Origin of the sequence: Rhizobium bangladeshense, from assembly GCF_001662075.1 — a bacterium.
Lineage (GTDB): Bacteria > Pseudomonadota > Alphaproteobacteria > Rhizobiales > Rhizobiaceae > Rhizobium > Rhizobium bangladeshense_B.
In genome coordinates, this window is the sequence record NZ_LYPL01000004.1 from 111,629 (window position 1) to 169,299 (window position 57,671).

Sequence of the window (57,671 nt, forward strand, 5' to 3'; positions counted from 1 at the left end):
GCGGCCGGATCGATACGGTGCTGACGCTCGCCCCGCTGATCCGCAAGAATGGCGTGCGGTTCGTCTTCATCCTCCAGGACGGCGCCCAATTGGAGCGGCTGTACCAGCGCTCCGGCCAAAAGATCCTGATGGGCGCTTCGACGATCAAGCTGTTCATGAATTTCCAGAACCAGGAAGATGCGACCGCTGTCTCGATGGCTGCTGGCAAAACGACGGAGTGGGTCGAACAATCGTCTTATTCGCATCGCCACGGCCGAAGACAGCGATCGATCTCGAAGGTGCCGGTCTCGGTCGATCTTCTTCCCGTCAACACGCTGATGATGATGAAGCCGGAAGAGGCGATCCTGCAGGTCACCGGTATGCCGCTGATGCGCATCATGAGGCTCGATTCCGGCGGCGAGCGGATGTTTTCGAAAGTGCGGAAGTTCAAGCCGGCGAAAAGGCCTTGCATTGAGCCGGTTGAATGGACGATCGACGACAGCAAGTCCGCTGCGGCGGCCCCGGCCTCGACAGGCACTGACAACGACGCCGTGCGCTTCGTCGTCAAGGATGGTGTCCGCCACGTCTACATTTCCTCGCTCGACGAGCTGCGTCATCGCCTGGATCTCGACGAGACGCGCGAGGCCGGTGTGGCGGAGGAGGAGGTACAGGCGGAAAAGAAGAAGCAGTCGGGAGACAAGCAAAAGGGGGATTCGGCGAGCGGGCAACGAAAGCGCGGCATACCCAAAACGCCTGGAGCCGCTCGCGAGAGTGACATCGGTCTCGATATCGACGAGGAGAAGCTCAGCCGCAATGTCTATTCGGGCTCACCGGCACATCGGAGCGTTCGAGCCAAACAGGCCAATGGTCCGTCGGATCAAAGCGGCCCTCGGCCTGCTGCAACTGTTCTTCGGCGGCAGGAGGTCAGAGACGTATTCGGGGCAGATCTTACCGCGTTGAACGAGGTGATCTTCCAGCAGGCCGAAGAGAACGCGCTTGAGCCGGTCGAGCTGAACGCGGATGTCGAGCTCTTGATAGAGAGCCTGTCGGATCGGCTCACGGAGGACAGCTCGAGAGCCTACCTGCGCCAGTTCGCTAGCTTGGTGCGGGATCCGCTGGGCGAGGATCGGGAGCAATCTGAGACCGAGGCGCATGCTGAGTAGATGCGACGTCGCCCGCAACGACGCAACACTGCGTCCCCATCCGCCAGGGAAAACGATACATGGGTGAGATCCGACATTTCTTACACGGCGATATTTCAAATAATGGTCATCTCGAACGAATTGTCGCTGCCGCCACGGCTGACGCCGGCTTTTGGCTGATGGTGAAGGAGCGCGAGATGGAAAGGCAAACGATCGGAGCCGAAGTTGACCTGGAGGGCGATGGTGAGGATGCGATCGACAAGTCGGCGCCGGCGAGGCTGACGCCCACGATCACAGAGCTGGCTGACGACCTCGTCTCGCGCATGTTCGGAACTTGCCCACCCGAGGTACTGGTGATCATCCAACAGGCGCTCCTCGATGCCGCGAGAGTCGAGCTGAGCGCTGTCCGGTGAAGGCCAATCAAACGCTGAGGAAAACGGCGATCATAAATTGATCTTCAGGTCAGGATGTCGTCATCGGATGTCGGGGAAGTGTCGTATCCAGGCCGACGAACCTGATCGATCACCCAGTCTTGTAGCCGCCTGGCGGTGTCTGCGGCCTTCGCCTCAGTGAGATCCTTGGGAGAAATCCCAAAGATCGGCCCGAGATTCTTCATGCGCGGCAAAGTCCTTTCCTTCGCCTTTCGATATTCGTCGGTCTCCATCCCAAAGGCTTCGATAATGAGGGTCACCGAGAAGGATCCTCCATATGTTGCCTCTAACATGAAGTCCGGCCTGCACAGACCGGCGGGAGTCTCTGATGCGAACAGCGGCTTGGTGATCTTGATGCGAAGGTCCGGTACCGCGTCGAAAAGAGCTTGCTGCAGCCAGAACAACAGATGCGAAACATCTCTTTCGAATCCCGATTCCACCGGAAAGAGCGTGTCGCCGTTATAAACCGGCTGCGCATAGGCCTGGATCGCCCGCACGGGTCCCTCGTCATCGTCCTGAAAATCGACGTTCAGCAATGTCAGGAACGGACCTCTGAGTGTGGGATCGCCACGCAATGGCTGGCGGACTTTACCGAGCACATCGATCTTTCTCAAGGACGATGCCGGCATGATCGCCTGCGCCGACACGGTTTTGACAAACAGCAACATAAAGCCGGTTCGCCGAAGGCTCTCCGGCCAGTCGGGACGAGAGGTCCAGAGCAATCGCTGCCAACGACTATCTGGATCCCAGTAATCCGCGGCCCATGTCGACATCAGCGCGTTGAGCGTCCAGGTCCGCAGCACCCTGAGCTCCCGCGCGGCGGAACGTATCCCTGAGAGCTGACCTCCTAGTGCAAGTTCGGGATTGTCCTGCAGCGCAGGGATAACATTCGTGCCTGCCTTGTCCAGCATCCGCCACAGGATGCTCGCAAGTCTGGAAGGACGGTCGTTTCGTTCCCTCGATCGGGTGGGATCATCCTCCGAGATATCAGCAAGACGGTTGGGAATGGCCGGAAGGGCGTCGATATAGCTGCGCTCGGATTTTGGCAGCGGGCGAATCTGATAGCGACGGTTGAACAGAGGCGGAGCAGCGTCCTTGTCCACATGGAACGGGCATGTCTGCGCATGGTTTGGACGCTCTTCATTTTGTTGGGGGTCCGCCTCCTTCGAGGTCAGTCGTCGCAGCGTAAATGTACGCTCCTGTTGGATCGGTGCGAGCAATGGCTGCAAGCCAGCGGCGAGGCAATCGCATTCAATCCAGCCGTCCATCACTTTGGCGCGTTTGATGACCGAAAGCGCAATAGCCTCATCTTCCTTGGATGCAGCGTTGCCATACCAGGCACGCAACGCGGTTGCCTCTCGGTCGGACAGGTCGGCAAGTGGATGCGCTGGACTGTTGCGAACGACGATCCGCATGCCAGACCTTCAATAGCCGAGGAGCCAGAGCCGATAGCCGAGGTATCCCACACCGGCGGCGGCGCTTGCGGCGATGATCGTCTCTCCCCAAGCTCGGATGTTCCAAGCCCTGCCTTTGTCGATGCGCGAACCTTCGAGCACAGCCGAAAGGAAGGCATAGATCGGGATCATCATCGCGTAGCCCACCGTGAGACTGTCTCGGATTACGATGCAGGCGAGGAGGAAAACAAATCCGAAAACCAGGGTCGCCAAACTTAGCCGCTGCAAGTCAAATCGGTAGTCACGCTTTTTAAGCGACGTCATCGAGTGCCTCCTTCGAACTCAGTCTCGAAAAATATAACTGCAGTATAAGTGGCGGGCAAGCTACGGCAAGGGGTTCGGATCTATGGAGGGACCTATCCATGAGGATTCGTGCCAATTGAAGACGGTGCCCCAATTACGGGGCTCAGTGACCCGAGGAGGCTCTGCCATCCTCTTGCAGGGCGTGATCGTCGCGGTGTAAGACGTGTAACAAAGTTGTGAATGCTTGGATGCAAGAGATAGGCAACAAAGGGTTTACGCTTGGTCATCATGGTCTCTAGCCGGCGTCAGGCATTGGATGAGCAGTAGAATCCCGAACAAATCCCCGGCCAGCAGCTGTGGCAGTACCCTCTGTCGGCGGGATAATACGTTTGCTGGTCCCGTATCGAGCACATCTTCCGCCAGGGAAGGCGTTTCATGTCGCGTGTGAAAAACGATCAGTCCGGCAACGCAGTGGGCGTCTCGATGTTGAAGGCACTATCGTTTCAAGAAAGGCTGGCAATCGGCCTGCGCCGATTGAAGGCCGAGCGCGGCCTAACGAACAAGGATCTGGCCGAACAACTGGGCGTATCAGAGGCCTATATGTCGCAAGTGACCCGCTGCATGCGTGACGTCAAGCTGTCGACGCTCGACAAGATGCAGCGGGAGTGGAATGTCATTATCGAGGATTTGCTCAGAGTCACCGAAGACGATCTCTCTCTGATAGAAGCGTTGAAAGCCCGCCGTGGGAAGAAAAAAGCTCCCGAGACCGCGACCTGATTTTCTCCTTCATAGCGTGGGATCGGCCCGGACTAGTGATCGAGGTTAAACCAGAACCTTTCCTTCATGCCTTGGTCATTCGGGATATCAAAGAAATAGGGATCAGCGCGCCGCGGTCGCGGGGTGGCAACTTGCTGGATGCAGCCATCATGGCCGTTGCCGAAACTGCGCTCTATCGTCATACCTGACTGTCTCGTGTGGGCATTGCGCTCCATCGGTGATCGGCAGACATCGACTGTTTTGATGCACTGGTCGGGCTCGCCGCGCCAGCCACCGTCGCCTTGCGAGCTATAGCCGACCGTCGTTCCGGCCGGGCAATCCTCGTAGTTTTCCCGCCCCGGCTTGCCGGCCTTAGCCTCATGGCAAATCGGCCAGGAAAATCCCGGGTCCTTCATCGCGGCAATGAGCCTTGTCATAGGTGGAACGCAATAGGCAACGCCGTGCCATGACGGATTTTTTGATGCCGCACACAACAGAACCTGGCATCCCCACGAGGCGTCCTCGGCTTTTGCGCCGCCGACCGGGGTTCCAAGGCTGTACCTATCAATGTTGCGACGAGAATCACCAACGGTCTCATAATTCGCCTCCGTTATCGACTACTGGATTTGCGCCCAGGCACCGTCGATCCTCGCAAAGGAAAGCACGCCCGGTTGCGCCGAGCCGGCAAAGGTGCCTGACGTTGTTGTGATGATGCCGGTACAGGTGACGCCAGGTATTGCCTCGCGCGGCTTGCACTCCGAGATCCTGATTGAACGGCCTGACTTCGCGATTGCAGCACTTGCCTCTTCGTCACTCGGAGCGTCCACGGGCAACGGTTGCTGGGCCGACTCCTTCAGTCGGACGATCTCTTTTTCCAGGTCTGCGATATGACCGGTTCGCGCCAGCTCACTGATCGCATATCCTCCCGCTGTTCCAGCAAGGAGGGCGATGGCGGCAGCAATCACCCTGGTATCGGGACGCTTGGCCATCGGGAACCTCAATACCCCTCGATGCCCAGTCGCTTGAGGACAGCAACCGGATCGGTCTCGCAGACCTTCTTCCAGTCCGCATGCTTGGCGCAGGCGTAAGCGTATTGGCTAAGGTCTGCCGATGACAGGTCGGCAAGCCTGTTGCCAATTGCTTTCCATTGCTGCACGTCCGTCGGATCGCAGCCGGCGCCGCCCGCGCCGCAAAAGTCCGGATCACGCTGATCGGTCAGATTAGGAGTGGCGCTATCTTGCGCGCCGCTCGCGACCGGAGCGAGGACGAGCAGGATTGCCGCGGCAACGACGGAGCAATAGATGCGGTTCATTCAATCTCCTTACACGTTTTTGAGTTTACCGAGCCGCTTGGGTAACAGGCAAAGGCAGGGGCAGGCCCGTCTCGGCTTCTGGTGATTGGCCGTCCGACTTCTCTGCGGCCACAGTCGATGCGGTGTAAAGCCAAGGGGGAAGCAGGTCCGGTGACGACCAGACTCCAAAGCCCAGCCCCCTGGCTTTCCGCTCAATATCGAAATATGCAGGGACTTGTGGCTCGTTGCGGTAGTTGAATGCGTAACCGATACCCTCCGCAATTGCCGTTGCTGCCAGATTTGTTTCGCCGAAAAAGCAATGAGCGATCAGGATCTTGTTGGTGTCGCGGCCAATTGGCGCGCAGTTGACGTTCTGCCCAAGTGTCCGGAGGATCATCCAGGCACGCGAAACCTGACCGGCGGGCCACTCCACGCCATCGCTCGTTGCGGTCTGCTCAAGGCGAGGGGCTTCATACCCAGCCAGGCGGACGATCTGTCGGCTCTTGACGAATTCGAACGTGGTCGCATCAACGACCTGAACCTTGCCGTAGATCTGACGCGGCACATCGGACGGGCGGCTTTGCGCAAGCAACGCCGTCGGGACCATTACGAGCCATAGGATCGAGGCAGCCGCAACTCTCATTGTTGTGCCCCCGCCTGTTGTTGGAGAACGGAAACCGGATGCGGTAGGTCCGAATAGGCCCAGAGTCCGGCGCGCGCCGAACGTGCAGATTCCTCCGCAACCCGGTAACCTGGAACAATCAGTCGCCCCGCGCTGTCGACGGCGGCAAATCCCCAACCTTGGGCAATCATATAGGTTGCCAGGTCGTACCGATGCCGGCCTGTCGTCGTTTGGCATGCGACGACCGCGTTGTTCTGGTCGAGATTTTTGATGGTCGCGCAGACGGGCCTCGTGTCTCGGATCAACGCCTGCGCCATGACCAGATCGAGCTCTCCGCAATCCCGGACAACGCCGGCAGAGACGGTGACGTTGGTTCCCCGGAGACAGGCCTGCAGGCCATAGAGGCGATAGCGTCGCCCGCCGGAGTTCCAGGTGTCGCCCGTCTCGAATTGTGCCTCCGTCGGAAACGGAACGAATTCGGGTTGGACGCGACCAGCGTCAACGGCCGAGGGAATGTCGGTTTGCGATGCCTGAACAGGGACGACCGATGGCGAGAAATGCGGTTCGCGCGCGACATTGCCGTCGGCGAGCATCGGCATGATTGTCGTGGCAGCACAGACACCGGAAGCTGTGATCGTCGAAATGAACATAAGAAGCCCGATCCGCATCAATTGGTCGACGGATTGACCGGGTGGTAAGGATGGGTGAACTGGCCGTTTGCCCAGATTCCGGCCTGCTCACCGCGTGCGGTTTCCTCGGCTTGCAGGTATTCCGGGAAGACAGGCCGACCGGCGCGGTCACGGGCAGCGAACGCCAAGCCCTTGCGGATGAGCGCTTCGGAGAGCGATCGAACCGCGCCATTCTCGACGAAAAAACATTCAGCAAAACGCACGGTCGGTCTGCCGGGATTTTGCGCGAAAACGTGGCAAGGAAATGCGTCGCCGGCACCTGCCTTTGCCTCATCGAGCGTCGCAGTCATGCCGGCAAGCGAAATCATCGCACAGGTCGTCGGCATTCCGGCAAACTCCAGTGGCTCGGCCGAGAGGCAACCCTGGACGCCGGCTAGTTTGATCACGTCACCATCGGCGCCGAGAAAGGCGCTGCCGCTCAGCGCGGCCTTTGGGCTAACAGTTTGCAGATCAAGTCGGGACGCGATCGATGAGATGTCCAGCGGTATTTGTGGGCCAGGAATCAGATCCCGGCCCTCTGCGTAGGCGTTCTGATAATAGCCGACAAAATCCGAGACCGTGTCGGCCCGCGCGGCAGAGGGCAGGGCGAGCAAGGCATTGAGAAGGGTGCAAAAGAGGAGGCGGTCGAACCGCCGAGCGCCATTGTTCATGCTCGCATCCGTCACCTGTTGACTGTTTCGAGCATGCACGAAATTATACTGCAGTGCAAGTCTGGAAAATGGCCTTGGATTGCAGTATGTGTTGTTGGACACTGGAAACGTGCAGATGGAGAAGGGTAATGTCCGCGGCAAGAAAGGCGCTCGGGGTTGTTGTCTTCCCGTTTCGGGCGGCATGGTTCTTAATATTGATCGCGAACTTTTTGGTCGTCTCGGCCGTCTGCCTTCTTGTCGCGTCCCTTCTTGCATACGGCGTTGCCCTGGCCTTTTCGTATGCCTTTCTGCCGGCAGAATGGACGCAAACGCTGTGGCGATGGGTGGTCGATCTTTATGTTCAGTCTTCCTGGTTCAAAGCTGCCATGATCGCTTTCTTCATATTCTTGCTCTTGCCCGTCCTCCGATTTTGGCTGGCGAGGGATCCGGTTGCGGATGTAGCCCGAGAACGCGAGATCACCAGGCTGAATGATGATCTGATTGCCGCGCGGCGGCAGGAACAGTTGCGAGCCAAATTTCGGGCCTAAAGGAGAGGCAGCTGGCACGTTTGCAGGGCGCCGGAGCCCACAACGTCCTTGTCTCCAAATTCTGAGGCTGTCGGCCGCCACTGCGATGGAAGATAGTTTGCAGCGGCGGTGACTTTTGTTGCAAAGGGCGAGGAATTCAATGGCAGCCAAACCACTTTCGCTTGCTATCTCGACGTTCAAAGGCGGTGCGGGAAAGTCGACGCTGAATGTCAATCTTGCAGCGGAATTCGCGCAACAGGGACACAGAACGCTGCTCATCGATTGCGATGAGCAGGAGTCGTCGACACGCTGGTACAATGTCTCGATGAAGCGCGGCTTGCTTCCGACCGACGGCACGTTGCTGCACCTGCGAGTGGCGCCCGGAGATCAGTTTCGGGACCGGTTGGCCGACGCGCCCGAGGCGGATATTCGGATCTATGACGTTGGCGGCTATGTCCATCAACGCGCGATCGAGGTCTATCACGAGTGCGACGCCGTTCTCATTCCGATTATTCCGGAACCGACCGCCGCGACGTCAGCGATCAAGGTCGCAACCATTTTGAAAGAGATATCCAAAAAACGGCCCCAGGGACCGATCCCTTACGCGGCGATCTGGAATTATGTCGACATGATCGCTCTCAAACATAACAGGTCGCTTCCGGAAGTCCATGCGATCCTGACGAGCGGCAGGATTCCCATGGTGGAGACCGTCATCCGCAAGAGCAATCATTTCAGCGATGTCGGGGCAGGCTTCGGCTCGCTCTATTCCAAGCTGGCCAGCATTGAGAACAACCCATCGTTGACCCCATCGGCCAAGCGCCGGGCAAGCGAGAGCGTGCTCGATGCGATCGATCTCGTCAAGAAGATCAACAACGAATTCATCGGCCTCCTGCAGGCGGAGGCGGCTTAGAGAGATGGCGGGGGAAAGAACACCGGCCGGCAACATTCTAGCCCTTGCCCGATCGAGAGAGGATCAGGCCAAGGAGGTGGAGGAAACTGCAACCTCCTATATGCCGACCAATATCGACCTTGAAATGCTAATGCCCGATGAGGCTCCTGAAGAGCAGGATGAGCGCGTCACGCCGAGCGTCAGTTCACCGGAAATACGCACTCCGGACAAAAAACGACGCCGTGAGCGACTGGCCTCCAAGGGCGCCACAGCGGCAGGCGAAGCCACGAAACGCAAGCGTATCTCGCTATATCTCGATGACGACGTGCTGACGAAGATCTTCCAAGTTTCGTTGGAGCGTCACGAGCAACTGTCCTCCGCGACGCACCGGCTGATTGTCGAGGCTCTGAAGGCGAGGGGGCTGTAGTCGATGCGCGAACCGGCCATCATGTTCCGGCTGCCTGCTCAGGTCTTAATCAACCTCGACGCCCTTGCCCGCAGGCTCGATGTCTCCGTCAACATCGTCGCCAAGCTCATTGTCACCAGGGAGATCATGCACATTCCGGCGATGCTCGAGGAGCACGACCGGCAGCTGGCAAACATGCACCAGTTTTTACGAGATCTCGCCTTCCGGAACGAGGAGTTCCTCTCGGAGGAGAGTGTGCATGCCGAAAGTACCAAAGCGATCGCGCATCAGCTCGAAGAAGTCATGAGCGCTCTTGATGCCATCCGCGACGCTGCCTTCATCCGGCCGTCCACATTTATCGCCGATCTGATCAGGAGCCACGATGAACGACCTGTCCAGAAGTCGCTCCGCATCTAGACCCGGAAGTCGTCGGCTGCCGAGCTATTTCGATCTCATCGAAGACGAGCTGCGGCGCCGCGGGGGTGGTGGCGGTGGATCGGCGAAGCGGTCGACGTTTACGAATTCCGGCTTGCCCTCCGCCAAGCATCCCGGAGCTGCTTCGGCGTTCAGCCGTGCGGCCGGCAACAATGCGGTCGTCGTCAAGGTCTTGTCTTACGGGGCCGGCGCGAGTTCGGCCCGCAACGTCCTCGCCTACCAAAGCAAGGAAGAGAAAGCGCGCGACCAGGACGGTCGCGAGGTCACCGATCTCAATGCCGCCGTCCGGTCCTGGGAGAGGGAGTTTGGCAACCGGAAAGGCAGCCAGGACATTCTCCGTCTGACCTACGAGCTTGAAAAAGCCAACCGCGAGCACTTAGGGCGCGCTCTCGCTTCGCTGGCGGAGGATGGGTTCCGTCAGCCGGGCGACGGCGATCGAACCTATGTCTTCAGCGTCAGCGAGGGTGTGAAGGGGCAGACCCGTCTGCAATTTGCTCTGGTAATTGCCCACGAGAAGAAGGACAGGTCGGATCGAAGCAGCGCCAATCGTATTCCTGCAGAAATCGATGATGTCCGCGCGATCGATGAGCGACTCGACAAGGTATTGCGCGGCGCCGGTATTACTCCGGTTTCGCGCTATCCCGCTGAATGCTCCTCCGGGCCTAAAGGCCTGACCGCCACCCTACATGCGATGCAACGGGCAGGGGCGGAGGTAACGCTGTCGACGAAAACACACCTTAGAGACCGCCCTGGCAAGAGCGGCCGTTACGGGCGCGGCGCAGAACGGCGCGAAGTCACGACCAAAGACCACAAGGAATTGACGGCCGAGGGCAAGGTCGTCGGTGCTCTCATGCAGACCCGCCAGCCGCGGGACTTCATGCACCTGTTGCTCTCGGGGCCGGCCAACGTTGATCGCGACCGGTTCATCCTGGCGGGCCGAGATTTCCTGAGGGAGCAGTTTGAGGGCCACCGCTACGCCTATGCCGTCCATAATCGCAATGATCTTGAAAAGCATCCGCACCTGCATGTCATCGTTGCGCTGCGCAACGCGAGCGGAAAGATGCTCAACCCCAATATCCGCGACTTCACCGAATGGCGGGTCCGTTTTGCTGACAAGGCGCGGGAGCGCGGCATCCCGATCGATCGGCAGAAGCGCCTCGAACGTGCTGGCCCGCCGCCCGTCAAACGATGGGAGTGGGAAATGTTTCGCCGGATGGGAGCAACGGCGCCGTCGAACGTCGTCGAAAAGGTAATGTCCAAGCTCCGCGACACGCCGACGGCGCCGAAGCGTGAGGAGGCCAGGACGCGGTTCGACCAGAGCCGGCGTTCGGTCGGGCACGTCATTCGCATGCTGGATGGTATTGCCAAGGACCGCGGTGCACCGAGCACCGCACGAGAACTCAGCCAGGATCTGTCCATCGGGCTTCGGCGCGAATATGGGCGGCTTAAAACAGCGGTCCGCGAAGGCCGTGATCCCACACGAGAGAAAGGCGAGGACCACATGCTGCGATCCACACCCATTAGTGCCGCGCAAGCAAAGGCGGCGAAGGAAACGCTGGCGAACACCGCGCTCACGGTTGCCGCGAAGATTGCCAATCCATCTGATCGGCTGATCTTCGAGCAGGCGACGAAGATCATCGGCAAAGTCGTCGGGCTGCAGCTCGACTCACGCGTTGACAAGAATCGAGACCGAACGGAGTCTGGCAGGGATAAGCGGAGTTCGGATAGCCTCGAAACCAAGTCGGCTGCCGGTCGCGATCATATTGCGGAGCAGGGCGTGGTTAATAGGAGTTCGAACAACCGTTCTCTCGACGCATCGCGCATCGCCCGGTCTAATGCGGAGCATGACGCGCCGGAAACAGATCGTTCGAATCGGGAGCGCCCGAAACCCCAGCAGCGGGATCGCGACATACCAAAATCGATCAAACTTCGCCCGCCTCAGGAGAAGGACAGGGACCGCACCCGCTAACCCTGCGAACCGCACTGTTGGCCACAGTTAAGCTCTCCAGCGATGGACCAGCCCAACGTCGCCTGGATCTTGGCGCGGAGTCGCTGGACCTCCGTGGCTTCAGGCGGAGACAAATTGGGGACACGCTTTAGGGCCGCACCCTGAGCGGTTCCCTCGCTTCGGTTGTTGAAGTAGTCGATTACCGAGACACCCGCATCGTCGGCAGCGAGGCTACCAGCGGTCGAGCTGCCGATGAAAACGGTTTCCTTCCTGCCGATCCCATACCGCTCCATAACTTGGAAGATCGCTCCGGCGCCAGCCTCCTGTTGCCGATCCGCTTGGCGCTGAAGGCCGGTTCCGCTTGCATGTGGGACGTCACTCCATGTCACCCAGAAATCCGGCATGGCACATCTGATGCTCAGTAATGCGTCAAGCAATTCGGTCAGGGTTGCGAATTCTGATCTTCCATAGGCACCCGCGTCCATCCCACGCTCGTCCGAAATAAAGCCGAAACGAGCATTGAGGTGTCGCAGATGCCTTAACATTTCAACGAATTCTTCGTTGATATCTCCGAGCATGTAATCCCCGGAGGGACTAGTCTTTCTCAGGAGGGTGCCATCTCTCTCAAAAATGACGAGGCCGGTTGAACCGATCCTCCTAAAGATCCTGTCTGCATATTTTGCATGATTGTTCATTGGCTAAATTCCAAACCTTGAAGCCAGCTTCGCCATCACACGACTTCGAAATGACGCGCAGCTTCCTCTTGGGGCCAGTCGGTGGCGATTGTCGTCGTTACCCGGTTATCGGATGGGAAATCAGCGCGTTTCGGTGAGGAATCTCCGGCGTTCCTACAAGCGAGCGGCAAAATGGCTTCCTCCTCTCACTCGCTGCTCATCTGTTCTGAAATCAGCATCCCAAACTTCAAAATTTTGCTCCTGATAGTAGAATCGCTATGCAGTTGCGTGTAGTTGCGATACCCGTTGATCGGGCACAAACGCACGAAATCTACCGAAACGAAACGAAACCAGAGCCGGTAAGCCATTGCCAAAGAATGGAAAGTTATTTCTCCCTCCGCCGAAAGACGGAAGTGATTTCAAAGAACTCTTCAAACAATTGGCCGCGGCAGGAGCGGGCCGGCCGTTGGGAAGTGATGGCTTTCCCGCAGGCCCGTGGACGCCGGAACTTCTCGCTGAGGCGATTTCACACATCGATTCCAACCGGACCGGGGTCGATCTACGAACGGTCCAGCTTTGGTTTCAAGAAAATGAGAAGGGTATCAGCACCACCAATATTCGTTGGCTGGCAAGGGTCTTCGGGTGTGATGATCCGGTAGCAACAAGCGAATGGCAGATGGAGCTAAGTGCGGCGCAATCTCGCTTAACGGCGAAGAGGCGAGGTTTGAAGAAAGCGGGAAGCAGCCCCGCGGCAGAGGTTCCAAATCTGGCACGGAATGTCGTCGATGAGGAGATGGAGTCGCCGGCAAAGCTGGAAAGGGATACTGAGGCTAATCAGCCGAGCCGACGTTTTAATTTGGCGAGGAGGTCGGAGGCGCTATTTAGCCGCGGATCTACCTTAGATCTACCAGCGTCGGTGTTTGCGGGTGCCACCGCCCTTGGGTTTCTCTCGTATATTGTGGGGATCCACAACGCGACTTACAATCGGGCGGATGGTCTCGTCAAACAGGTAGGTTTCCTCTGGGCGCCCAATTGGACGTTCCTCTTTATGGTGTTCTTGCCACTGTTTTTTGCGTTCGTCATAGAGTTGCTGTTGTTTTGGAAAAATGAAGGACGCTTACGGATTGTAGCGGCGGGCAATCGTGTGGAAAGCGACGCCGCCTGGGCCCGAAACGTAGATGCTTCTTCGTATACATATTGGGCGGTCTTTATCGTCTGCGTGTTGTTCGCCGGTGTGTTTCAATGGATCGGTGTGTGCTTGGTCCCGTTGGTAAAAGGCGGTGGCAACTATGCGATAGATTGGGGCAAGTTAGCGCTCGTGCGGCCCGAAGTCATATCGGTGCCGATGGAGATTGTATTCACGGCGTTCGCTTATCTCTACATGTGCTTGTGCTTCTATCTCTTCTTCGTAGGTCTCATTTTGCTTCATACGATGATTAATGACCTTTGGAAAATCGGAGGAGCATTGAGGAGCCGGCCGCGAATTGATTATCAATACCATGTCCATGAAATCGGCTTACGGGTGATGCGCGGAATTTTTCGGTGCACTGTTTTAGGTCTTCTGATCGCCGTATGCATGAAGGCCCAAAGCTCCTACTTGGCGTCGAATGGAAAGAACATCGTGGCTTGGCTGCTTGCCGATATGTCGTCAGCTTTGTATGAGGGCAAAGACATGGGCAAAGGATTCAGCTACAGGATGCCGACCCACTACAGCAGCCTTCTTATCGCTATTTCGACGATTATCGTTTTTCTTTACGGTTCTATCCGTCTAGGTGCCGGAAGCCGATTTCATTTTCCCATGTGGAAGATGTCAGCGGCAGTAGGGTTACTTTTTACCAGCTACCTGCTGATCGACGCATTTACAGGCTTTTCGATCCTTCTGTGCCTTGCAGTGCTGCTCGCGATGTACGGCCTCATTGATCCAGAGCTTGGGCGATGGAGGGCGAGCGACTGGGGAAGCAATCAGAATGTATCATAGTTGGCTTGATCGTTGGGATGAGCGGCGGGCAAGGCGCGGTGAGGAATCCAAGGAAATAAGCGATTTCGTCCTTGATGCCAACCTCGCCTTCGCACGCGCCAAGAACATAGGAAGTATCGGCGAGTTTTGTGTCCTCGCGGACCAGGCCGCGGCTGATCCAGCCTTTTTCGATGAACCGAGCGGGGACGATCAGCATTTTCAACGGCAAGACGGGTGGATCAAATTTCCGTCGGACATGTCCACTGGCGTCGAAGAGAACAATGTAGTCTGGGCAAAAATCACAGAAAGCGGATCCTTCGATCAGGCGTTGGTGATTTTTAATCACTGGAATGCAAGTGCACGCAATCGTCAGATCGCCAACTTTTTCTCACAGCGTGGAATCACGGTTGTCGAGATCGCTATGCCTTATCATTTCGAGCGCAGCCGTTCCGGGTCCGTGTACGCCGATTTTATGCTTAGCCCTAATCTCGGTCGAACCATCCAGTCTGTACGGCAGGCGGTATGGGACGGGCGAAAACTCATTCGTTGGTTGAAAAGCGAAGGCTATCGAGAGATTTCTGTTCTCGGTATGAGCTTAGGTTCCTGGGTCGCAGGCTTAATCGCTGCGCGCGACTTGGCTGTGTCAAAAGCCTCGTTGTTTCTTACAGCGGGAAGTCTCGCGGATATGGTTTGGACAGGGCGCGCGACACGACCGATACGTGAAAGCCTTGAACCCGTTATTGAGCTGACCGATCTCAGAAGGGCGTGGGGTCCGCTTAACCTAGAGAATTACGCGCACAATTTGGCAAGGACCGATCTCGAACTTCACGTTGTGTTGGCTAAGAGGGACAAGGTCGTTCTGCCAGAGATATCACAAGGGTTCATGCAGAGGCTGAAGGCCGCCGGAGCTAGGCCAAACATTTTGGAATTAAACTGTGGTCACTATTCGCTCGGCATGCCGCCTTACATTTTGTTGGCTGGCTTGAGCCTGAAACGGTTTCTGTCGTTCCGCCAGGCTCAGGGCTCATTGAACAAACCCAGAAGATGACGGTTGTTGCGATCCAGATTTCCGAGAAGAGGATTTCCACACGATACTGACGCTCGGTTCCGTGCGAAAATCAACAATGTTTGGATCCGGCTCTTTCCTATCAACAGGGGTGGTGGTGGGGGACGGTGCGGTGTTCGTTCCGACAGTCGGCTCGCGGGAGAGCCATGAATAGGTTGTTATGTTATAACGTATCGCATAAGCAGATTTATGGAACTGCCACGAAACGTCTATCGATTCTGGCCCGACAACGAGGACGGCATCGTCATGCCATTCCATGCTGTCGAAGATCCGAGCGTTCTTTATTCAGTTTTGAACTCATCGGGTTTCCGTAACCTTCTTCAGGTTTGCGGGTGCATCCGGATTGTGACCTCGCGAACGTGACCAGGCTTCGACGAACACGTAAAATGGCAGAATCAGCACCAGTGCATCGGTGATTGCGTGGCCGGTCTCGACCAAGGGGAGCGGCTTTGCCTTTGTCCCAAGTGTCGACGTGATGTGGACGAAAGCGCCTTTGGCAACCAGTTCGTCAGCCACGGCTGCTATGGAACCCTCCGCAGCATCGCGAGCAGCAAGCGCCAGTATCGGGAAACGCGTGCCGACGATTGCGAGCGGTCCGTGCAGGACTTCGGCCGCGGAAAAGGCTTCGGCATGAATCCCGGTCGTTTCCTTGAACTTCAATGCCGCTTCGTTGGCGATCGCCAACCCCGGGCCGCGACCCAGCACGTAGATGGATTCGGCTTCATCGGCGTCGGCGGCAAATTCCCGCCAATCAAGTTTCGCAGCGGCGGCAAAGTGCCTCGGTAAATCCGCCACCGCCCGCTTAAGCGCAGAATCCCCGGTCCACTCAGCCAGCACCGCAAGGCCTGCGACGACGGAGTTCACATAAGACTTGGTAGCGGCGACCGCATTTTCCGGACCGGCTAGAATGTTGAGGGAATGTTTGCAGGCGTTCGCAAGCGGTGAGGGGAGCGTGTTCGTCAGAGCGATCGATGTGGCGCCCGCGCGCGTGGCTGTTTCCGCCAGGGCGACAATGTCGGGGCTTTTTCCAGATTGCGAGATCGCGATGGCTGCGCCGCGACCAAGTTTGAGCTCGGTGCCGTAGATTGACGCGAGCGACGGTCCAATCGAAGCCACGGGCAATTTCGCCGTGAGCTCGATCGCATATTTCAGGAACAAGGCGGCGTGGTCGGACGAACCGCGCGCGACTGTGACGACGAATGCAGGATCCTTGGCGCGCAAAGCTGCGCCGGCGGTAGCGAAGTCTTCGACTGAGCGATCGAGTAATCTGGCAGCAGCTTCTGGAATTTCGTCGATCTCTCGGCGCATGTTCGTCTGCACGGTGGCCTGCATGATAGCATCCTGTCTTGTGGGAAGAGTGGTTCAGTTATCGAGAAAGGTGAGCTCGGTGACGAAGCCGTCTGCATCGCCTCGATAAAGTGAGCGGGTGAATGCAATAGCGCGGCCCGAAGCAAGGTAGGCAACTTGCTTCGTCAGGAGACCGGCCGCTCCAATCGTGACGCCGAGCATGCTGGCGTCCGGGTCTTTGATGTTGCATGCGAAAATGCGCTGGATCGCTCGGACGGGTCTAAAGTTTGCGTCCGCGAGCGTTTTGTAGATCGAGGAGATAACGTTAAGCGCGTCGGGCAGGAACTCCGACGAAATGCATGTGCGTTCGATAGCAAGCGGCCGGCCCGCCAAACTCCGCAAGCGTGTGAGACTAGCAACGCGACTGTCGCCGGACAGGCCGAGTGTCATCATCTCCTCTGGTGACGGATAAGACGTGCTGCGCTCGATCCACTCGACCTCCCCGTTCGATCCATGCCAGGAAACGTCACCTGCCAATGAGTTCACGCGTGACAGAGGCTGATCTGCGCGGACCGCTGATCCGGCAACGAAGGTTCCCGAGCCAGGCCGACGGACCAGAAACCCGTCGCGGACGAGATGGGCGATTGCTTTGCGGACTGTGACACGGCTGACGCATACTTGGTCGGCCAGCTCCCGCTCGGGATAAAGAACGTCGCCTTGCTTGAGTTTACCCGAGAGGATTGCCTCTTCAATCGCCAAGCGAAGCCTATGGTAGAGTGGACCGGCTCCGCCGATGTCTATGCTCCATCGTGGAAGCACGGCCGCAAGCCTGTCACTCATCCGACCGCCTTCAGGCGCCCGAAACGCGAGACCGCTAGGGCTACGGCCCCGGTAAGCGCATCGCCCTCAGCTAAGGCCATGAGATTTTGATGTCGTGGGGCGATCCAGGACGAATAGAGCGGCCCCAGTCCACCGAGAAGGCAAATCTTCTGTGTTCCTCGTGCGACGAGGCAATCGAGCGCTTCATCAACAGAAACAGCGGCTTCTTTCAGCAGGCGCGTGGCAACGCTATCGCCCTGTTTGGCATGTTCGAATACTCGTGGCGCATAGCGGCCGAAGGTGCCGGGCTTTGCCTGTCGCGCGAACTCGACGATATTTCTCGGATCGTTCCTGAATTCCGCAAGGACGGAGGCGCTCACCGCCGACATCTCATGGATGCCGTCATGAGCCAGTAGCGCTTCTTGTAAAAGCGCATGTCCTATACGAGCGCCGCTGCCAAGGTCGCCGACAGTAAAGCCCCATCCGCCGGTATAGGTTACTGTGTCGCGCTGGCGTGCGATGTAGATCGTGCCGGTTCCTAGGATGGCGACGGCGCCGTCGTTATCGCCCAGCGCACCCTGTAGCGCGATCAACCCGTCTGAGACGATCTCTGCCTGGGCAAAGGGCAGCCTGTTCTTCACATAGTGAACGGCGTCCCCGACATTGTTGCCCGCGACGCCGAGAACTGCCCGCGCTGAGGCGATACAATTCTTATCAAGACCTGCCGCGTTGATAGCCGAACGGGTTGCGTCGGCAATGTTATCGAGTGCCGTATTTGGATCGGAAAGAATGTTGGCTGGGCCTGCTTGTGCCCGCCCAAGGATACGCCCGTCAGGACCGGCCACAGCGGCACGGCAGCTCGTGCCGCCGCCATCGATTCCAATCAGATAGACTGTCATACGCCCGTTCCTTAGAGGGGATGGTGCACGCAATGCCAATGCGTCCAAGCTGCTTCGGAGAAATAAGTGCGTGCGTCGCACAAACATACCGGATTGTCAAATGGAAACCGGGTAAGAATGATGAGGTACCCAAGCTCAAGGAACTTGCCGAATGCCCTGTGATGTCAATCCATTCGACGCTGACGCGGATCGCCATGCCATCTGGGAGATGCTCGTGCGCAAAGACGTTGACGGCTTTGTCGCCCAGGATTGGGCGGTCTTTGCCCCATCTTTCAAGTTTGACGGCTTTTGCGGACTGGATGCGAGGGGCTCCCTCGATCCCGCGGGCTGGGAGGTTCGGTTTCCAACAGTCGAAGCCTACCGTGACGCCTGGCTCGCCGATGCCCAGCGCTCAGCTTCGACCCGATACGCCGAAGACCGCAGAGATGCGCAAATATGCTCGACATCCGCGTGGAAGGGCAAACGGCTACCGCGAGAAAGACATTCAATGACAAAATTTCCCTCGAGGATGGCGGCTTTCAGGCATTGAACTGGCAGTCGGTGTTCTTTTGCACGAAAGAAGAAGGCGCCTGGAAGATCAGCGGTTTTGTCGGCTTCCTTCCGTTCGCGCCCGGCTGAGGAGCACAAGTTTTGAAGTCGTTCCGCAGGGCTAACCTTTTGCTCCGTCTGGTCATGGGATTTTTCATTCGTTATCGGGGTTGCAACTCCGCGCCTGCGATAATCGAGACCTTTTGATTTATTTGGTCAGGAACAATAAGGGAGGGCTTCTTTGCTGCAAGGCAAAGGACATGTCCGGCCGCACAATCCCAGAGGTTGGTCCCGTATTCAATATATCCGGCGAGCCGACCCGTCGCGACAAGGGCCAGGGCAGCTGCGCAGCTACCGAGCCTGACGACATGGTACCCGGCAGCCTCGATTTCAGCTTCTACCTCTACTCTACGCTCCGTCGGCCATACCCGGTTTCGGCCAGTCCCAAAGGCTGCGGACACGTTCGCCTCTATCGTCTGCAAAGGCCCATCGACGTTAAGAGCGCCGTCCGATGCGGCCCACAAGATGGTTCCAAGCGCAGGCAGAGCGACTGCGCCGAGCACAGGCTTGCCCGCCAAGACGTAGGCGATCGAGACTGACCAAACCGGTATCCCGCTGATAAAGTTGGCGGTACCGTCCACTGGGTCTATAAGCCAGTAGTCGCCTGCCGCATCACCGCCGTGTTCCTCGCCAACGACAAGGTAGCCTGGGACGTCGTCTGCAAGGAGTCGCCGAGCGAGGGTCTCGGCGTCGCGATCGACGGCACTGACGTAGTCGGCGGGTCCTTTTGTCTCGACTGTCCATCCTTCCCGACCGTGGAACCGTTCAAGCGTGAACGCTGCTACCTTTGACACGACCTCGTGGAGAGTTGCGAGACGAGCGGTAAGCGCATCCGGCGTCATGCGCTTTTCCTCGCACGCGCCTCGGCGACCATCTCCTCAAGCTTGACGGCAACGCTGTGCGCGCGGCGATAGTATGCGGATTCTGGAATCCCATACCGATCCATTGGTGTCTCGAAGTTGAGCGGCGTCTGGTAAGGAGTTGCTGCGATCGCCGAGATGATGGTGTGCCAATCCAACCGGCCGTCGAATGGCAAAAGATGGTTGTCCATTGCTCCGAAATTGTCATGAATATGGGTAGCGATGAGACGATCCCCGAAATGCTCCAAAACGCTGAGCTTGCCTGGCTCGATCAGTTCCCAGTGGCCACAATCGAAACAGACGCCGATGAACTCCTTGCCGTATCGAGCGAACAGGCGATCATAGAGGTTGAGGAAATTCTGGGCGTTGGCGCAAAGGAGAGTTTCCGCGGCAATCTGCACGCCCTTTTCGACGCAGTAAGGCCTGATCTCGTCGAGAGACTGGAACAAGGGATCGAAGAACTCTCGTTCGGCGGCTTCGCTGCGGAACACGTTGTCGGTGATATCGATGTGCAGAACCACGTTGGGGGATTGGAACGCGGCTGCCAGGTCGATACGGTTACGCAACAGCTCTACGCCACTGCGGCGCTGCCATTCATGCGGCGACAGCAAGTCTTTGCGCATCTCCATCGCGAAAGGGCTAGGGTTTTTGTGGCCGATCTCGGTGATCGGATTACGGCCATTGCTGGCATGAACCGAGTGCACCTTCAGCCCGGCATCGGCCACGATCTTACTTGTAAACTCGATCTCGGCGTCGGCCAGCCAGTACGAACTGCCGGAGTCGGGATTCCAGTTGATGTGTGTGAAGCCAGCTTCCTTGATCAGGGTGAGCGAGTTGCGAATGCCTTCGTCGTACCAACGCTCCTGGTGCGGCCAATGCCAGATGGTGATGCAGGTATCCAATGGTTCAGTCTCCTTTTTTAAAGTGTTGTGGTTTCCGGACCTTTGCCGAGGCCGATGCGCTCGGCCAGCAGAATGATCGCCAGTGAAAACGCCATTATTAGAGTGACGTAGACGAGGCTAAGCGCGGCCTGCTCAGGATCGACAGACAGCGAGCTGTCGACGATTGCGATCGGCAGCGGCTTGTTGTTGACGTTGTACAGGAACGCCGACAAGGGGTATTCCGATAGGAGATCGTTGAATGCCATCCCGGCGACGAGGATCGCTGTCGGCGCCACTATCGGCAGGATGATGCGGCGATAGCGGTAGAGACCCGTGGCGCCCATCGTGCGGGCCGCCTCGTCATAGGCCGGATCGATCCCCATGAAGGCCGCCCGCAGGAACCTCACCATAAGCGGCAAGGCGACGATGGCGTAGCCAATCGGCAGTAGCCAGTAGCCGCCGAGGAGGACTGCGTTTCCGACGAGCGGGTTTGGGGTGTCGAAGGTGACGATCAGCCCGACTGCAAGCAGAATGCTGGGAACGACCCATGGCAGGAAGAAAGTGATGTCCAGAAGGCGCGTCAACCAACTGCGCCGACCCAGGATAACCGGCACGGCAAACAGTGTGACGCCGAGCGCCGCCGATACCGCGATAAGGCTCATCACTATTGAGTTGAAGAATGGAAGAAAGGCAGAGCCCTCGGTAAACACACGCGCATAGTTCTTCAGTGTCAGGCTGGACGGGATCACTTCGATGCCGATACTCGCGGCCGGGGCGAAGGAGAAGAGCACGACAAGAGCGATGGGCACCACGTAGATAGCCACAAGAAGATAGCCGAAAAAGTGTAGCACTGCGTTGCCGATCGGGCTGCGTATTTTACGCAGTTGAATGGGCGCGGTCGCTTTCGCTCCGCCGACATCGGAGCCGCGCGATTCGTAATATTGAGACAGCAGGATAAGCCCCATAAGACACAGCCCCATCATGAGCGCCAGCAAAGCTGCCATGTCGGGGCGACCCAGGCTGTTCAGCGTCAGCACCATCTGGCTCAGCATGTGGAAATCGCGACCGCCCAGCACCTGTGGGGCGGCGAAAGAGCTGATCGCGGTGTAGAGGGTGAGGAGGGTTACAGCGAGCAGCGTCGGCAGGATTGCGGGCAGTACCACACGCCGCAGAATCGTATATTCCGAGGCACCCATACTGCGCGCGGCTTCAATGGTTGCATAGTCGACGCGGCGCATCCCAGCACGCAAAAAAAGATAGTAAAAGGTGGTCATCAGAAAGGTATGTGTGAAGAGCACGCCAAACCAGCCGATGAACCAGTCTTGCGGTAGGCTGGGAAAGATCGCCTTCACCAGATGTGTCACCGCACCGCCGGGACCATAGGTGAAGTTGTAGCCCGCCGCCGCAACGACGCCGCCGAAGACCAGCGGTGTTGCATAGGCGATTTTCAAGAGTGTGCGACCGCGCACGTGAAAATATTCAAGGACGACCACCTGGAAAAGCCCGACAACGGTCACCGTGACCATTGTCGCTGACGTCATCCAAACGGTGTTCCAAAGGGCAGCGCGCACTCTTCGTGATCTTGAAAGTTCGCTTACGATCTGTCCGACCACTAAGCTGCCGTCCTTGAAAAATGCAGCCTGAAGCGACGCGAGAAGCGGCAGGATCAGGAACGTGACGACAATCCAGATCAGAGCTGCCAACCCGATCCAATAGGCTACACGCTCCACGACAGCGGCGCGGTTCATCGGTTTACTTCCCCGAAGATATGGGCAGAGCCCGGCCGGATGGTCCAGGACACCGTCTCACCGATTTCGGGCAACTCGTGGCCCATGCTGGCCGCCGAGACAAGGTGCCCGCCGGCATCCAGGTCGACGCGGCTGTGGGCGCCAAGGAATTCCACATGGCGGACGGTCGCCGGCAACCCGGCTTGGACCGCTTTCCCAACGAGAACATCTTCGTAGCGGACAAAGACGCGCCCCCGAACGTCGCGGCCCAGGATCTGGGCACCAAGCGGTGCGGGCAGTTCGTTGGATGTGCCGATGAATTCGCAGATAAACGGCGTCGCAGGCTCCCGGTAAAGAGTACGCCCAGTACCGATCTGTTCAACGCCACCGTTCGCCAGCACGACGATCGTGTCCGACATGGTCAGTGCATCTTCCTGATCATGCGTGACAAAGACTGCCGTGAATCCAAAATCCTGCTGGAGCCGCTTGATCTCGCGGCGCATCGTCACTCGCACCTTGGCGTCGAGATTGGACAATGGTTCGTCGAACAAAAGCACCTTGGAGCCCGCGACGAGTGCGCGCGCAATCGCTACCCGCTGTTGTTGCCCGCCTGACATGGTCGCCGGCTTCTTGTGCAGCTGCTCCGTGATCCCGGACGTTTCAGCGATCTGCGCGACGCGCCTGACAATTTCGCTCTGCGGCATCTTCGCGACACGCAAAGCAAAGGCGATGTTTTCGAATGCCGTCATCGTTGGAAATAACGCGTAGTTCTGGAACACCATGCCGACATTGCGGCGCTCCGGAGGCTCGTTGGTGATATCCTTTCCTTCAAGAACGATGCGGCCGCTCATGACCGAATGAAAGCCCGCGAGGGCCCTCAGAACGCTGGATTTGCCGCTGCCGGAAGGCCCGAGAAGAGCAACAAACTCGCCTTCGTGAATGTCGAGCGACATGTCGCGAATGACGACCTTGTCACCATAGCCAATATGGAGTTTGTCGATGAGGAGGGTCGGAGTTGCCATGATCATGCTCCTTTGAAGCCTTGGCGATCTGCACTGCCCGATCCAAGACCCCTACCGGATCTCGAGTTCGACCCTCTGCAACCAGCCGTCTAGCTTGGGCGCGATCGCATCCCAGTCGATCGGCTGCGCCTTGACCAATTCCGCATTCGCTTGCACTTCGGGTGGTGATTTCGCCAGCGCCGCTGGCAGCACCGGCACCTGCCCGAACTTCTGGGCATAGGCGGCCATGACATCGGCCGAGCCGAACCAGTCGACAAATGCCTTCGCCTGCTCCAACTGATCGGTTCCCGCCATGATCGCAACGCCTTCGGAGATGACCGGCGTGCCGCCTTCCGTGTCAATGACCTTGACGTGCGTGCCGAGCTCCTTGGAATCCTTGATGACGCCACCGAACCAGTTCAGACTGATGATTGCGCCGCCCGATTTATAGGCCTCCTTCCGCGCATCTGCATCATCGACAACGATCGCGTTCGCATAAAATGCGCCAAGAAAATCCCATCCGGCTTGAGTGACTTCGCCCCTGTCGTCGAGGAACCGGGCCAGGATGCCGGCCAGGTAGACCCGTGTTGTCTGCCAGGCGGTGTTTCCGATGACGTATTTGCCCTTGAACTCGCCTTTTGTCAGGTCCAGCCAGCTTTTCGGCGCCTGCTCAGCGGCTAGCTTGTAGGCATCATAGGCGATGACGATCGTTGTGCTCCAGAATTTGTGGACAATGCCTTCCTTGTCCTTGTATTGGGCGGGGAGGTCCGCCGCCCAGACCGGGGTGTACGGCTGGAACAGGCCGTCCTTTTTCAGCAGAGCCATGGACGTGTCAACCATGCCGAGGACGACATCGGCCTGGGGGTTGTTCTTCTCGGCAACCAGCCGATCAAAGAGTTCTCCTCCGGGCGCGCGCAGGAACTGCACGTCATGACCGGCGGCTTTAGCCTGCTCGGCGATCCAATGGACGTTATCCTCCCCTTGAGGTGAATAAACGACAAGGCTGTCGGCCAGGGCCGGAAAGGCGATCGCAACAAACACTATCGTGCGGGTCAATAAACGTTTGATCTGATGCATGGGCGTTCTCCCGTTAGTTTCGCCGTTAATTACAATCGAGCTCCTTGGTACGGGAGCAACATGACGTTTTAATTACATTGCGTAATTTAATTTGGTTTGAGATAGCTCCAAACAACAAACAATTTGGGGCATGCCTGGAACGATGGACCTTTCACGGAACGAACGACGACTGGTCGAGTTGATTTTTGTGTGTAAAAAGATTGCGCGGGTCGACCTTGCCGAACGTTCCGGCATGACGGGCGCTTCGGTTACGCGGCTGATAGGCCGTCTGATTGAAATGGAGCTTCTGATCGAGGTGGCCGAGCGGACCGGCGCCCAAGGCCAACCTCGGCGCTTGCTCAGTTTGCGAGCTGACCGGTATCTTTCGGCCGGGATAACATTCTCCGTCACCCGCATGGAGGTCGCAATTGTCGATCTGGCGGGCGAGATTCTTGCCTCCAGATCAGTCGGCATCGAGACCAGCACTGCTCTGTCTGTGGCAAAGGCGGCGCAGGCGGCAATCACGGCGATGCTGGCCGACCTTGGAGCACCTAAGGATAGGCTTCTCGGGATCGGCTGCTCGGTACCCGGCAATTTCGGCACAATGTCGAGCATCCTCAAGGCCCACAGCTTCTTCCCGGCTTTCGATGATGGCGGGGCGGACAATGCCTTCAAAGCGACGTTCGAGGCGCCCTACTACATCGAAAACGATGGAACAGCTGCAGCGCTCGGAGAGTACGTGTTCGGCGGACGCCCACTGCAGCCGGATCCAATGTTCTTCATTCACATAGGCCACGGCGTCGGGGGAGGGGCAGTTATCGACGGACGGCCGTACCGCGGTGTCAATGGAAACGCCTGCCTGCCCGGAGTTCTCTACCCGTACGACCTGCCTCGCCCATCCGGCCAAGACCTCTTTGCCACCCTCAATGATGCCGGCTTCGTCATCCACGACTTCCCCGATCTTGAGCGTTTGCCAGACAGGGCCAAAGCGGCACTGGAAAGCTGGATTGAACGCGCCGGCAAGCAACTCAGCGAGACGGTACGTGTTGCAACGGCGATGTTCGACCCGGCCCTGATTGTCCTTGGGGGACGGCTGCCAGAATTGGTGACAGACAAACTGATGAGCGCAATTTCCAGCCAGCCAATCCTGGGCCCGTCGCGCGGTTTGCAGGCTGCCCCAGTCGAGGCATCCCGGCTTGGCCCCCGCGCCGGTGCGATCGGGGCTGCCTGCATTCCGTTCTTTGCTTCTCTCTTTTCCGCTGCCGTTGCAGACGATGGCAGCCCTTACCTTAACGGTCGCAAGCCTAGGTCCCGACCGTAGAAATTTGATTGCGTGCCCGCGTCTCTGAATGGGGTCTACGCAGCGGTCCAGGCGCGAACTGACCCCTTGCAGGCCGGCAACGTCGCCTCGTTACGGTTCGGCGCCGTTGTGACGTCTCAAATGACCAGCTTGAGGTGGCTCGATAGAACCAGGCCCGCCGCGCCGCGCAGAGCCGTATGGCCTTCGCCGATACCATTCACCGTGATCGATATCTCCTGACCGGGTCTCTTCACCACAAGCTGCTCGACATGTTGCCGGATCAGCTCTGCAGCCCTCACGCCGCCTCCGGCGACGTCTCCATGAAGGACGTAGGAGTTAAGGGACAGTGTTTGCTGCAGATTGACGATGCCGAAAGCGACATTGCGCGTGTAGCGGTCGAGCAACTCATCTGCCGCGTTTGAACCCTCGTCTGCTTCCTTGACAAGCCGAGCACAGGTGATGCTTTTGGGATGTGGCAAGCCCATTCGGGCGGCCTCTTTTCGCAGCCAGGGAAGGGCAGCGACAGTCTCCCAGCAGCCATGCTTTCCGCAATTGCAAAGGGCACCATCGATCTGCACCACGCTGTGACCGAGCTCGCCGCCGGATCCGGCAAGTCCACGGTAGACTTTGCCATCGATGAAGAAGGCTCCGCCGAGAACCTCACCGGTATAGACTGCCGCAAAATTTTGTTGGCCGCGCCCGGGCCCGAACCATCTGTCCCCAACAAGTAAGGCACGGGGGTGATGATCGATGACAACCGGAAGAGAGAAGCGTTCTTGCAATATCGCTACAAGTGGAAGTCCCGTCAGGACGGGAGCAAGGTTGACGGTAAGAATGGTCCCATTGTCGCTGTCGATCATTCCAGCAGAGGCCACGCCAATGCCAAACGGCGCCTGCTGGGCCTCAGACAGTGTAGCTGTAAGCGTCTTTGTCATGACTGCGATGAAGGCTTCTGTGTCGCCAAGCGGATCGAACTCGGCTTTTGTGACCGCCTTGATTTCACCGGTTAGCGCGACAAGGCAGGCTTGTATGGTGCCAGGCAGTAGGAGGACAGCGCCAAGCATCGGTGCGTCGTGGTTGAAATAAAGCGGGCGAGCGGGCTTGCCGCCTTTGACGTCCGAGGGCGAAGCGTCTCCTTCGACGAGGAGCTGATCCTCGATCATTGGCTGCACAATTCCAGTTATCGTCGTGCGGTTTACGCCGGCAAGTCGCGCGAGATCTGCCCGGCTTTTTGGCCCGTTGTCATACAATGCTTGTAGAACGCGGCCACGGTTTATGGCGCCAAGTGCCGCCTGCGAGACAAGCGTCACGTTGCCGCCACTCTCTCCGGCAGCGGCTTCTCTGCTCGCGGGGGTGCGCTGGCCCAACGAATAGGACGGCTGGCTCTCAAACTTCAATTTAACATCTCCAATCTGCTTATTCCTTTGTAGCCTGTACGTTCTCGAACGACCAGACAGGATAGGACCTTTCCAGTGACGCCAGCAGGGTGGCGTGCGCACGTCGCTGTAAAGCGGAATTTCACTGCGGCGACTTCTTGACACTATCATAAGTTTGTGCGAAGTACAAACTAACTGCTGACAAAAGCAAACTAGGGGTAACAATCTCGGTATCAATGGCGGAAGCCCAAGGGCTACGCTGAGCTCCCGCGATTGGATTACAAAATCAATTGAGGAGGCTCTTATGACAATCGATATCGGAAATATGTCGCGCCGTGACCTGCTGAAAAGCGCTTCCGTCGCAGCTCTTGTGGCTGGCGCGGGATCACTGGCCATTCCACGGCGCGGAGCCGCGCAGGATGCGAACACGGTTCGCGTCCTCTCCGTTGAAGACCCATTCTTCTTCTCAATGAAGGCGTTGGTGCCGGAATACGAGAAAGAAACCGGTATCAAGGTCGAACTGGAGAGTCTCTCCTATGACGCCCTTCAATCGCGCCTCGTGTCTGCCTTTGTCGCCAAGACCTCAGACGCCGACGTCATCGTTGTCGATCAGATGTGGCTCGGGCAGTACCTCGACAATGGCTGGATCATCTCGCTGAATGATTTTATTGCCAAGGACAGCGAATTCGACCTCTCAGACTTCATCCCGGAGGTCCTTTACTCCTCGAACATGTGGCGCGGCCAGATCGGGACATTGCCGGTCGCCGCCTATGCCCAAGGGGTTATGTACCGCAAGGACGTGTTTGACGAACTCGCCATTGAAGCGCCGCCGACCAAGACCTCGGAAGACTGGACCTGGACCAAATATGTCGACACACTGAAGTCGATGGAAGGCAAGTCATTTGGCGGCAAACCGTTGTTTCCCACGGTGGTCTGCGGCTCCCAACCGTCGCCGATCGTCCACATGTTTACGCAGGTGTCGGCAAGCCACGGTGCCAACTGGTTCAAATCATTCCCTGCCGACCCGTGGGATTTCTCTCCGCAGCTGACAAGCCCCGCCTGGGTCAAGTCTGTTGAAGTCTATAGGCAGCTCTACAAGCTGTCTCCGCCTGAAGCGATCAACTATGTCTGGTTCGACGCCGGCACCCGTTTTGCCAAAGGTGACATCGGGATGTTCTACTGGTGGACGCCGTACTTCTACCTGATCAAAAACTCGGGCTACATGACCGGCAAGAAGTCGGACGTGATGGACAAGTACGCGACGGCGGCCTTGCCCAAGGCTGAGGGCGTGCCTCAGACGGTCAGTCTCGGCGGATGGAGCCTTGGCATCCCATCCAGTTCCGAAAGGCAAGAAGCAGGCTACGCCTTCATCAAATGGGCGACCTCGAAAACCACGCAGAAGAAAATGGCTCTTTGGCCGGACCTTAACTACCAATTCTCCGACTTTGCGCGCGTTTCACTCTACGAAGACGAGGAAGTCAAAGCGCTCTATCCTTACCTCGATGTGCAGTATGCGATGATGAAGCAGGGCAACGGCAAGGTCACTCGCCCGCCTGTACCTGGTTACACGGCCATTGAAAGCGTGCTGGGCCTCACATTGAACCAGCTTCTGACCGGTAGCGAAGAGCCGAAGACCGGCCTCGAACGTGCCAACAGCCTGTTCGAGAGCATCCTGAAGGGTAATCTCATGATCCCTTATCAAAAAGCCAGCTACGCAGACACTCTTGACGGGGCCAAAGCCCTGATCGCCAAGAGGTAATAGAGTTCTCCTCGGGCCGGCGCGACAGCGATCGCGCCGGCAGCTACTTGAAGAAGAACTGGATCTGGCAATGCACACGACAACTGTTCGCTCTCCGCGAGCCTTCAGGCCCGCCCGGAAGAGCTTTATCCGACGAAACCTGCCATACTTGCTGATCGCGCCTTCGGTCGTGATGCTGCTCGCTCTGATCGCCTACCCCTTACTGTTTGCCCTACGATCGAGCTTCTACTTCTGGAACCTGCAAATCGGCCCGGAGCCGCTTCAGTTCGTTGGCTTCGAGAATTATGTGCAGGCCTTTAACGCCTTTGACTTTCGCGCCGCACTGACCAACACCTTGATCCTGTCAATCCTTGGCACGACACTTGAGTTCACGTTTGGCCTGGCGATCGCCCTCATCCTGCTCAAGGCACTGCCTGGCATGAACGTCGTGCGTGCCCTGCTGATCCTCCCAACCACGATTGCCCCTATCGTCGTCGGATTTTTGTTCCGCTATCTCTATGATCCAGGCGGTGGATTGTTGAGCTGGGTGTTGCAGTCGCTTTGGCTACCTGTGCCGGCAGAGGGAATTCTTGGCTCGCCTTCGACCGCACTTGCGGCAATCCTCTTCGTCGACATTTGGCAATGGACGCCGTTCTTTGCAATCGTGCTCTACGCAAGCCTCTTAGCCGTTCCTGACGAAATCTTGGAAGCCGCGCGACTGGATCGGGCTTCCGCCTGGACGATCCTGATGCGTATCAAGCTGCCGCTGATCAAGCGCACCGCGATCATAATCGTCATGCTTCGCTTCATGCAGATCTTCAACACCTTCGACACGGTGCTTGTGCTCACCCGCGGCGGACCGGGCACCTCGACGCGCACGCTTGGATACTCGCTCTACGAGCAGGGCCTCGTCAACTTCAACATTGGCATTGTCAGCGCAATGACCTGGATCACAGTGCTGATCGTCAATGTCATCGTTGCCCTCTACGTCTTCTTCGCGTTCAGAAACGAGGAGTGGTAAAATGTCCCGTCGTCGCACAAGCTTCAACACGGCACTCACCTACGCCGCCGGCCTCCTCTTCCTGGCAATCTTCGTTGGGCCGATCCTATGGTTTATCGCTCTTGCCGTTCGCCCGGCCGAAACGGCCTTCACCATGCCGCCGCAAATTACCTTCGAGCCCAATCTCGACGCATTCCGGCACATCCTCGTCGATCCCGGCACCAACGCACCGCAACTGGTCAACAGCCTGATCGTCGCAATCGGCGCCGTGTTACTCAATCTGCCCTTTTCCGTTCCTGCTGCCTACGCGTTGTCCCGCTTCAAGCTGCGCGGCAAGAAAAACATCATGTTGTGGTACCTCGGCTTGCTGATGGCCCCGCCAGTCGCGTTCCTGATCCCTTATTTCATCCTCATCACGCGCATCGGTCTCCAGGGTTCCTACTTCTCGATGGTCCTCGTCCTGCAGACGCTGACGATCCCGTTTTCCGTCTGGTTGATGAAGAGTTTCATCGACGAGGTGCCGGTGGAACTGGAGGAGGCCGCTCGCGTCGACGGCGCCCGTTGGTACACGATTATGTTGCGCATCACGCTACCGATCGTGCGTCCCGGCATCATCGTAACCTCGATGTTTGCCTTCGTGTTCGCATGGAACAACGCGGCTTTCCCGCTGGTGCTGAGTTCGCGCTCCACCGCCACCCTCCCGATCGGAACACTTGGATATTTCGCGACAAGCGGCGTGACGTGGAACTACATCGCCGCCGCCGCAGTGCTCGCGATGATACCGCCGATGATCATCTTCCTTGTTTTCGATCGATACGTCGTTCGAGGCCTCACCTTCGGTTCGGTGAAGGGCTGAGCTTTCCCTTATGAATGGAGTAATGCAATGAACAAACTGCGAATGGGCGTCATCGGCGCCGGTCTTTGGGGCGGCAATCATGCCCATACCTTTAATGTCTTGCCGGAGACCGAGCTGGTCGGCGTCTGTGACCTCGATGAGGGCAGGGCGCTGAAGATGAAGGAAACCTACCGCGCAACGCAGGCCTTTACCGACTATCAGAAGCTGATCTCAAGCGATCAGATCGATGCCATCTCGGTTGCGACACCTGACTTTACCCACACGCCGATCATTCTGGCCGCTCTGAAAGCCGACAAACACGTATTGAGCGAAAAACCGCTTGCGACGACAGTGCGCGAAGCCGAGGAAATTGCTGCGGCCGCCGCAAAGTCCAAGGGCAAGCTGATGATCGATTTCCATAATCGTGTGAATCCAATCCTCGCCCAGGTTCGTGACATGATTCAAGGCGGTCAGATCGGCTTGGCAAAGCACGGCACTGCGCGTCTCTCGAATACGACATTCGTTCCGTTCGAAATGCTGAGCTGGGCCGCGAAGTCTTCTGCACTCTGGTTCCTGGGCAGTCATCTGGTGGATGTCCTGCGCTTCATCCTGGCGGACGAGGTCGTACGGGTTTATGCCGTCGCCCGCTCGGGGACCCTGTCGGCCGGCGGCGTGGATACAAAGGATTTCCATGTCTCGGTGCTTGAATTTTCCAAGGGCACGGTGGTGACCGTGGAGAACAGCTGGATCCTGTCGCGTGACAATCCTTCGCTTGTCGATTTCAAGATCGAGTTTGTCGGCGAAAAGGGCCAGGTCCAGGCGGACCCCACCCACAATGGCGGCCTGCGAAAGATCGTCGACGGCGGATTAAAATACAATGACTATATCGGCATAACACCAACCGGCGCGACGCGCATCGGCGGCTTTGTCCTGGAATCCATCGCTCGCTTTGTCGATAGCGTCGTGCGCGACGCTCCGCTACTGGCAGATGCACAGGACGGCCTGGCGAACACCAAGACCCTGGCAGCCATCGAGGAATCCGTCGCGACCGGCAAGGCTGTGAACATCGGCTAGAGCCGGAACCAAAAGCGCGGGGCATGTCCGGACGAACAGTGCGGCTTGCCTCGCTTGAAAATACGGGGAGTAAATAAAAATGGCGTCCATGACCTTCGACGGGATCGGCAAGACCTTTCCGGACGGAACCGTTGCCGTTGCGAATGTAAGTTTTTCGGTCGCCAACGGAGAATTCGTCGTGTTGGTCGGCCCGTCCGGTTGTGGCAAGTCGACATTATTGCGGATAGCAGCGGGTCTTGAAACGCTCAACAGCGGCCGGTTGCTCATGGATGACGCTGATGTCACCGAGACTGAGCCCCAGGACCGGGATATCGCGATGGTTTTTCAGAACTACGCGCTTTACCCCCATATGACTGTCTACGACAATATGGCCTTCGGTCTGCAGCAGCGCAAAATGCCCAAGGACAAGATCGATAAGCTGGTGCGTGACGCGGCGGAAATGCTCGACCTTACCCGCTATCTCGAACGCAAACCAGGGGCGTTGTCCGGTGGTCAGCGCCAACGTGTGGCAATGGGTCGGGCGATCGTTCGCCATCCCATGGCCTTCCTGATGGACGAGCCGCTTTCAAACCTTGATGCCAAGCTCCGCGTACAGATGCGCGGCGAACTGAAGCTGCTCAACCAGCGGCTCGGCGTAACGACGCTCTACGTAACCCACGACCAGGTCGAAGCCATGACCATGGGCGATCGTGTCGCTGTGCTGAAGCCAGTATTCAATGGAGAGGAGAGCAATCTTCAGCAGATCGACACCCCGCAAATGCTCTACGACAAGCCCGCCAACCTCTTTGTCGCGGGCTTCATCGGATCGCCCGCGATGAATTTTGTGCGCGTCGAGCTGACTGCGGAAGCCGGGTCACTCAAAGCTGCGGTAACTGGAACGCAGATATCCTTCTCCGTCGCCGCCAAGCCGGCACTTTCGGAATATAAAGGCCGGCAGGTCATCGTTGGAATTCGCCCGGAGATGTTTCTGGTTTGCCCCGCGTCTGAAGCCCTCTTCAACGAGCAGGTCCCGGTTGCCGAAGCGCTGGGAGCCGACACCTTCGTCTTTTTCGACATCGCGTCACCGCCGGTCAACGTAAACGATGCCGAAGATACCGAAGACTTTCCAAACAAAGGTAACAACCGACTTGTCGCGCGGATCCCACCGGCGCTCACACCGCGTCCCAACCAACATTTGCCGCTCACTGTCGATCTGGAGAAATTGCACTGGTTCGATCCGGTAACCGGAACTGCGATCCGAGACTGACAGGACATCCGCAAATTATCGCCACACTAGGAATTCAAGTCTTTTCTCCTGCCCTCCCAGGCAACTTGGCTGTCGTCGAATACGAGGTCGGCGGCAGCCATTTTTTTCTTCGGATTCCGAATTTTGAAATGCAGAACCTGAACATTCATGCACCGTGACAGAGCTTAGAGGAGTGGCTTGTGAAACATGTTTCCATTGTCGGGAAGTTCTTTGTCATCATGGCCATTTTTGGTGTCACGGCGCTGGGACTGACATTCTATCAGAGCCGCCAGATGCTTGCGGTAAACGACGGTTACCAAGGGCTTCTCGACCGGGATGCATCTGCAGCGCTTCGATTGACACAGTCAAACAGAAGTCTCGAAACGGCGCGTGCCAGCATCAGCGACATGGTGATGACGCGGTCGAAAGAAGCGAAGGCGCGGGCAGAAGCAGGTCTGAATGACGCGCGAGAGAACTTCGTCAGGTTCATGGATCTGGCCATCCAGGCAGTTCCCGAGCAGGGTGAACTGCCGAAGTTGAAGGCGGATGGATTCTCTGTCCTGACCGACACGTGTGGTGCAGCGGTCGCTGTGGCCCGCGGCGCGACCAGTGAAGCCGAGCTTGCCATGGTACAGCAACTCTATCTGACTTTATGTCAACCCGCCTTCGCTGCCATTTCACCGAGGTTTACGTCCGTGACGGAAGAACTCGCTTCAGACGCGGAGCAAAAGCGTGCTGATGTTTTACGCGTTGTCGGTGACACGTCAGTAGTGAGTTTGGGAGCAGCGATTGCCGCACTGCTCGCCGTCTCATGCTTTGGTTTCATCACAATTCGCTCCTGGTTGGTCAAACCTATCAAGCAGATGGTTTCGACGATGAAGGTCATTGCCGAGGGCGATCTGACGTTGTCTGTTGAGGGAACGATCCGCCGTGACGAGATCGGATCCATGGCCCGCGCAGTGCAAATCTTTAAGGACAACGAGTTACGGACACGCGATCTCGAAAAGGATGTAGAGGCCAGTCGTGGGGCAAGCGAGATCGAACGTACCCGCCTCGCCGACACCGAGCGCCAGCGGGCACGTGATATGGCGGAGGCCACGGCCGGGCTGGCTGAGGGCCTGAAGCAGCTTGCGGGCGGCAACCTCGTGTTCAGTCTCGACGTCAGTTTCGCTGAGGATTTCGAACCATTGCGCGCAAATTTCAACGCCGCTGTTGTTCAACTCGCTGAAAGCCTGAGAGCCGTGTCGCACACTACCAGATCGATAAATGATGGCGCGCAGGAGATCGCTTTGAGCGCGCAGGACCTGTCCCGGCGGACTGAGCATCAGGCCGCTTCTCTGGAGGAAACTGCCGCCTCCCTCGATCAGATCACCCAGAATATCGCCAGCTCTAGCACGCGCACGGCGGAAGCCCGACACGTTGCGGTCGAGGCGAACAAATCCGCCCGTCATTCCGGGAAAGTTGTTTCCAGCGCTGTCGCAGCAATGCAGCGGATCGAACATTCTTCCTCGCAGATATCGGCTATTGTCGGCGTGATCGACGAAATCGCGTTTCAGACCAATCTCCTGGCCCTCAATGCAGGCGTTGAAGCGGCACGGTCCGGCGAGGCCGGAAAGGGCTTTGCAGTCGTTGCACAGGAGGTGCGGGAGCTTGCTCAACGCTCAGCGCACGCAGCAAAGGAGATAAAGGACCTGATCCTCAATTCCGTTGACGAGGTCAGCAGTGGCGTCACGCTGGTTTGCGATACCGGTGAGACGCTCAAGATAATCGAGGAACAAATCGTGTTGATCAACACCCAGCTTGATGCAGTCACGGTTGCTTCCAATGAGCAGTCGGCAACTCTTTCCGAGATCAATCGGACCATCAATCAATTGGATCAAGTTACGCAGCAAAATGCTGCCATGGCCGAGGAGTCCACGGCTGCAAGTACTGCACTTGCCGCAGAGGCAAAGCGGCTGCGGTCGATCGTCGCCGGGTTTCAGATTGACATCGGCAATGGGATCTCTGACCAGCGAACCGATCAGACCAACGCCGGTACAGCGTCAATGTCTTCACCACCGCGACTTAGGCTGGGAAAGGGTGCGCACCCAGCCGGAACATTGAGATAGCTCGGCAGCGCCATTTGGTGCCGTACAATACATACCCGAGGATCGCATGCGGAGGCCGTTAGATGACGAAATTCAGCAATTCAGAAAGAAGCAGACTGGCGGCACCGCGTAGAGCAGCCAGGCATTCGCCATCTCCGAAAACAAGGGCGATATCATCACCTGGGCGATGAAATACCAGATCGTGGAAGCTTTCCTGAATCAGACGAAGAATGGGGCCTCCCCCCCGCACAATGTCCCCGTGAATAACAATGAAATTCGGCGCCATAAACTGCTGGAGGTTCGCCAGGCCAACCGCGATATTGAACGCGTAGTCGCGAATGAGATCTCTCGCGCCCGGCACGTCCTTGTCGGCCAGCGTCGACAATCGGCTCACATCCAGGGAGAGAGGTCGTGGCAACCGCCTGACCTTAGCTTCGGTCCTTAGCCACTTCGAGCTGGCGATCGTTTCCCAGCATCCGCGTCTGCCGCACTGGCACATCCGACCTTTGATGTCTACGGTCGTATGACCGATTTCACCACCTGCACCTGCGGGTCCGCGATAGAGATGTCCATCAAGGTAAAGCGCTCCGCCCAAAGTCTCTCCGATATAGACCGAGGCGAAGTTCCTCCGACCGCGGCCCTGTCCAAACCAGCGATCCCCAACGAGTAACGCCCTCGTATCCTGATCGACGCAGACTGTGACTCCGAAACGCTTGTTCAATTCGGTTTCGAGCGGAAATCCATCGAGGAAAGGCGCAAGGCCGACGGTCACGATCGTGCCAGTCTCCGTATTGATCATTCCTGCGACGGCTACACCGATCCCCAAGATCGGCTTTCCAAATGCGACGGCTTCTTCGATACAGGTGCTTATAATACGGAATGCGTCGGCCGCATTTGCTACGTTCTTCGGGAAGTAGACGACATTTTGCGCATAGACCTCGCCCTCCAAAGAGACCAAACACGCACTCACTCGGTCGTGCAGCAGGAGCACCGCGCAAATTGGCCTTGCGTCCTTGGAAAACCACAATTTGGTAGCCGGCTTGCCGCCTGTTTCATTGGGAGGGATCACCTCTCCTTCTGCAAGCACCCCCTGATCGAGTAAAGGCTGCACAATCCCACCGATAGTTCCTCGAGTCACACCGGTAACGCGGGCCAGATCCGCCCTGCTAGATGCTCCTATGTCGTACAAAGCTTGTAGCAATCGTCCTCGATTTGCGGCCCCTAAAGTTCCCATCGAGATTAGTTTTTGAGCCAACATAATGCCCTTACCGCTTTCGCTTTTATGGCTATCGTCAGGGCTGCTCTCATTCTCTCCAAGCCGGAAAGCTTGAAGTCTTTTTATCAACGAGTCCATTTCATCCGATCCTGTTTATGAATCCAACTGAGCCGCAACAGTGAGCACTACCGACCGGCTAATCGGAGCTTCCCATTCGGACGGTCTCGGATTCTGGCGTTAGAGCCACCTGGGTTCCTTAAACGCGTCTTATGACCATGGAAAACCATGAAGGATCCCCTCACAAGCCTTTCTTCAATGACCTCAGATGTCCGAGCAATCGTTAAAAAACAATTGAAACGTCGACGTAACCAGCCGAAGCGGAGCGGCTCTAACGGTTGGACCAAGCAGTCTACGCAACCATGTTCGGAAATCGGTATTTACTTGTCTATATTACACTTCCCAAATATATATTATTATATACTTATTTTTATACCGACTTTTAACTTTTGCATCTCCGAAAACGGTGCTAGCGATTGTGAGGGCTGATCAGCATTTCAATGAACGATTGATTGGACAATGCAATGAACGGATTTGGTGCACCAGAGCGCAAAACGCGCAACGCGCAAGGTGCTTGCGCAGCCGAGAAGCTCGCCATTTTCGGTGGGACGCCTGTGATCCCTCTGGGACGCGTCATACCTTGGCCCGCGGCAGAGAAAAAGCACTTGGATGCGCTTCGCGGAGTTGTGGATAGTGGAAAATATCACCGCGTCAATCATCCAATTGTCAGCGATTTAGAGCAGAATCTTGCGAGGTGGATTGGGAAGTGGCAAGTGCGCGCTGTTGGCAGCGGAACGGCGGCTATTCACATTGAACTCGACTACGTCAAGGAGCGCGGAGAGCAAGTTGTTACCGCGGCACTGAATTGGCCGGGAGCGGTCGGACCAATTACAATCAATGGCCTTGAACCCGTCTTCGTCGATGTCGACATGAGCGTAGCCGGAATTGATCAGCGGGCGGCCGCTGAGAGGTTCAACCCCAACGTCGCTGCAGTTCTGATTACGCACCTTTTCGGGAACAATGTTCTCGTCCCCGATGGAAGGCATGCTGCGCGTGCTCAGGGAATTGCAGTGATAGACGACATCTGCCAATCGATCGCAGCCGCGAAAGTAATCGTCGGCGGCTCTCATCTTGATACAGACGCACTCGCTCTTTCCGGAAACGGCGCTAAACACCTTGGGGCCGGCGAGCTGGGATTTGTCATAACGGAGGACGCCGACCTAATTGCACATGTTGATCGCGTATCGCTGTCAAGCTCGTCTCGCAGCGGAGCGCGAATATTTTCACCTCTTTCCCAAGGATACAATTACCGGCCCAACGTATTCTCTTCATCTATTGCGAAGCTGCGGGTCACAGAGATGGATGCGCAACTCGAAATCCGAAGAGACAACAGTAATCTGTTATGGGAGATGATCAGCGACCTAGCGGGTATACTTCCGCTTTTCGACCCGTCAGACTGCGACCATTCGATGCTCAATTTTCCTTTGCGCATTGAACCTGAGGCGCTTGGCTTTGCGCCAGGTCCGGCTGCGAGGGATTTCGTCGTCAAATCGCTGCAGGCCGAAGGTGTGCCTATCTGTGTTTGGCTCACGAAGCCCGTTTTTGAATACCTCCCGGAAATTCGCAACAACTGGAACGCCGCCGATTTTCCAAACACCGTGAAAATATTGGATACGATGTTCTACGTCTCCGAGATCGCGCCGCCCAACGGTGGCGAGTTGATGCACCTTTACGCAGATGCTTTTCATAAGGTTTGGAGTGCTCTTCATAAGCAGGGGCCGGAGATCGCCGCTGGAGCAATTTCCGGCTAAGCATCAAGCGTCGCGATAACTCCCCAGTGCCGCAATGGTCTACCCCCACAGCTTTTAAGCACTCCCTTCTCAATGGACAAAATCCGACGCTGCACTGGGACAAAACCCCAAGCCATTTCTACGACGAGGCTCCTTGTATGTCTTTCTTAAAAAAACCGGAATTGTTGATCTTCGACTGCGACGGGGTCCTCGTCGACAGCGAGCTTATCGCAACCGCAGTGCACATCGAAGCGTTGGCGAAGTGCGGCTATATGATATCCGCTGAAGAGTATAATGATCGCTTTGTGGGAATGACCGACCAGCAGAGTTATTCAGTCATAGAATCCGAGCGAGGCCTCCGCCTACCAGAGAATCACCATGAAACTGTGATGGCCGAGATTGCAAATCGTTATGCGCGTGATCTGCGCGCGACCAGCGGCGTTCGGCAAACCTTGCAAGCTATCAATTTAAAGAAGTGCGTGGCCTCGAACAGTGACACTACAAAGCTTTGCTTGGCGCTTATAGTCACAGACCTACACAATTTTTTTTGGCCCCATGTCTTCAGCGCTTCGCAAGTTGCGCGTGGTAAGCCGGCTCCAGATCTCTTTCTGTTTGCAGCACAAAATATGAAGACGCCGGCCGACAGTTGTCTCGTTATTGAAGATAGTGTTGCTGGTACTCAGGCGGCGGTGGCTGCCGGGATGACGGTGATTGGCTTCGTGGGTGGCTCCCATTGCCTACCTCGGCACGGAGGTAAACTGGCAGAGGCAGGTGCTATAGAACTATTTAATGACATGGCGACACTGCCACAGATCCTGGCGGGTTTGTAATCAGCAATTGCGCGATGGCGACCACTTGAGTCCCGGCGTCCCTGTCCAGGTCATCGTGGGTGATAGCATCAGGATAGTGCACGGTCTTCCTCGTTGACCTATCCGCGCTTGTTTGCTCGGACCGCTAAAGACATGGAGACACTATGACCGAGAAACCAATGGCAGCTGAAACTCCGGTAACGATCGATTACCTAGAAGAATTTCCGAATTTCCTCTCCGTTTGCACAAGCTGGGCCTTCGGACAATGGGGTTGTCAATCGTATGGCTCATATGAAAAAACGCGACGTGAGTTTGAAGCAGCAACGAGCAGTTCAATGCCGCTAACACTTATTGCCATTGAAAACGCGGTGCCCGCAGGAATGATTACGTTAGCTGATCGTGACTTCGACGGAAAATCCAATCTATCCCCGTGGCTTAAGTCGTTGTATGTCCACCCATTCCACCGCAATAAAGGAATTGCCGCGTTGTTGATCGAGCGGCTAGAGCAGGAGGCATTGCGTCTCGGTTGCAAAAGCCTTTACCTGGTAACAGAGGACGCGCGCGTTCTTTACGAAAAGAGTGGCTGGCAGGCAATTGACTACGTCCAAACATCGTTTGGCCCAGCAGATTTGATGACAAGGGTTTTGCCGGACACTCGTCGTGCCTGAGAACTCCTACGTCACACCCGTTGAGAACGCGATGTCGCCACCCCTTTGGCGTGATCCGATTTCATGGACGATCTTGAAGTTGTTGTTGCAGCCATAACGCGAGTGATGACCGAGGCGCTGGGTAACAGTCTCTTTTCGCTGCGGTGGCCGTTCGTCCCTCTTCCTTTGCCACCGGTTCAGCCACTGCTGAGACGCTTGTGCTTTGGCAAAAAGCCCGCAGAACAACACGTACAGCATAGCGAAGCTATCCAACATTCTCATCGAAAGGCTCTGGATCTTTATGCAAGCCAGCAACATTGTAGCAACATCAGCGACCCCTCATTCTAGCACCTTCCGTTTTGGCCACCTCTGCAGCCGGTGGTATCTGCGAGCATCGCTCATATTGACTTCTTTTTTTGCTTTCGGTGTTTCATCCAGTGCCGAAGCAGCGGCTCTGCTGCCGGTAAATCCTTCGCCATATCTTGTAAGTGCGATTACGAGAAACATGTTTAAGCTGCCGGAACCCGACGATGACCTGGTCATCTTATCTGCGCACCGCGGATCCTGGGAGATCTATCCAGAGAATTCAGCCTACGCCTTACAAGACGCCTGGAATTCGCAAATCGAGAGCGTGGAAGTGGACGTCCGCTTCACTGCCGATAAAGAAGTGGTTCTATCTCATGATTACAGGATTGAGCGTGAGTCAACTGGAAGCGGTCTTCTGTATAATCAAAACTTTTCTCAATTAACAAAGGCGGATCTAAGGGACCGGCATGGTCGCGTTTTTACGGATTCGCACGGGCGCAAGGCTAAGTTCCTGACGTTCTCTGCCGCGCTCGATCTACTCGCCCAATATGTTTCCGACGGTGGTCGTGGCTACGTGATGATTGTGGATGTAAAGGCGGCGGTCGATGATCAGGACCCGACCGATCCCATCGAGCTCATGCAACATTGCCTTGACATTCTTGCGACCAAGGCAAATGCGCAACTCAGTAAAGCCGTCGTATTCAAAATCAAAGCGAAGGATGCGGTGGATGTCGGCACGGTCTTGAATCGGACGACCTACGACCCCGGCCTCATTGGTGGGTTAATTATTGTCGAGAACCCTGATGACCAGAACGTGAAGGATTCCAGCTATGATCCGCACGAGGATGCAATCTACGATCAATGGAATGTGGCGCCGTTTTCCATTCAATTTGAGATGAACCAATTCTACAAAGGCGACGGTCTTCAGCCTTATTTCGACTATACCGACCAGAAACAGGGCTTCGCCACCTACCATGAAAGTAACTACTATCCAGAGGGCGTTGCCAATAGCGCCGGCAAATGCTGCTTCGAGCATAACACCGATCCTAAGTCGACCGCGCAACGAGGCATCGTGCCCGATTATCGAGGTGATCCGGAGATGGCGATCGTCAATCGCACTAATCTTATCACCACCGATTTGCCCGATGTAATCGGCGATATGCTGCGCCAGATAGGGCGCCGCAACACATCCAAACTCAGCCGCTAAGGCAGACCAACGCGTCCACAAAGGATTGTCTAATGAATTATAGGAAAAAAATCTTTCTACTGTTTTCTGCGGTGGGTTGCCTTGCTGCTGGCGCGGGCCAATCGGCATCATGCATCGATGAAGCCACTTGTCTAAGAAGCGCATCCGACAAAGTATCTCAGACCCTCACACCGAAGGTCGTGCCGATTTTCGGGCAATATCCAAAGGTGTACATACACGACTCGGCGACAGGAGTGGATTATCCAGTGCCTGAAAATACGAGGCAGGCATTTGACTTTTATACCAATAAGACTTCTTTCAACTTTCCACCGAACGGGTCAGTCGAGACTAGTCAACCCGCATCGATCAGACCCGACACAGGATTCACAGTCCTTTTAGTGGAAAAGACCCGAGATAATACCGTTCCGAATGGCGGTAGCGCGCTGTCGCTACTTAGTTCCACTTCCAACGGCGCCCACCTATCGTTCGCGCTAGGCGCCACGCCTAACGCGAACGGCCAAAAGTGGTCTTTTGCGAAAAGCCTGCTTCAAAGTGGAAAGGCGGATACTGCGTGGTGGCAAAAGCCGTGGGATATGAACGTCGTGGGGCCAACAGGCGCATTCTCCGGCACAGAGTGGATTTACTACACCTTCACTCCAGACGGCAAACTTCGCATCGACCGTTTCGCGCCATATTCCTATCTTTTGGTGCTTACAGCTTACCGATGGGATGAGGCAGTGCTCGACAGCGGGTTTCCGCATTCTGCCTACAGCTCTGGTACGCCAACCGGCCGCCCGAAATCCGTCACTTTCGACTCGGTTGGCCCATGGGTTATTGGCGCGGCCGCAGTGCCCGGGCAGAGCTCGCCCATGATCGAGCCAATAGAGGCACTGCCGGGCTTTGAGGGGGCGACGGTCTTTTCGACGCCGTTGTCCATGAAAGAAGTTGTAGCGTATCAGAATTCTCTGAAGTCGAGCGATTTTCTCGGTGTCAACATGCTGCCATGCAACAGCGGTCAGTACCTTTCCAGGGAAATCAGGACCCCCTGTGGTACGGGTAGTCCTGGCAATCCTCCGTCGAATGTTAATTCGGTGGCTCGAGATGGGATCAGCACCAATGTCGAACGCCAAAACTAGGCACGTTGGACGGCCCTCATTTGTCAGACGGCGATTAGTGGTCCGTTTTCCTTTCCCCGTTTCTCGCCGACGGTAGGTGCATGCTTCAATTACAAAGGCGAGGATTGTGGTTTCAGACACTGGAACGAGTATGCCGGTGACGTGCCCCCCGGTAGCGGCCGGGACCAGTTCTTATCCGATCGCTAACAGGCCAGCGTGCGCGTTGCAGGTTCGGTAACAGCCTATCGCGCGTAAGCGTCGCCCAGAACCAGCTTCGCATATTCGTGCATCCTCTGTATCGGGGAGGGTATATCTCCAGTGGAAGCCACATGATCGGAAAGTTTCTCTATACGCATAAGTAGCTTTCCGGCTTGCATGTAATGATGCCTGAATACCGGGACAGGGTATACTGCCGAAATATAGGTTTGCTGCGCCCCATCGAGATAGCCTTTCGACAGCTTGATGTCCAGCATCAAACTCAACATCATGTGCGGCGCCGTGAACCATCCAAATGTCGTACTGCCAAGAGAATAGGCAATCACGGCAATTCTCTTTGGATCGCGTTTGGTAGGGTAAAACTCGACAGGTTGGATTACATGTGGGTGATGACCTAAGAGGAGATCTACTCCAGCCTCGACCAGTTCATGCGCAGCATCTATCTGACTTTTCCGAGGGAAAAACTCAAACTCCCAACCCCAGTGGAGCGAGCCGACGATGAAATCGCAGCCTTGCGCTTTGCAGTCCGCTATCTGACGTTTCAATAGCTCTAGTTCGGGTGCAACATATTTCGAGCAGAGTTTGGCGACGTGAATGCGATGCGTCTCATGAGCCGGCAGCTTGAATCTTCGGATGCCGAAAGTTGCAGAAACGAATCCAATTTTGATACCCTTACTCGTCAGAATGCTTCCACGGCCATATTCGTCGACGTCTCGCGGCGTACCAACATTCATGATTTCGTATTGCTCGAGCAGCTTCTGCGTCGTTTCCAAACCCGCGAGATCGAGGTCGAAGGTGTGATTGTTTGCGGTGTTGAGAACGGTGAAATGTTTGCCGTTATGCTGAGTCAACGTCGAATACTGTTCCGCTGAACAGCACATCGTGAATGAGCGTCCGTCACCCAGGACTTTCTTGACTTTATCATCTTGTGCAACGACGGACTCGTAATTTGCAAACGAGAGATCTTTTTGGAAAAGAACGTCGGCTACATTCGAGAAGAGCACATCTTTCGATCGTTCAAGGCCCTCGGCTTGAATCAGATCGCCCGCAACTCCCATTGAAAGGGAGCACTCCACCTTGAAGTTGGGAGACAGCGTCAAGGCATTATTGTCACGGCGCTTTAAGAGGTCACGTGCACCGGCCTCTGGTTTGGTGATCGGTCGCGCGCTCTTATAAAACCAGTAAACCTCGTCACGAAAACCAAATTCAGCACCATCGGTAGCAGCGCCTTCAAGCGGCGCGTCCCAATAATCGACAAGCAACGCCCCGCGTGCGGCAAGTTCTATCCAGCGAGCGTCCGGCCTATAAAATTTGTAGGGGGTTTCAGGAAGCTTCGGGGCTGTCAAACTCATCTTTAGTCTCCAATCATATCGCGGTCTAACGAGCTGGCTCTTCTGTAAGTCTGACAGCTCAATAGGAGTCGGCGATTGGGCCTCGCGCCGACGGCGCTTGAATGCAACAACCACACCGCTACAAAGGTGTCTAAATATTTATCAGCAAAAGCCTTTATTTTTTCCGATTTTCGGGAATCCCTTCGGCTAACCGAGTTGGAATAGCGGTTTGTCCCTGGTTTATTTACGGGTCGCCTGAGGCCGGCACCGCCTGTAAGCAGGCAAAGATGAGTGCAACGGATAATGTGGCAAGCGCGCATGCCAAAAGCAGTAATAGGGGAAGAGAATTGGCTGCTAGCATTCCTGCAACGGCGGTCGCGGCGCCGTACCCAAGCCAAGAACTTAGCTGCAGCCAGCTATATGTCCTTGTGAGCTGGGATGAAGACGTAAGGCGCGCGACTTCCGTAGCAAGAACCGAGAGCATGGGGGCAACGCCAACGCCACTAGCAATAACGGCGACGACAAACCACGATGATTTTGACGCCGCCAATGAGGCCATAGCAATACAAGCGACGGCAGGGATAGGGAGTAGCACTAGACGAACTTGATCCCGACTTTTTAACTGACTCAGACAAAGCCCTCCCAAAAACGAAGTAGTTGCCCACGCAGATAAGATCAGCGCTACCGTAGTTCGTTCGCCAAACCTAGTTACAGTAGCCACCTCGATAAGTGCCTGCATTCCGTAAGCAGCGGCACCCGAAGTTATCAATGCGATTACTTTCCAGTCTGTTATATAGCGACTTTGGTCTACCGGCATTTCTTCTTTGCCACTGAAACTGCCTTCGGCTCCCTTGCCGGTTTGAGAAAAGATCAGAGAAGCTAGGGCGAACAGTCCTGCACAACAGACTAGTGGCCCCAACCTGCCAGCAAGGCTTGCTATGGCAATGACTAAGGTACCGATAACGACAGCTGAACTGCCTAATGCTGCCTCCAAGTCGAAAGCAGCTGCCATGCGGCTCCCGTCAAGCACCCGCGCAAGAAGGGCCCGCGTTGGGGCGGTGATAGGCGGGACCGTAGCACCAGCCAAAACAGAGGCGGCAACGGCAGCGTTGCGCCATTCACAACTCCAATGGCCACGTGACAGGAAAAGGTCACTAACCCCAGCCCTAACATTATCGATCGAAGTCCTGTTTTCGTCGCGACCCAAATCCATAGTGGTTGGCTAAAAGCGCCTGACCTTGCCCCGTTGAAATAATCCATTTTGAAGTAAGCTCTGGCCCATTTGAGAGGACCAGAGGATGAAGCGCAATCGTTTCACAGACGAACAGATCATCGGCATATTGAAGGAGCACGAGGCAGGCACGCCGGTCTCGGAGCTTTGCCGCAAGCATGGCGTTAGCGATGCCAGCATCTATAAATGGAAGGCCAAGTTCGGCGGCATGGAGGTGTCCGAGGCCAAGCGGCTGAAGACGCTTGAGGACGAGAACACGAAGCTGAAGCGGCTTCTGGCGGATGCGATGCTCGACAATGCTGCCTTGAAAGACCTTTTGGGAAAGAAGTGGTGACGCCCGCGGCCAAGCGGAAAGCTGTTGCGCATCTGATGAGCCATCATGGGATGAGCGAACGGCGGGCGTGTAAAGCCATTGGTTTTTGCCGAATGACGGTCCGTTACGAGACCAGGCGCGACGATGATCATGAGCTTCGCGAGCGAATGAAGGCGTTGGCGCATGAACGTCGCCGCTTCGGATATCGACGCATTCATGTGCTGCTCCGGCGGGAGGGTCACCTCGTGAACCACAAGAGGCTCTTCCGGCTCTATCGGGAGGAGAAACTGACGGTGCGCAAGCGCGGCGGTCGCAAGCGAGCGATAGGCACGCGAGCGCCGATGCTGGTGCCGATGGTGGCCAATGATCGCTGGTCGCTAGACTTCGTGTCGGATCAGTTCACCGATGGGCGCAGGTTGCGGATTCTGACCGTCGTCGATGATTGCACGAGGGAGTGCCTGGCGCTCGTCGCCGATACATCGCTTTCCGGTCTTCGCGTCGCACGGGAGCTTGACCGGATTATCGAGGTGCGCGGCAAGCCGAGGATGATCGTCAGCGACAACGGCAGCGAGTTCACCAGCAACGCGATCCTGCAATGGGCGGACCGGACCAAGGTTGACTGGCATTACATCGCGCCTGGAAAACCGATCCAGAACGCTTTTATCGAAAGCTTCAACGGGCGGCTGCGAGACGAGTTCTTGAATGAAACTCTGTTCTCGTCGCTTGCTCATGCCCGGTCTGCGCTTTCAAACTGGCGTAGCGATTATAACGATCAACGCCCGCATTCAGGCCTTGGCTGGCTGACACCGGCCGAATTCGCTCAGACACTCAACCCGCGACGTGATGCGGTGCTGCGCAGCCGAAATGGCTCCGCACCGCAACCCGCCGCTACCGAACCAACAACAGCAACCAAAAACCGCTGGAGCGAACTCAAAACTGGATAAAACTTGGGGGCAAGGTCACGCCCATTAAGGTCCAGCCCGTTAGCGCAATTGATGCAGATGCCATCGAAGGTCTCTCGGAGAGCGTGAGGAGGATCGCTAGGGGCGCCATTGCCGCGGCGATACGATAGAGAAACGTTATGCCGAGGATACCCAGCGCACTTGAAGGAAGTCTACTCATGCTAGTGACATTCACGTGGGTCAAAACTCGGACTAACTTTCCCAAAAAGAGGTGACTGTCTCCGAACTAAGGAAGATTGATTGCTCCTGCCATTGATCTCGCCCGGCGATTGTCGCGCCAGTGTGTCCAGCCTTGCGCGAACGTTCGGAACCGAGATCGTCGGCGTCGCATTGCTAGAACGTGCGGTTTGGAACTACCCGCATACGGTATTCTTCGATACTGTCAGACTAGGTAGGGTCGCATTTCAAGGTGGAGGTGGGCGGCATGATCAAGGTGTGGCGCTTGACGAGACCCGCTAAAAGGGGATCAGCCAAGCGACCTACTCTAACTGATGCCGCCCGAGAAGAGGCGAAGCGTGAGAAACAAGTACGCGCCCGTTTCCCCGCGAAACTCGCTGACGTGACCGATTTGAAAATCCTCGCCAGTTGAGTTGACGGGCAAACTCGGCCTCGCTCATGAGCAGCGCCCTCGCAACCGAACTTGATCACCAATTCACCGCGGGTTCTAGGACGACGATTCTCCGGGCCGCGCACTCTCTTGTTCTGAAACAAAGCTTCGCATCACCTCGAATCCGCAGCAAGACTAAATTTTTCCCTTTCTCAAAAAACGGAAAGATAGACACTCAATATTGATAATTCGGTAGACTTTGCATGTGCGCTGTGACTTCCTCAAGAGACGCCTTTGAAGTTTGCTCAAAGCGAGAACTACAAAACTGGGCTCATCAAATAACCACAGGGGAACTCACATGCGCCTAACATCATCAATCGCATACCTCACTGCCGCATTCGCTCTTACAGGTGCAGCAGCCACTTCGGCGCAAGCTTCTGTGCTCGAGAATGTTAAGCAGCGTGGCGTGCTCAATTGTGGAACCGACAATACCACGCCAGGTTTCGGCTACCTTAACCCGAAAACTTCGAAGATGGAGGGGGTTGATGTAGACCTTTGCCGCGCCGCTGCGGCCGCCGTTCTGGGTGATCCCGACAAAGTCAACTTCGTTGTTGTGACGGATAAAAGTCGTTTCAACGCCGTACAGACAGGTCAGGTTGATATCGTTTATGCACATACTTCTCTGTTTGCGTCCCGAGCAGCGGCGCTTGCAGTCGATTTCCTTCCCCCGTACTTCTTCGACGGAGGCGGAGTCATGGTCACTGCCGCGTCCGGTGTGAAGTCGATCAACGATCTTTCTGGCGCAGCAATCTGCACTACTCAAGGATCCGGCAGCGAGGCGACGATTGCCCAAGAGGTCAAAGCCCGTAACATCACGAACACGAAAATCCTGACCTTTGACACAAGCGAAAAGCTGTTCTCTGCACTCACCAGTGGCCGGTGCAACGCCATGTACACAGACAAATCGGCTCTTGCAGCTTGGCGGGGAAACTCCCCGAAGTCATCTGACTACGTCATATTGCCGGAGACGCTCGGAGTAGCTCCATTTGCCGGAATTGTCGTTCAGAACGATCCTGAATGGCGAAAACTGATGAGCTGGACGCTCTACGCTTTGCTTCAAGCCGATGACTGGGGCATTACGAGCACGAACCTGGCCGAGATGCAGAAGTCTGCGGATCCGTCGATTCAGAAGTTTCTTGGCGTGAATGGCGGATTTGGTGCCGATTTCCACGTCTCGGATAGCTTTATTTCCGACATAATCAAGGCGGTCGGCAATTATGGCGAAATCTATGACCGGTCGCTTGGGCCGAAGACACCGCTCTTCCTAGAGCGCGACAAGACTCCTAACGCTCTCCCGAAAAACGGTGGCATCTTGTACTCGATCCTGTGGCTTTGACGCCGCACCGACCATGCCAGGACGTTTTTGCTTAGGGCCGTGATATGATGAATAACCTTACGCAGGTACGGCTCGAGCCGGCTACGCCGCTGTCAGCAGGACGGCGGCGTAGCGCCCGGATCCGCCACAAGATGATCCACGGCAGCATCGTCATCGCTGCAATTGCCCTCGTTGCTGCCGTTGGCGTAGCAATCCAGCAAAGTTTGATGGCTCGGGGCATTTCCTTCAGCTTTGATTATCTTTCGCGACCGTCGCAGTTCAATATGAGCGAAGGTTTTGCAACTGCCTGGCAAGGCTGGTGGCCGGTATTTGCCGAGGTCACGTCGGCGTCCACAAACCTGCAGATGCTCACGGCAGGATTGTTCAATACGATAAAGGTAGCGATCCTTGCGGTCATATTCTCCACCCTGGTCGGCGTGGTTTTCGGTGTCGCTCGACTATCGACGAACTGGTTAATACGCCAGTGCGCTTTCATCGTCGTAGAGTTTGTTCGCAATACCCCGCTGCTCATACAGGTGGTCTTCTGGTACTTTGCATTCTTTCTTCAGCTTACGCCTGTAACAGATGCGGCGAATGTTGAATCGTGGTTTGTCTTTGGGCAATCCGGCCTGTTTTTGCCTTTACCTCAGATTTCTAGCGGCTTTGGCGGCCTCGCTCTGGTCGTCGCGGCGATAGCTTTCTTGTTGGCGGCCTGCTCTTCGCGGCTCTCTTCCACCCTTCGGTGGTCGATGCTCGCCGCAGGTATTTTGGCAGCTACCGCGAGCTATGCCGCAGGGTTTCGCATCGAACTGGCTTTGCCGATTGTTGGACGTTTCGGTGCTACTGGGGGAATTCAGTTATCAGCTGAGATGTCTGCGATCCTCACGGCCATAATTGTCAATAGTACAGCCTATATCGCGGAGATCGTTCGCGGCGCTATTGAAGGGCTGCCGAAAGGTCAGTGGGAAGCCGCCGCCTCTGTCGGGTTATCCCGTCGAGACACGATACGAGACGTAATCCTTCCCCAAGTCTTTCGAATTATTTTACCGTCCCTCGCAAACCGCTACATCAGCTTGACTAAAGATACTTCACTCGGGATTGCGATCGGATTCCCTGACCTGTTCAACGTCAGCGGCACGGTCGCAAACCAGTCGGGACACAGTCTCGAGACAGTAGTGATTGTTATGGCCGTTTATCTGCTGCTCAGTTGGATAATCAGCGCCCTCATCAGCTATGCGAACGCACGCGCTACTTTGGAGGGTTCACGGTGATGGCAAGATCGTACCTGTGGATACGACGGAACCTCTTCAGCAGTCTTTTCGATTCCGTTTTGTCGATACTTGTGCTCGCGCTGCTCGTTTGGGCTTCGGCGCGCTTGCTAGGCTGGGCACTACACGATGCACATTGGCGCGGCATATATGAAAGCCGACGCCTTCTGCTGGTTGGCTTATATCCGCCGGAGGACATATGGCGGACGTGGGTAATGCTTGGGGTCGTAGCCGTTGCGATCGGCGCCATGATGCTCCCCAAGCTACGTCGTTTTCCGATTTTGATCTTCCTGGTCGCGAGTGCAGCCGCAATTTTGGTTTTGGCGCCTCCGGGATTTGATCGCTGGGGCGGCCTGCTTCTGAGCCTTATGCTCGCTGTGATTGTCTCAGCTGCATCCCTGCCGCTTGGTGTCCTGCTAGCCTTCGGCCGGACCAGTCGTAACCCGAGCCTACGAGCCTGCTGCACCGGGTATATCGAGGTGATGCGTTCAGTTCCATTGATCCTCGTTGTCTATTGGATCTGGATCACAGTGCCGTTGTTTTTGCCTGACGGGTCAGTCTCCTCTCTCGTGCGTGGTATGATTGGTTACACCGCATTCAACGCCGCTTACGTCGCGGAATTTGTTCGCAGCGGCATCCAAGCCGTGCCGCGTGGGCAGGCGGAAGCGGCCAAGTCTTTGGGAATGTCGAATTGGACAATCTCCACCGAAATCGTTTTGCCCCAAGCCATTCGGTTTGTTCAACCAGCCCTTGTGGGCAACGTACTCGACGTCTTCAATGGTGCAACACTGGTGTTCATTATCGGATTGACCGACTTTTTGCGAGCAGGACAGATGATCCTGGCGGATCCGGCTTCAAGCGGCACGGTCACCGAAGTGTATGTCTTTATGTTCGCCGTGTACTTCCTGATCGGTTCAGCAATCACCTTCGGAGCTCGCCGGATGGAAGCTCGTATGCAGAGGAGTGCTCGTTAATGCCAATCCAATCCAATGGCTCCCATCCAACGATTGTCACGTTCGCCAACGTTAACAAATTTTATGGCAGGTTCCAGGCACTATCAAATATCAGCCTGTCGGTGACAGCAGGCGAAGTTGTGGTGCTCATTGGCGCGAGCGGCTCTGGGAAATCTACCCTCATCCGATGTGTCAACGGCCTGGAGACATATCAAGACGGCTCATTGACGGTCGACGGCCATTCCATGCCGACCACGGAAGATCTCGAGTCCAGCGGTGCCAAGGCGCTGCATCAGATCAGGCGCGGTGTGGGCATGGTGTTCCAGCAATTTAATTTATTTCCGCACAAGACAGTGCTGGAAAATGTCACGCTCGCTCCAATTCGCGTTCGTGGGAAGTCTCGGGCAGACGCGGAGGCAACGGGTATGCGGCTACTTGATCGCGTTGGATTGGCAAACCAAGCACAAAAGTATCCAGGTCAATTGTCCGGCGGACAGCAACAACGTGTCGCTATCGCACGTTCTCTAGCGATGGAGCCGCACGTCATGCTGTTTGACGAACCTACATCTGCGCTTGATCCCGAGTTAGTTGGTGAGGTGCTCGACGTCATGCGCGAGCTGCGCAATGAGGGCATGACCATGATGATCGTGACCCATGAAATGGCATTTGCTCGCGAGGTCGCCAATCGTGTCATCTATATGGACCGAGGAGCGATTGTGGAGGTTGGTCAGCCGGAACAAATATTCGACAAACCGACGAATGAGCGCACTCGCACCTTTCTGTCTCGTGTGTTGAAGCACTGAGAACGACCAGCTGAGCGCTGTAGATCTGGCTCGAGTTCGCAGCTTTTTAGCTTTGGCAACCATCAGTTCGATTGCTGGTGCCTCAACTTTGACTATCAGCTTATCGAACTGAATTTCATGACGCGGAGCACGTTGCAGAACTCTAGTAGGCCTGCCAGCGGGTTCCGCCGTAAATAGGTTTTAGGATGGCAACGGAAATTCAAAACGCAAATATTCTCGTTTTGGCGACTGGTGGATCGATCGCGCAAACGTCAACCGACGTTCCAACGTTGACCGGAAAGTCGCTGCTCGGCGCCATTCCCGAATTTCAAAATAAGGCCGGTATTGTCGTAGAGCAGATTTCCCAAGTTTGCAGTCCTGACGTCACTGAGGGTCATTGGCTGGCATTGGCGCGCCGCGTCAACATGGCAGCAGTAGATGACCAGATCCATGGAATTGTTGTGACGCATGGTACCGATACTCTGGAAGAGACTGCATTCTTTCTGCATCTCACAGTCAAAAGTGACAAGCCGGTGGTCGTCGTGGGCGCAATGCGTAGGCCCTATTCACTCGGCGCGGACGGGGCGGCCAACCTCCGCGACGGAATCGTTGTCGCGGGTTGGCCAGAGGCGAGAGGTAGGGGCGTTCTTGTTGTCCTGAACTCTGAAATCCACTCCGCCCGGGATGTCTCTAAAACCAACTTCAATCTCGATGCATTCAAGTCTCCGGATTTTGGCATTCTTGGCCAGGTGGTCGCTGGGCGGCCCCGTTTTTATCGACGCGTGGAACGAAAGCATACGCTTGGCACCGCGTTCACAGCCGATTTACCGCACCTGCCACGTGTTGCGGTCGTCTACAGCCATGTTGGCGTGACACCGGACATGCTCGAGGCAATTGCGACGTCCGGGTACGAAGGCATCGTTTGGGCTGGCACCGGCAGCGGTAGCCTTCCTCAGGCAATAAGGCCAGCCGCCACGGCACTCGTGAAGAATGACGTGGCTTTCCTACGCTCATCACGCGTGAACTGCGGCCATGTCAAACGCAATGATGAAGTCGATGACGATGCGCTGGGGTTCATCACCAGCGATACGCTCAACCCGCAGAAAGCGCGCATCCTGTTGATGCTTTCGCTCACCCAGACCAAGGACCCCGTGGAGATACAGCAGCTATTTGACACTCACTAGAAGAGTACCGTGCGGTGGCGTTCGTTAAAGGCTCCCCACGGCTCAACGGCGCATTAGAAGCACAACGTGCTGGCTAACCTTCACACGGGAAAGGACCGATAGATGTCGAAATTGAATGGCGCATTTGCTGCGGACATGCCGGAGAAAAAGTTGAAGAGTCTAGAAAAAATTCTGAGCTACGCGGACACCAATATAAGCGGCAGCTTAGACCGGCTTTTTCAGTTGTTGCGCATACCTTCTGTCTCCTGCGATCCGCATTATGCCGACCAATGCCAGGAAGCGGCAAGATGGTTGTCTGACGAACTCGAGAACATCGGGTTTGCCTCTTCGGTTCGGGAAACAATTGGACATCCGGTCGTTGTTGCACATCATAAGAACTCTGGCGGTCCGCATGTCTTATTCTATGGTCACTATGATGTTCAGCCGATCGATCCACTTGATGAATGGGAGGCAGACCCATTCGACCCACAACTAAGAGTGCAGTCGAGCGGTGAAACCCATATTGTCGCGCGTGGTGCATCCGACGACAAAGGCCAGCTTTTAACGTTCATAGAAGCGTGTCGGGCCTGGAAGGCTGTGACAGGCAGCTTGCCCATAAGCGTTTCTATGTTCTTCGAAGGCGAGGAAGAGAGTGGCAGTCCCAGCATGGATGCATTTCTGGATCAAGCTGGGGCTGAATTAAGCGCAGACATCATGCTGCTGTGCGACACATATCTTTGGAATGACGCGGTTCCAGCAGTCACTGTCATGTTCCGCGGCTTGCTTGAAGAAGAAATCGAAATCACTTGCGCCAATCGTGATTTGCATTCGGGTGCCTACGGAAATGCTGCTCGCAATCCTATTCAGGTTCTGGCCGAGGTGATCGCCAGCTTGCGAGGCCCGAAAGGGGAAGTTGCGATCGCAGGGTTTTATGACGACGTCAAAGAACCCGGCCGAGAGCTGAAGGCCGAGTTGGATAAGCTCCATTTCGACACCGAGACGTTCCTGAACAACGTCGGGCTGTCACAGTCTGCCGGCGATCAAACGTATTCCGTCTTGGAGCAGGTTTGGACGCGCCCCTCATGCGAAATCAACGGCATTGCGGGCGGATATTATGGCGATGGTTTGAAGACGATCGTCCCCTCCAAGGCGACCGCGAAAATATCCTTTCGCTTGGTAGATGGCCAGGACCCTGATCTGATCCGGGCCAAGTTTCACGAGCACATCCGCACCAGAATGCCATCAGACTGCGCTGTCAAGTTCACCGAACTTGGCGGAAGCAAAGCTTCGGTCATCCCCTGTGACAGCAAGTACCTGCGGCGCGCTCGCGCCGCATTGAAAGATGAATGGGGTTGCGACTCGGTGCTGATTGGGTCCGGTGGCTCCATCCCAATCGTCAGCGTCATGCAAAGCAAGCTGTCCATCAATTCCTTGCCAATTGGCTTTGCGCGATCCGACAATCGCCACCACAGCCCGAATGAAAAGTATGATCTCTCGAGCTTCAAAAAGGGGATCCGGTCCTGGATCAGAATCTTGGCCGAGCTGTCAGCCGATGAGGGTAATTATGGATATCTGAAGCCGCACCCACAGGTTTGACGGTACCCCGCAGGAAATGGAGAATAAAATGGCTAAGAGAACAGCTTCAGATTTTGATCATTTGGGACCTTTCCTTTCAAAGCAGCATCCAGAGTTCCTGAAAATCTTCGAAGCGATCGACGAGCTGCCGATCGATGATGCGCATTGCCATCTGGTAACTGACCGCGAGCCGATCATGACATCAACGCGCTTCCTTGAGCGGATGTCTTTGGCAGCGATGGACACTGTGCCCGCCTACTTCCCTGCAGGTGTTTATGATCGATGGCTCGTCGCTGACGAAAAGGTTCGACACGAGCTCAACGCGAAATTTGGGATTCAGCAAAAGATCGACGGGATCATTGGTGACATATCGCAGAGTATCTTCGTCAAGTTCCTTGTGAAAGAGATGGCGCAGTTTCTCGGCTGCGAGCCAAATCTCGAAGCTGTCATGGAGGCCAGGAATGCTCGTTCAAAGAACTGCTGGAGTTATGTAAGCAGCCTGCTTCAAGACGTCAGATATGAAAATGTCATGGTTGATACGGGCTATTGCGAAGGCGCTTCGCGCGCGGAAATCGACCGGTATGAAGAGGGTATCCTACCGTGTCGGATGAACAGACTGGCGCGAATAGAGATGATCCAGAAAGAGCTCTTTCCGCTGGAAATCACGTTCGAGGAGTACGAGCAACGCTACACCGCTCGCCTTCTGGATTTGCTCGATGGGACGGGAAACTATGGCAAAAAGTCCTATGGGATGAAATCCTATCTTCTCCCCTACATCGGGCTGATAGAACCGCTTTATGACAGGGAAATCGCTCGAGAATCCTGGCAGGCACTGAGAGCGTCATATCACAACATCCCGACGATGGACCGCCAGTCGGAATACAACTTGTCCAAGGATCTTCGACGGTACAATTTTACCCTTGCTCTCGAAGAATGCCTGACGCGCGACATGCCAATGCAAATCCACACGGGTGACGGCGAGGCGCCGTCCGTCATCCTGCGCAATCAGGATCCGTTCTACCTGGAGGAAGTTTGCCGGTTTGATCGAGACGGGGTTATGCGCATGCCGAAAATTATCCCCCTCCATGCGGGCTACCCTTCGGTGGGAAAGGCCGCCTGGCTCAGTCACCTTTATCCGAATTGCTATTTTGAACTGTCGATCATGACGCCCTTCGTGCACCAGAACTTGTTTCAGCGATACATGCAGGTGATGGAGGTCGTTCCGCTGTCCAAGATCCTCTACGCAAGCGACGCATTTCACGTTCCGGAATTATATTGGCTGGCCGGGCGCTGGGGTAAGCGATACCTCGCCAAGGCATTGACCGAGTATGTCGTTGGGGGGAGTCTAGACTTCGACGAAGCAATTGAGGGTGCGAGAATGATACTTTATAAAAACAACAGATCGCTGTACGCACTCGATTAGGCCCTCGGCCGGACTCGCTCATCTCATCGCTGCCCCTATCGGCCGGGTGACTTGACCGGCGGACTGGGTCTTCTACGCAATGGCTGCTCTATGCCTCGTACCGTTTTCTTTGCCAGGCTGCGAGCAGGTAAGCTCCCAACGGGTTGGACAGCCCGTAACGTGACTATGCGCTTAATTCGGCCGTGGAATCGTCGTTTGTCTCCAATATGGTTGCCGATAAAAGCTTCGCTGCTCGGACTAACGGTTCACGAAAGTTCTGGAGGTCGTCAAAGCTGACGCGGGCCACGGGAACCGAAACCCCAAGACAAGCTATCAATGTGCCGCCGGGCGCAAGAATGGGGACAGCACAACCGACCACTCCCTTAACGAACTCCTCGTTGGTGCGAGCCCACTCGCTTCTTCGTGTCTCTTCCAAAACCTGCAGGAGCGCTTCAGGATCCGTTATCGTGTGGTCGGTGTGCTGTTCCAGATGCAAAGCGCGAACAAGCTTCTCACGAGGCTTTGTGGCAAGCATGCTCAAATAGATCTTGCCGGTCGATGTGCAGTAAAGAGGAGCGCTATGACCAGGATCAAATTGCAGGCTTTGTGGGGCTTTTACTCGTACGCTGTCCACATAGACGACGGCGGTATTCCTGACGATCCCGATCTCGCATTGCTCTCCGATCTCTGCAGCGACATTTTGCAGCACGGCATGCCGCCGCGCTGTTCGAAACGCCGATCCTATCGTTTTGCCTGCCAAGGTCACGAGGTTGTTCCCGACCACGAAGCGTTTCGTTCCCGCTGCGCGCTGCAGCAGTCCACGGGACTCAAGATTGCTGATCAACCGGTGGGCGGTCGGCAACGGCAGATTGAGATTCTTGGCAATTTCTGCCGCTGTGACCGCTTTAATCTGAGCCGCGACGAAGTCGAGGATCGCGAAGGCCCGATCGAGTGGACCATCGGTTTGGATGCTGGGAGTCATTGATACGCCGTTTCATGATGTTTTCGATCGAAAAACGGAAAGAAATTTTCCGATTAACAATCATAGCAACGATTGACAGGTTTGAGAATGCCGCTCGTCCACAATGTACAATCATATGCATCTTTCCAAACGCTATCGCTTCTGCGCCTTTGAAACAGGGCAAACTAAAAAGACCTTAAGGGAAGGGAGATCGAAAATCTTCCTTGGATTCTCACAAATTGGAATAAAAGAAGCTGGAAAACGATATATCGATGGACCCAGCAAGCGTTTTAAATATGCTCTGAATGTCACTGGGCGCCCGCCTCAAAACTCGCAGCGCCGACGCGGCAGATAAATTTGCACGGATGTAATGGCTAGCTCCGCCTGCGGTTGGCTGCCAGTCGGAGAATTAAATGAAGCAGCACTACGATGTAGCCGCGGTGAGGAAGTTGTTTCCCGCCGTCGATAAGATGACGTACCTTGACTCTGGCTTCCAGACGCCGATGTGCGCTCCCGTCAAGCGGGCGCTAGAAGCCTTCTTAAACGAAAGCTACGAAACGGCTGGGCCGAAATCCGTTTGGCTCGAGCGTATGGAGGCAACACGGACCAAAGTTGCCAACCTCCTCAATGCGACGCCAGAAGAAATCGCCTTCACAAAAAACACATCGGAGGCAATGAACATCGCCGCCAACGCTTTGCCGCTAAAGGCCGGAGATAATGTTCTGATGATCCATGGGGATCACCCGAACAATGCCTATGCATTCTTGAACCTCAAGAAAAAGGGTGTTGAGGTTCGCTTCATCGATATGACCGAGACGGTCAATGCGGACAGCTTTCGCGCCGCGATCGATGCGAACACAAAAGCGATCTCGATGTCATCCGTTACCTTTCACGCCGGACATCGCTTTGACATCGAAAGCGTAGGCAGCCTTTGCAAAGAAAGTAATCTTTACTTCGCGATCGATATTATGCAGGCCGTCGGTGTAGTCCCTATTGACGCAAAGAAAGTTGGAGCAACATTCATCGGCTGCGGCACTCATAAAGGGCTGCTCGTTCCTCAGGGCCTGGGCCTTCTCTATTGGGATCGAACGCGGACCGAATTGGAGCCGGCCTATCTGGCGGCGATTAGTCTCAGGAATCCGCCTGCCGATTTCATCGCACGTCCTGACGACATGGTGGTAGCGGTCACGGCAGCCAGATTCGAGATTGGAAATTTCAATCTTCCGGGTATCCACGCCCTCGACGCGGCGCTCGATCTGATCGCCCAGATTGGGATGGAGAATATTCAGGCGCATTGTTTCGAGCTTGGAGACAGGCTCATTGCCGGCCTTGATGCATTGGACATCCAATTGGTAGGACCTCGCGACCGTGCTCTTCGGGCACCCCACATCTACGTGGCTGCACTCCCCGCAGATGAATGGGTGGACTACTTTACATCCGTCGACGTCCGCGTCTCGCCGGAACGTGACGGAGTGCGGATCTCACTTGGAATGTTCAACAATGCCTCGGACATAGACCGCCTTCTGGAGGTCATACGCACTCGGCGCCAGGCAAATGGCCAATCGACGCAGGCGG

Annotated in this window: 54 protein-coding genes (2 of these 54 running past the window's edge); 32 read left to right on the forward strand and 22 right to left on the reverse strand. The window is 56.1% G+C overall.

Translation table 11 applies throughout. The features are described 5' to 3' along the window. On the forward strand, positions 1-1,142 hold the end of the coding sequence (locus tag A7X77_RS10395; RefSeq protein ID WP_064682862.1) for a type IV secretory system conjugative DNA transfer family protein. It extends 1,582 nt beyond the left edge of the window; the window shows 1,142 of its 2,724 coding nt (coding positions 1,583-2,724); its start codon lies beyond the left edge, outside the window; its stop codon occupies positions 1,140-1,142. 59 nt (positions 1,143-1,201) lie between these two features. Beyond that, positions 1,202-1,534 carry a hypothetical protein gene (locus A7X77_RS10400; protein ID WP_064682863.1) on the forward strand — a complete coding sequence of 111 codons (333 nt, stop codon included), beginning with the start codon at positions 1,202-1,204 and terminating at the stop codon, positions 1,532-1,534. A 44-nt stretch (positions 1,535-1,578) separates the two neighbouring features. Here the strand turns inward: A7X77_RS10400 and A7X77_RS10405 are convergent, their stop codons facing one another. Further along, the gene (locus A7X77_RS10405) at positions 1,579-2,967 is read right to left on the reverse strand and encodes a hypothetical protein (RefSeq protein ID WP_064682864.1); all 1,389 of its coding nucleotides are present in this window, start codon (positions 2,965-2,967) and stop codon (positions 1,579-1,581) included. Positions 2,968-2,976: 9 nt separating this feature from the next. Beyond that, on the reverse strand, positions 2,977-3,270 hold the full coding sequence (locus A7X77_RS10410; protein ID WP_064682865.1) for a hypothetical protein: 294 nt from the start codon (positions 3,268-3,270) through the stop codon (positions 2,977-2,979). A gap of 414 nt (positions 3,271-3,684) precedes the next feature. Between A7X77_RS10410 and A7X77_RS10415 the strand changes: the two genes are divergently transcribed. Further along, the gene (locus A7X77_RS10415) at positions 3,685-4,026 is read left to right on the forward strand and encodes a helix-turn-helix domain-containing protein (RefSeq protein ID WP_064682866.1); all 342 of its coding nucleotides are present in this window, start codon (positions 3,685-3,687) and stop codon (positions 4,024-4,026) included. Positions 4,027-4,058: 32 nt separating this feature from the next. Here the strand turns inward: A7X77_RS10415 and A7X77_RS10420 are convergent, their stop codons facing one another. From A7X77_RS10420 to A7X77_RS10445, 6 genes are read right to left on the reverse strand one after another with little or no spacing between them, the layout of a single operon-like run. Further along, entirely contained in the window at positions 4,059-4,574 is a 516-nt protein-coding gene (locus tag A7X77_RS10420) for a hypothetical protein (RefSeq protein ID WP_064682867.1), read from the reverse strand. Between the two features lie 48 nt (positions 4,575-4,622). Beyond that, a complete protein-coding gene (locus A7X77_RS10425) occupies positions 4,623-4,994 on the reverse strand; it encodes a hypothetical protein (RefSeq protein ID WP_029875127.1) in 372 nt (123 codons plus the stop codon). An 8-nt stretch (positions 4,995-5,002) separates the two neighbouring features. Further along, on the reverse strand, positions 5,003-5,317 hold the full coding sequence (locus A7X77_RS10430) for a hypothetical protein (protein WP_029875128.1): 315 nt from the start codon (positions 5,315-5,317) through the stop codon (positions 5,003-5,005). Positions 5,318-5,342: 25 nt separating this feature from the next. Further along, positions 5,343-5,939 (reverse strand): thermonuclease family protein, encoded by a 597-nt coding sequence (locus A7X77_RS10435; protein ID WP_064682868.1) that lies wholly within the window; start codon positions 5,937-5,939, stop codon positions 5,343-5,345. Next, on the reverse strand, positions 5,936-6,568 hold the full coding sequence (locus tag A7X77_RS10440) for a thermonuclease family protein (protein WP_064682869.1): 633 nt from the start codon (positions 6,566-6,568) through the stop codon (positions 5,936-5,938). Before A7X77_RS10440 ends, A7X77_RS10435 begins: the two co-directional genes overlap by 4 nt. A 17-nt stretch (positions 6,569-6,585) precedes the next feature. Continuing rightward, positions 6,586-7,257, reverse strand: a complete 672-nt coding sequence (locus tag A7X77_RS10445; protein ID WP_064682870.1) for a thermonuclease family protein — start codon at positions 7,255-7,257, stop codon at positions 6,586-6,588. A gap of 128 nt (positions 7,258-7,385) precedes the next feature. Here A7X77_RS10445 and A7X77_RS10450 point away from each other — a divergent pair, with 128 nt between their 5' ends. The 5 genes from A7X77_RS10450 (at position 7,386) to A7X77_RS10470 (ending at position 11,462) form a co-directional block, all read left to right on the forward strand. Next, positions 7,386-7,784, forward strand: a complete 399-nt coding sequence (locus A7X77_RS10450; RefSeq protein WP_064682871.1) for a hypothetical protein — start codon at positions 7,386-7,388, stop codon at positions 7,782-7,784. Between the two features lie 139 nt (positions 7,785-7,923). Beyond that, complete coding sequence (locus A7X77_RS10455; protein WP_025398135.1) at positions 7,924-8,673, forward strand: ParA family protein; 750 nt, start codon at positions 7,924-7,926, stop codon at positions 8,671-8,673. A 100-nt stretch (positions 8,674-8,773) separates the two neighbouring features. Beyond that, positions 8,774-9,079, forward strand: coding sequence for a hypothetical protein (locus tag A7X77_RS10460; RefSeq protein WP_245268488.1), 306 nt, complete (start codon positions 8,774-8,776; stop codon positions 9,077-9,079). 3 nt (positions 9,080-9,082) lie between these two features. Then, on the forward strand, positions 9,083-9,475 hold the full coding sequence (locus A7X77_RS10465) for a hypothetical protein (protein WP_029875132.1): 393 nt from the start codon (positions 9,083-9,085) through the stop codon (positions 9,473-9,475). Then, positions 9,441-11,462: a relaxase/mobilization nuclease domain-containing protein gene (locus A7X77_RS10470; RefSeq protein ID WP_064682872.1), complete on the forward strand. Its 2,022-nt coding sequence runs from the start codon at positions 9,441-9,443 to the stop codon at positions 11,460-11,462. The genes A7X77_RS10465 and A7X77_RS10470 overlap by 35 nt, the downstream gene beginning before the upstream one ends. Here the strand turns inward: A7X77_RS10470 and A7X77_RS10475 are convergent. Next, entirely contained in the window at positions 11,459-12,136 is a 678-nt protein-coding gene (locus A7X77_RS10475) for a hypothetical protein (protein ID WP_064682873.1), read from the reverse strand. The two genes, A7X77_RS10470 and A7X77_RS10475, sit on opposite strands and share 4 nt — an antisense overlap. 346 nt (positions 12,137-12,482) lie before the next feature. On the opposite strand from A7X77_RS10475, the gene A7X77_RS10480 reads away from it, so the two are divergent. Both A7X77_RS10480 and A7X77_RS10485 read left to right on the forward strand, forming a co-directional pair. After that, complete coding sequence (locus A7X77_RS10480) at positions 12,483-14,093, forward strand: RcgA family putative transporter (protein ID WP_064682874.1); 1,611 nt, start codon at positions 12,483-12,485, stop codon at positions 14,091-14,093. Continuing rightward, the gene (locus A7X77_RS10485; protein ID WP_064682875.1) at positions 14,083-15,120 is read left to right on the forward strand and encodes an RcgR family putative quorum lactone hydrolase; all 1,038 of its coding nucleotides are present in this window, start codon (positions 14,083-14,085) and stop codon (positions 15,118-15,120) included. The genes A7X77_RS10480 and A7X77_RS10485 overlap by 11 nt, the downstream gene beginning before the upstream one ends. A gap of 315 nt (positions 15,121-15,435) precedes the next feature. Here A7X77_RS10485 and A7X77_RS10490 read toward each other — a convergent pair whose 3' ends face one another. The 3 genes from A7X77_RS10490 to A7X77_RS10500 are packed head-to-tail and all read right to left on the reverse strand — an operon-like array spanning position 15,436 to position 18,143. Further along, entirely contained in the window at positions 15,436-16,470 is a 1,035-nt protein-coding gene (locus A7X77_RS10490) for an SIS domain-containing protein (protein WP_245293725.1), read from the reverse strand. A gap of 30 nt (positions 16,471-16,500) precedes the next feature. Continuing rightward, positions 16,501-17,265, reverse strand: a complete 765-nt coding sequence (locus A7X77_RS10495; protein WP_025397857.1) for a GntR family transcriptional regulator — start codon at positions 17,263-17,265, stop codon at positions 16,501-16,503. Beyond that, positions 17,262-18,143, reverse strand: a complete 882-nt coding sequence (locus A7X77_RS10500) for an N-acetylglucosamine kinase (protein ID WP_064682876.1) — start codon at positions 18,141-18,143, stop codon at positions 17,262-17,264. The genes A7X77_RS10495 and A7X77_RS10500 overlap by 4 nt, the downstream gene beginning before the upstream one ends. A gap of 435 nt (positions 18,144-18,578) precedes the next feature. Between A7X77_RS10500 and A7X77_RS33865 the strand changes: the two genes are divergently transcribed. Beyond that, positions 18,579-18,761 carry a nuclear transport factor 2 family protein gene (locus A7X77_RS33865; RefSeq protein WP_245293726.1) on the forward strand — a complete coding sequence of 61 codons (183 nt, stop codon included), beginning with the start codon at positions 18,579-18,581 and terminating at the stop codon, positions 18,759-18,761. Between the two features lie 71 nt (positions 18,762-18,832). On the opposite strand, the gene A7X77_RS10510 is transcribed toward A7X77_RS33865, so the two are convergent. Genes A7X77_RS10510 through A7X77_RS10530 form a run of 5 tightly spaced genes read right to left on the reverse strand, consistent with a single transcriptional unit; the run spans position 18,833 to position 24,277 of the window. Beyond that, entirely contained in the window at positions 18,833-19,573 is a 741-nt protein-coding gene (locus A7X77_RS10510; protein WP_064682877.1) for an inositol monophosphatase family protein, read from the reverse strand. Continuing rightward, positions 19,570-20,493 (reverse strand): sugar phosphate isomerase/epimerase family protein, encoded by a 924-nt coding sequence (locus A7X77_RS10515; RefSeq protein WP_025397861.1) that lies wholly within the window; start codon positions 20,491-20,493, stop codon positions 19,570-19,572. Before A7X77_RS10515 ends, A7X77_RS10510 begins: the two co-directional genes overlap by 4 nt. 17 nt (positions 20,494-20,510) lie before the next feature. Next, positions 20,511-22,220, reverse strand: coding sequence for an ABC transporter permease (locus tag A7X77_RS10520; protein ID WP_064682878.1), 1,710 nt, complete (start codon positions 22,218-22,220; stop codon positions 20,511-20,513). Continuing rightward, on the reverse strand, positions 22,217-23,221 hold the full coding sequence (locus tag A7X77_RS10525) for an ABC transporter ATP-binding protein (RefSeq protein ID WP_064682879.1): 1,005 nt from the start codon (positions 23,219-23,221) through the stop codon (positions 22,217-22,219). The genes A7X77_RS10520 and A7X77_RS10525 overlap by 4 nt, the downstream gene beginning before the upstream one ends. A gap of 51 nt (positions 23,222-23,272) precedes the next feature. Continuing rightward, entirely contained in the window at positions 23,273-24,277 is a 1,005-nt protein-coding gene (locus A7X77_RS10530; RefSeq protein WP_064682880.1) for an extracellular solute-binding protein, read from the reverse strand. Between the two features lie 130 nt (positions 24,278-24,407). Here A7X77_RS10530 and A7X77_RS10535 point away from each other — a divergent pair, with 130 nt between their 5' ends. Next, positions 24,408-25,577: an ROK family transcriptional regulator gene (locus tag A7X77_RS10535; RefSeq protein WP_245289873.1), complete on the forward strand. Its 1,170-nt coding sequence runs from the start codon at positions 24,408-24,410 to the stop codon at positions 25,575-25,577. A gap of 116 nt (positions 25,578-25,693) precedes the next feature. Here the strand turns inward: A7X77_RS10535 and A7X77_RS10540 are convergent, their stop codons facing one another. Further along, positions 25,694-26,953: an ROK family transcriptional regulator gene (locus tag A7X77_RS10540; protein WP_025397866.1), complete on the reverse strand. Its 1,260-nt coding sequence runs from the start codon at positions 26,951-26,953 to the stop codon at positions 25,694-25,696. Positions 26,954-27,236: 283 nt separating this feature from the next. Between A7X77_RS10540 and A7X77_RS10545 the strand changes: the two genes are divergently transcribed. The 6 genes from A7X77_RS10545 (at position 27,237) to A7X77_RS10570 (ending at position 34,912) form a co-directional block, all read left to right on the forward strand. Further along, positions 27,237-28,691 carry an ABC transporter substrate-binding protein gene (locus tag A7X77_RS10545; RefSeq protein ID WP_064682881.1) on the forward strand — a complete coding sequence of 485 codons (1,455 nt, stop codon included), beginning with the start codon at positions 27,237-27,239 and terminating at the stop codon, positions 28,689-28,691. Between the two features lie 70 nt (positions 28,692-28,761). After that, positions 28,762-29,691, forward strand: coding sequence for a carbohydrate ABC transporter permease (locus A7X77_RS10550; protein WP_064682882.1), 930 nt, complete (start codon positions 28,762-28,764; stop codon positions 29,689-29,691). Position 29,692: 1 nt separating this feature from the next. Further along, positions 29,693-30,526 (forward strand): carbohydrate ABC transporter permease, encoded by an 834-nt coding sequence (locus tag A7X77_RS10555; RefSeq protein ID WP_064682883.1) that lies wholly within the window; start codon positions 29,693-29,695, stop codon positions 30,524-30,526. A 27-nt stretch (positions 30,527-30,553) separates the two neighbouring features. Further along, positions 30,554-31,579, forward strand: a complete 1,026-nt coding sequence (locus A7X77_RS10560) for a Gfo/Idh/MocA family protein (protein ID WP_064682884.1) — start codon at positions 30,554-30,556, stop codon at positions 31,577-31,579. A gap of 79 nt (positions 31,580-31,658) precedes the next feature. Further along, positions 31,659-32,825: an ABC transporter ATP-binding protein gene (locus A7X77_RS10565; RefSeq protein ID WP_064682885.1), complete on the forward strand. Its 1,167-nt coding sequence runs from the start codon at positions 31,659-31,661 to the stop codon at positions 32,823-32,825. Positions 32,826-33,004: 179 nt separating this feature from the next. Further along, entirely contained in the window at positions 33,005-34,912 is a 1,908-nt protein-coding gene (locus tag A7X77_RS10570) for a methyl-accepting chemotaxis protein (protein WP_064682886.1), read from the forward strand. A 58-nt stretch (positions 34,913-34,970) separates the two neighbouring features. Here A7X77_RS10570 and A7X77_RS10575 read toward each other — a convergent pair whose 3' ends face one another. Beyond that, on the reverse strand, positions 34,971-36,245 hold the full coding sequence (locus A7X77_RS10575; RefSeq protein ID WP_064682887.1) for an ROK family protein: 1,275 nt from the start codon (positions 36,243-36,245) through the stop codon (positions 34,971-34,973). A gap of 443 nt (positions 36,246-36,688) precedes the next feature. Here A7X77_RS10575 and A7X77_RS10580 point away from each other — a divergent pair, with 443 nt between their 5' ends. The 5 genes from A7X77_RS10580 (at position 36,689) to A7X77_RS10605 (ending at position 42,038) form a co-directional block, all read left to right on the forward strand. Continuing rightward, complete coding sequence (locus tag A7X77_RS10580) at positions 36,689-37,975, forward strand: DegT/DnrJ/EryC1/StrS family aminotransferase (RefSeq protein ID WP_064682888.1); 1,287 nt, start codon at positions 36,689-36,691, stop codon at positions 37,973-37,975. A gap of 137 nt (positions 37,976-38,112) precedes the next feature. Next, positions 38,113-38,784, forward strand: coding sequence for an HAD family hydrolase (locus A7X77_RS10585; protein WP_064682889.1), 672 nt, complete (start codon positions 38,113-38,115; stop codon positions 38,782-38,784). A 143-nt stretch (positions 38,785-38,927) separates the two neighbouring features. Next, positions 38,928-39,431, forward strand: coding sequence for a GNAT family N-acetyltransferase (locus A7X77_RS32165; protein WP_245293727.1), 504 nt, complete (start codon positions 38,928-38,930; stop codon positions 39,429-39,431). A gap of 202 nt (positions 39,432-39,633) precedes the next feature. Beyond that, positions 39,634-40,923 carry a glycerophosphodiester phosphodiesterase family protein gene (locus tag A7X77_RS10600; RefSeq protein ID WP_245293728.1) on the forward strand — a complete coding sequence of 430 codons (1,290 nt, stop codon included), beginning with the start codon at positions 39,634-39,636 and terminating at the stop codon, positions 40,921-40,923. Between the two features lie 32 nt (positions 40,924-40,955). Beyond that, on the forward strand, positions 40,956-42,038 hold the full coding sequence (locus tag A7X77_RS10605) for a hypothetical protein (protein WP_064682892.1): 1,083 nt from the start codon (positions 40,956-40,958) through the stop codon (positions 42,036-42,038). 221 nt (positions 42,039-42,259) lie between these two features. Here A7X77_RS10605 and A7X77_RS10610 read toward each other — a convergent pair whose 3' ends face one another. Both A7X77_RS10610 and A7X77_RS33015 read right to left on the reverse strand, forming a co-directional pair. Then, entirely contained in the window at positions 42,260-43,585 is a 1,326-nt protein-coding gene (locus tag A7X77_RS10610) for a CapA family protein (RefSeq protein WP_064682893.1), read from the reverse strand. 223 nt (positions 43,586-43,808) lie between these two features. Beyond that, positions 43,809-44,576, reverse strand: a complete 768-nt coding sequence (locus A7X77_RS33015; protein ID WP_156665871.1) for a hypothetical protein — start codon at positions 44,574-44,576, stop codon at positions 43,809-43,811. A 286-nt stretch (positions 44,577-44,862) separates the two neighbouring features. Between A7X77_RS33015 and A7X77_RS10620 the strand changes: the two genes are divergently transcribed. The 8 genes from A7X77_RS10620 to A7X77_RS10655 all read left to right on the forward strand — a co-directional run bounded on the left by A7X77_RS10620 (position 44,863) and on the right by A7X77_RS10655 (position 55,156). After that, positions 44,863-46,052, forward strand: a protein-coding gene (locus tag A7X77_RS10620; protein WP_127431705.1) for an IS3-like element ISRle4 family transposase whose coding sequence is annotated in 2 segments (ribosomal slippage) — positions 44,863-45,112 and positions 45,112-46,052 — 1,191 coding nt in all. Because the reading frame shifts where the segments join, the coding sequence is not laid out codon by codon here. A 923-nt stretch (positions 46,053-46,975) separates the two neighbouring features. Further along, complete coding sequence (locus tag A7X77_RS10625) at positions 46,976-48,013, forward strand: transporter substrate-binding domain-containing protein (RefSeq protein WP_064682895.1); 1,038 nt, start codon at positions 46,976-46,978, stop codon at positions 48,011-48,013. 44 nt (positions 48,014-48,057) lie between these two features. Then, on the forward strand, positions 48,058-49,263 hold the full coding sequence (locus A7X77_RS10630; RefSeq protein ID WP_245293729.1) for an ABC transporter permease subunit: 1,206 nt from the start codon (positions 48,058-48,060) through the stop codon (positions 49,261-49,263). Between the two features lie 212 nt (positions 49,264-49,475). Then, entirely contained in the window at positions 49,476-50,234 is a 759-nt protein-coding gene (locus A7X77_RS10635) for an amino acid ABC transporter permease (RefSeq protein WP_245293730.1), read from the forward strand. Next, complete coding sequence (locus A7X77_RS10640) at positions 50,234-51,016, forward strand: amino acid ABC transporter ATP-binding protein (RefSeq protein WP_064682897.1); 783 nt, start codon at positions 50,234-50,236, stop codon at positions 51,014-51,016. Before A7X77_RS10635 ends, A7X77_RS10640 begins: the two co-directional genes overlap by 1 nt. A 185-nt stretch (positions 51,017-51,201) precedes the next feature. Next, a complete protein-coding gene (locus tag A7X77_RS10645; RefSeq protein ID WP_064682898.1) occupies positions 51,202-52,179 on the forward strand; it encodes an asparaginase in 978 nt (325 codons plus the stop codon). Positions 52,180-52,314: 135 nt separating this feature from the next. Continuing rightward, on the forward strand, positions 52,315-53,754 hold the full coding sequence (locus A7X77_RS10650) for a M20/M25/M40 family metallo-hydrolase (RefSeq protein WP_064683088.1): 1,440 nt from the start codon (positions 52,315-52,317) through the stop codon (positions 53,752-53,754). 28 nt (positions 53,755-53,782) lie between these two features. Then, positions 53,783-55,156: an amidohydrolase family protein gene (locus A7X77_RS10655; RefSeq protein WP_064682899.1), complete on the forward strand. Its 1,374-nt coding sequence runs from the start codon at positions 53,783-53,785 to the stop codon at positions 55,154-55,156. Between the two features lie 163 nt (positions 55,157-55,319). On the opposite strand, the gene A7X77_RS10660 is transcribed toward A7X77_RS10655, so the two are convergent. Further along, the gene (locus A7X77_RS10660; protein ID WP_064682900.1) at positions 55,320-56,117 is read right to left on the reverse strand and encodes an IclR family transcriptional regulator; all 798 of its coding nucleotides are present in this window, start codon (positions 56,115-56,117) and stop codon (positions 55,320-55,322) included. 392 nt (positions 56,118-56,509) lie between these two features. On the opposite strand from A7X77_RS10660, the gene A7X77_RS10665 reads away from it, so the two are divergent. Then, a protein-coding gene (locus tag A7X77_RS10665; RefSeq protein ID WP_064682901.1) for an aminotransferase class V-fold PLP-dependent enzyme crosses the window boundary here: on the forward strand, positions 56,510-57,671 show its 5' portion. The gene runs 5 nt beyond the window's last position; 1,162 of the gene's 1,167 nt are visible here — the first part of the coding sequence; it begins with the start codon at positions 56,510-56,512; its stop codon lies off the right edge, out of view.

Coding starts and splice junctions, on each gene's coding strand:
- A7X77_RS10625 (WP_064682895.1), top strand. CDS start 46,976: ATGCGCCTAACATCATCAATCGCATACCTCACTGCCGCATTCGCTCTT.
- A7X77_RS10465 (WP_029875132.1), top strand. CDS start 9,083: ATGCGCGAACCGGCCATCATGTTCCGGCTGCCTGCTCAGGTCTTAATC.
- A7X77_RS10585 (WP_064682889.1), top strand. CDS start 38,113: ATGTCTTTCTTAAAAAAACCGGAATTGTTGATCTTCGACTGCGACGGG.
- A7X77_RS10475 (WP_064682873.1), bottom strand. CDS start 12,136: ATGAACAATCATGCAAAATATGCAGACAGGATCTTTAGGAGGATCGGT.
- A7X77_RS10640 (WP_064682897.1), top strand. CDS start 50,234: ATGCCAATCCAATCCAATGGCTCCCATCCAACGATTGTCACGTTCGCC.
- A7X77_RS33865 (WP_245293726.1), top strand. CDS start 18,579: ATGCTCGACATCCGCGTGGAAGGGCAAACGGCTACCGCGAGAAAGACA.
- A7X77_RS10510 (WP_064682877.1), bottom strand. CDS start 19,573: ATGACGCCGGATGCGCTTACCGCTCGTCTCGCAACTCTCCACGAGGTC.
- A7X77_RS10410 (WP_064682865.1), bottom strand. CDS start 3,270: ATGACGTCGCTTAAAAAGCGTGACTACCGATTTGACTTGCAGCGGCTA.
- A7X77_RS10580 (WP_064682888.1), top strand. CDS start 36,689: ATGAACGGATTTGGTGCACCAGAGCGCAAAACGCGCAACGCGCAAGGT.
- A7X77_RS32165 (WP_245293727.1), top strand. CDS start 38,928: ATGACCGAGAAACCAATGGCAGCTGAAACTCCGGTAACGATCGATTAC.
- A7X77_RS10630 (WP_245293729.1), top strand. CDS start 48,058: ATGATGAATAACCTTACGCAGGTACGGCTCGAGCCGGCTACGCCGCTG.
- A7X77_RS10650 (WP_064683088.1), top strand. CDS start 52,315: ATGCCGGAGAAAAAGTTGAAGAGTCTAGAAAAAATTCTGAGCTACGCG.
- A7X77_RS10660 (WP_064682900.1), bottom strand. CDS start 56,117: ATGACTCCCAGCATCCAAACCGATGGTCCACTCGATCGGGCCTTCGCG.
- A7X77_RS10520 (WP_064682878.1), bottom strand. CDS start 22,220: ATGAACCGCGCCGCTGTCGTGGAGCGTGTAGCCTATTGGATCGGGTTG.
- A7X77_RS10400 (WP_064682863.1), top strand. CDS start 1,202: ATGGGTGAGATCCGACATTTCTTACACGGCGATATTTCAAATAATGGT.
- A7X77_RS10430 (WP_029875128.1), bottom strand. CDS start 5,317: ATGAACCGCATCTATTGCTCCGTCGTTGCCGCGGCAATCCTGCTCGTC.
- A7X77_RS10545 (WP_064682881.1), top strand. CDS start 27,237: ATGACAATCGATATCGGAAATATGTCGCGCCGTGACCTGCTGAAAAGC.
- A7X77_RS10535 (WP_245289873.1), top strand. CDS start 24,408: ATGCCTGGAACGATGGACCTTTCACGGAACGAACGACGACTGGTCGAG.
- A7X77_RS10415 (WP_064682866.1), top strand. CDS start 3,685: ATGTCGCGTGTGAAAAACGATCAGTCCGGCAACGCAGTGGGCGTCTCG.
- A7X77_RS10450 (WP_064682871.1), top strand. CDS start 7,386: ATGTCCGCGGCAAGAAAGGCGCTCGGGGTTGTTGTCTTCCCGTTTCGG.
- A7X77_RS33015 (WP_156665871.1), bottom strand. CDS start 44,576: ATGGCAGCTGCTTTCGACTTGGAGGCAGCATTAGGCAGTTCAGCTGTC.
- A7X77_RS10490 (WP_245293725.1), bottom strand. CDS start 16,470: ATGCAGGCCACCGTGCAGACGAACATGCGCCGAGAGATCGACGAAATT.
- A7X77_RS10530 (WP_064682880.1), bottom strand. CDS start 24,277: ATGCATCAGATCAAACGTTTATTGACCCGCACGATAGTGTTTGTTGCG.
- A7X77_RS10460 (WP_245268488.1), top strand. CDS start 8,774: ATGCCGACCAATATCGACCTTGAAATGCTAATGCCCGATGAGGCTCCT.
- A7X77_RS10610 (WP_064682893.1), bottom strand. CDS start 43,585: ATGAGTTTGACAGCCCCGAAGCTTCCTGAAACCCCCTACAAATTTTAT.
- A7X77_RS10440 (WP_064682869.1), bottom strand. CDS start 6,568: ATGTTCATTTCGACGATCACAGCTTCCGGTGTCTGTGCTGCCACGACA.
- A7X77_RS10645 (WP_064682898.1), top strand. CDS start 51,202: ATGGCAACGGAAATTCAAAACGCAAATATTCTCGTTTTGGCGACTGGT.
- A7X77_RS10605 (WP_064682892.1), top strand. CDS start 40,956: ATGAATTATAGGAAAAAAATCTTTCTACTGTTTTCTGCGGTGGGTTGC.
- A7X77_RS10555 (WP_064682883.1), top strand. CDS start 29,693: ATGTCCCGTCGTCGCACAAGCTTCAACACGGCACTCACCTACGCCGCC.
- A7X77_RS10565 (WP_064682885.1), top strand. CDS start 31,659: ATGGCGTCCATGACCTTCGACGGGATCGGCAAGACCTTTCCGGACGGA.
- A7X77_RS10455 (WP_025398135.1), top strand. CDS start 7,924: ATGGCAGCCAAACCACTTTCGCTTGCTATCTCGACGTTCAAAGGCGGT.
- A7X77_RS10560 (WP_064682884.1), top strand. CDS start 30,554: ATGAACAAACTGCGAATGGGCGTCATCGGCGCCGGTCTTTGGGGCGGC.
- A7X77_RS10405 (WP_064682864.1), bottom strand. CDS start 2,967: ATGCGGATCGTCGTTCGCAACAGTCCAGCGCATCCACTTGCCGACCTG.
- A7X77_RS10635 (WP_245293730.1), top strand. CDS start 49,476: ATGCTTGGGGTCGTAGCCGTTGCGATCGGCGCCATGATGCTCCCCAAG.
- A7X77_RS10500 (WP_064682876.1), bottom strand. CDS start 18,143: ATGACAGTCTATCTGATTGGAATCGATGGCGGCGGCACGAGCTGCCGT.
- A7X77_RS10445 (WP_064682870.1), bottom strand. CDS start 7,257: ATGAACAATGGCGCTCGGCGGTTCGACCGCCTCCTCTTTTGCACCCTT.
- A7X77_RS10435 (WP_064682868.1), bottom strand. CDS start 5,939: ATGAGAGTTGCGGCTGCCTCGATCCTATGGCTCGTAATGGTCCCGACG.
- A7X77_RS10655 (WP_064682899.1), top strand. CDS start 53,783: ATGGCTAAGAGAACAGCTTCAGATTTTGATCATTTGGGACCTTTCCTT.
- A7X77_RS10575 (WP_064682887.1), bottom strand. CDS start 36,245: ATGGACTCGTTGATAAAAAGACTTCAAGCTTTCCGGCTTGGAGAGAAT.
- A7X77_RS10485 (WP_064682875.1), top strand. CDS start 14,083: ATGTATCATAGTTGGCTTGATCGTTGGGATGAGCGGCGGGCAAGGCGC.
- A7X77_RS10525 (WP_064682879.1), bottom strand. CDS start 23,221: ATGGCAACTCCGACCCTCCTCATCGACAAACTCCATATTGGCTATGGT.
- A7X77_RS10495 (WP_025397857.1), bottom strand. CDS start 17,265: ATGAGTGACAGGCTTGCGGCCGTGCTTCCACGATGGAGCATAGACATC.
- A7X77_RS10550 (WP_064682882.1), top strand. CDS start 28,762: ATGCACACGACAACTGTTCGCTCTCCGCGAGCCTTCAGGCCCGCCCGG.
- A7X77_RS10425 (WP_029875127.1), bottom strand. CDS start 4,994: ATGGCCAAGCGTCCCGATACCAGGGTGATTGCTGCCGCCATCGCCCTC.
- A7X77_RS10470 (WP_064682872.1), top strand. CDS start 9,441: ATGAACGACCTGTCCAGAAGTCGCTCCGCATCTAGACCCGGAAGTCGT.